Annotated in this window: 55 protein-coding genes (2 of these 55 only partly in view); 24 read left to right on the top strand and 31 right to left on the bottom strand. The window is 67.8% G+C overall.

Annotation, left to right across the window (positions count from 1 at the left end):
- Positions 1–422: the 5' end (the start) of a tRNA (N6-isopentenyl adenosine(37)-C2)-methylthiotransferase MiaB gene (gene miaB / locus NF616_RS17935; RefSeq protein WP_252274830.1), read on the bottom strand. It extends 907 nt beyond the left edge of the window; only the first 422 of its 1,329 coding nucleotides appear in the window; it begins with the start codon at positions 420–422; the stop codon falls past the left edge of the window.
- A 126-nt stretch (positions 423–548) separates the two neighbouring features.
- Between miaB and NF616_RS17930 the strand changes: the two genes are divergently transcribed.
- Positions 549–872, top strand: coding sequence for a DUF1820 family protein (locus NF616_RS17930; RefSeq protein ID WP_252274828.1), 324 nt, complete (start codon positions 549–551; stop codon positions 870–872).
- 24 nt (positions 873–896) lie between these two features.
- Here the strand turns inward: NF616_RS17930 and NF616_RS17925 are convergent, their stop codons facing one another.
- The 5 genes from NF616_RS17925 to NF616_RS17905 all read right to left on the bottom strand — a co-directional run bounded on the left by NF616_RS17925 (position 897) and on the right by NF616_RS17905 (position 5,118).
- Positions 897–1,502 (bottom strand): tetratricopeptide repeat protein, encoded by a 606-nt coding sequence (locus tag NF616_RS17925; RefSeq protein ID WP_434091907.1) that lies wholly within the window; start codon positions 1,500–1,502, stop codon positions 897–899.
- Between the two features lie 90 nt (positions 1,503–1,592).
- A complete protein-coding gene (locus tag NF616_RS17920) occupies positions 1,593–2,222 on the bottom strand; it encodes a DUF6962 family protein (protein WP_252274826.1) in 630 nt (209 codons plus the stop codon).
- A 147-nt stretch (positions 2,223–2,369) separates the two neighbouring features.
- The gene (gene hemL, locus NF616_RS17915; protein WP_252274823.1) at positions 2,370–3,659 is read right to left on the bottom strand and encodes a glutamate-1-semialdehyde 2,1-aminomutase; all 1,290 of its coding nucleotides are present in this window, start codon (positions 3,657–3,659) and stop codon (positions 2,370–2,372) included.
- A 15-nt stretch (positions 3,660–3,674) separates the two neighbouring features.
- A complete protein-coding gene (gene thiE, locus NF616_RS17910) occupies positions 3,675–4,310 on the bottom strand; it encodes a thiamine phosphate synthase (protein ID WP_434091906.1) in 636 nt (211 codons plus the stop codon).
- Positions 4,311–4,320: 10 nt separating this feature from the next.
- Positions 4,321–5,118 (bottom strand): hydroxymethylpyrimidine/phosphomethylpyrimidine kinase, encoded by a 798-nt coding sequence (locus NF616_RS17905; RefSeq protein WP_252274820.1) that lies wholly within the window; start codon positions 5,116–5,118, stop codon positions 4,321–4,323.
- A 192-nt stretch (positions 5,119–5,310) separates the two neighbouring features.
- Here NF616_RS17905 and NF616_RS17900 point away from each other — a divergent pair, with 192 nt between their 5' ends.
- From NF616_RS17900 to NF616_RS17885, 4 genes are all read left to right on the top strand, one after another.
- Positions 5,311–7,695, top strand: coding sequence for a hybrid sensor histidine kinase/response regulator (locus NF616_RS17900; protein ID WP_252274818.1), 2,385 nt, complete (start codon positions 5,311–5,313; stop codon positions 7,693–7,695).
- Positions 7,696–7,799: 104 nt separating this feature from the next.
- Positions 7,800–8,435: a TetR/AcrR family transcriptional regulator gene (locus tag NF616_RS17895; RefSeq protein WP_252274816.1), complete on the top strand. Its 636-nt coding sequence runs from the start codon at positions 7,800–7,802 to the stop codon at positions 8,433–8,435.
- A 1-nt stretch (position 8,436) separates the two neighbouring features.
- On the top strand, positions 8,437–10,086 hold the full coding sequence (locus tag NF616_RS17890; RefSeq protein WP_252274814.1) for an acyl-CoA dehydrogenase family protein: 1,650 nt from the start codon (positions 8,437–8,439) through the stop codon (positions 10,084–10,086).
- Between the two features lie 62 nt (positions 10,087–10,148).
- Positions 10,149–10,580 carry a PaaI family thioesterase gene (locus NF616_RS17885; protein ID WP_252274812.1) on the top strand — a complete coding sequence of 144 codons (432 nt, stop codon included), beginning with the start codon at positions 10,149–10,151 and terminating at the stop codon, positions 10,578–10,580.
- Between the two features lies 1 nt (position 10,581).
- On the opposite strand, the gene NF616_RS17880 is transcribed toward NF616_RS17885, so the two are convergent.
- Positions 10,582–11,247 carry a YoaK family protein gene (locus NF616_RS17880; RefSeq protein ID WP_252274810.1) on the bottom strand — a complete coding sequence of 222 codons (666 nt, stop codon included), beginning with the start codon at positions 11,245–11,247 and terminating at the stop codon, positions 10,582–10,584.
- Between the two features lie 345 nt (positions 11,248–11,592).
- Between NF616_RS17880 and NF616_RS17875 the strand changes: the two genes are divergently transcribed.
- From NF616_RS17875 to NF616_RS17855, 5 genes are read left to right on the top strand one after another with little or no spacing between them, the layout of a single operon-like run.
- Complete coding sequence (locus tag NF616_RS17875) at positions 11,593–14,556, top strand: aminotransferase class III-fold pyridoxal phosphate-dependent enzyme (RefSeq protein ID WP_252274808.1); 2,964 nt, start codon at positions 11,593–11,595, stop codon at positions 14,554–14,556.
- A gap of 47 nt (positions 14,557–14,603) precedes the next feature.
- The gene (locus tag NF616_RS17870; protein WP_252274806.1) at positions 14,604–15,530 is read left to right on the top strand and encodes a fatty acid desaturase family protein; all 927 of its coding nucleotides are present in this window, start codon (positions 14,604–14,606) and stop codon (positions 15,528–15,530) included.
- Between the two features lie 18 nt (positions 15,531–15,548).
- Positions 15,549–16,391 carry a metal-dependent hydrolase gene (locus NF616_RS17865; RefSeq protein ID WP_252274805.1) on the top strand — a complete coding sequence of 281 codons (843 nt, stop codon included), beginning with the start codon at positions 15,549–15,551 and terminating at the stop codon, positions 16,389–16,391.
- Positions 16,388–17,422 carry a DUF2156 domain-containing protein gene (locus tag NF616_RS17860; protein WP_252274797.1) on the top strand — a complete coding sequence of 345 codons (1,035 nt, stop codon included), beginning with the start codon at positions 16,388–16,390 and terminating at the stop codon, positions 17,420–17,422. Before NF616_RS17865 ends, NF616_RS17860 begins: the two co-directional genes overlap by 4 nt.
- A gap of 31 nt (positions 17,423–17,453) precedes the next feature.
- A complete protein-coding gene (locus NF616_RS17855; protein WP_252274795.1) occupies positions 17,454–18,488 on the top strand; it encodes a fatty acid desaturase family protein in 1,035 nt (344 codons plus the stop codon).
- Between the two features lie 25 nt (positions 18,489–18,513).
- Here the strand turns inward: NF616_RS17855 and NF616_RS17850 are convergent, their stop codons facing one another.
- Complete coding sequence (locus tag NF616_RS17850; protein ID WP_252274792.1) at positions 18,514–19,224, bottom strand: hypothetical protein; 711 nt, start codon at positions 19,222–19,224, stop codon at positions 18,514–18,516.
- Positions 19,225–19,358: 134 nt separating this feature from the next.
- On the opposite strand from NF616_RS17850, the gene amn reads away from it, so the two are divergent.
- Positions 19,359–20,825 carry an AMP nucleosidase gene (gene amn / locus NF616_RS17845; RefSeq protein WP_252275073.1) on the top strand — a complete coding sequence of 489 codons (1,467 nt, stop codon included), beginning with the start codon at positions 19,359–19,361 and terminating at the stop codon, positions 20,823–20,825.
- Between the two features lie 167 nt (positions 20,826–20,992).
- Here the strand turns inward: amn and NF616_RS17840 are convergent, their stop codons facing one another.
- The gene (locus NF616_RS17840) at positions 20,993–21,472 is read right to left on the bottom strand and encodes a GNAT family N-acetyltransferase (protein WP_252274790.1); all 480 of its coding nucleotides are present in this window, start codon (positions 21,470–21,472) and stop codon (positions 20,993–20,995) included.
- Complete coding sequence (ahr, locus tag NF616_RS17835) at positions 21,469–22,494, bottom strand: NADPH-dependent aldehyde reductase Ahr (RefSeq protein WP_252274789.1); 1,026 nt, start codon at positions 22,492–22,494, stop codon at positions 21,469–21,471. Before ahr ends, NF616_RS17840 begins: the two co-directional genes overlap by 4 nt.
- 187 nt (positions 22,495–22,681) lie before the next feature.
- On the opposite strand from ahr, the gene NF616_RS17830 reads away from it, so the two are divergent.
- On the top strand, positions 22,682–23,248 hold the full coding sequence (locus tag NF616_RS17830; RefSeq protein WP_252275071.1) for a pseudouridine synthase: 567 nt from the start codon (positions 22,682–22,684) through the stop codon (positions 23,246–23,248).
- A gap of 105 nt (positions 23,249–23,353) precedes the next feature.
- Here the strand turns inward: NF616_RS17830 and NF616_RS17825 are convergent, their stop codons facing one another.
- Both NF616_RS17825 and NF616_RS17820 read right to left on the bottom strand, forming a co-directional pair.
- Positions 23,354–23,572: a DUF2788 domain-containing protein gene (locus NF616_RS17825; protein WP_252274786.1), complete on the bottom strand. Its 219-nt coding sequence runs from the start codon at positions 23,570–23,572 to the stop codon at positions 23,354–23,356.
- Positions 23,573–23,666: 94 nt separating this feature from the next.
- Positions 23,667–24,146, bottom strand: coding sequence for an Lrp/AsnC family transcriptional regulator (locus tag NF616_RS17820; protein ID WP_252274784.1), 480 nt, complete (start codon positions 24,144–24,146; stop codon positions 23,667–23,669).
- A gap of 319 nt (positions 24,147–24,465) precedes the next feature.
- Here NF616_RS17820 and NF616_RS17815 point away from each other — a divergent pair, with 319 nt between their 5' ends.
- Positions 24,466–25,227 carry a GDSL-type esterase/lipase family protein gene (locus NF616_RS17815; protein ID WP_252275070.1) on the top strand — a complete coding sequence of 254 codons (762 nt, stop codon included), beginning with the start codon at positions 24,466–24,468 and terminating at the stop codon, positions 25,225–25,227.
- Here the strand turns inward: NF616_RS17815 and NF616_RS17810 are convergent.
- Entirely contained in the window at positions 25,153–25,572 is a 420-nt protein-coding gene (locus NF616_RS17810) for an MAPEG family protein (protein ID WP_252274782.1), read from the bottom strand. The genes NF616_RS17815 and NF616_RS17810 overlap by 75 nt on opposite strands.
- A 248-nt stretch (positions 25,573–25,820) precedes the next feature.
- On the opposite strand from NF616_RS17810, the gene azu reads away from it, so the two are divergent.
- Positions 25,821–26,270: an azurin gene (azu, locus tag NF616_RS17805; RefSeq protein WP_252274780.1), complete on the top strand. Its 450-nt coding sequence runs from the start codon at positions 25,821–25,823 to the stop codon at positions 26,268–26,270.
- Between the two features lie 33 nt (positions 26,271–26,303).
- Here the strand turns inward: azu and NF616_RS17800 are convergent, their stop codons facing one another.
- The 3 genes from NF616_RS17800 to NF616_RS17790 are packed head-to-tail and all read right to left on the bottom strand — an operon-like array spanning position 26,304 to position 28,098.
- Positions 26,304–27,179 (bottom strand): cation diffusion facilitator family transporter, encoded by an 876-nt coding sequence (locus tag NF616_RS17800; protein WP_252274778.1) that lies wholly within the window; start codon positions 27,177–27,179, stop codon positions 26,304–26,306.
- Positions 27,176–27,682, bottom strand: coding sequence for a DinB family protein (locus tag NF616_RS17795; protein ID WP_252274776.1), 507 nt, complete (start codon positions 27,680–27,682; stop codon positions 27,176–27,178). Before NF616_RS17795 ends, NF616_RS17800 begins: the two co-directional genes overlap by 4 nt.
- Entirely contained in the window at positions 27,682–28,098 is a 417-nt protein-coding gene (locus NF616_RS17790; RefSeq protein ID WP_252274773.1) for a polyribonucleotide nucleotidyltransferase, read from the bottom strand. Before NF616_RS17790 ends, NF616_RS17795 begins: the two co-directional genes overlap by 1 nt.
- 124 nt (positions 28,099–28,222) lie before the next feature.
- On the opposite strand from NF616_RS17790, the gene hrpB reads away from it, so the two are divergent.
- Positions 28,223–30,742: an ATP-dependent helicase HrpB gene (hrpB, locus tag NF616_RS17785; protein WP_252274771.1), complete on the top strand. Its 2,520-nt coding sequence runs from the start codon at positions 28,223–28,225 to the stop codon at positions 30,740–30,742.
- Between the two features lie 89 nt (positions 30,743–30,831).
- Here hrpB and NF616_RS17780 read toward each other — a convergent pair whose 3' ends face one another.
- Both NF616_RS17780 and NF616_RS17775 read right to left on the bottom strand, forming a co-directional pair.
- On the bottom strand, positions 30,832–31,167 hold the full coding sequence (locus NF616_RS17780) for a hypothetical protein (RefSeq protein ID WP_252274770.1): 336 nt from the start codon (positions 31,165–31,167) through the stop codon (positions 30,832–30,834).
- Positions 31,168–31,356: 189 nt separating this feature from the next.
- Positions 31,357–32,091: a type 2 periplasmic-binding domain-containing protein gene (locus NF616_RS17775; protein ID WP_252274768.1), complete on the bottom strand. Its 735-nt coding sequence runs from the start codon at positions 32,089–32,091 to the stop codon at positions 31,357–31,359.
- Positions 32,092–32,341: 250 nt separating this feature from the next.
- Here NF616_RS17775 and NF616_RS17770 point away from each other — a divergent pair, with 250 nt between their 5' ends.
- Positions 32,342–33,073: a substrate-binding periplasmic protein gene (locus tag NF616_RS17770; RefSeq protein WP_252274767.1), complete on the top strand. Its 732-nt coding sequence runs from the start codon at positions 32,342–32,344 to the stop codon at positions 33,071–33,073.
- A 57-nt stretch (positions 33,074–33,130) separates the two neighbouring features.
- On the opposite strand, the gene NF616_RS17765 is transcribed toward NF616_RS17770, so the two are convergent.
- Together NF616_RS17765 and NF616_RS17760 are read right to left on the bottom strand one after the other, a co-directional pair.
- Positions 33,131–33,565, bottom strand: coding sequence for a VOC family protein (locus NF616_RS17765; protein ID WP_252274765.1), 435 nt, complete (start codon positions 33,563–33,565; stop codon positions 33,131–33,133).
- 52 nt (positions 33,566–33,617) lie between these two features.
- Positions 33,618–34,292 (bottom strand): YciC family protein, encoded by a 675-nt coding sequence (locus tag NF616_RS17760; protein WP_252274763.1) that lies wholly within the window; start codon positions 34,290–34,292, stop codon positions 33,618–33,620.
- 110 nt (positions 34,293–34,402) lie between these two features.
- On the opposite strand from NF616_RS17760, the gene NF616_RS17755 reads away from it, so the two are divergent.
- Both NF616_RS17755 and NF616_RS17750 read left to right on the top strand, forming a co-directional pair.
- Positions 34,403–34,882: an NYN domain-containing protein gene (locus tag NF616_RS17755; protein ID WP_252274761.1), complete on the top strand. Its 480-nt coding sequence runs from the start codon at positions 34,403–34,405 to the stop codon at positions 34,880–34,882.
- Between the two features lie 137 nt (positions 34,883–35,019).
- Positions 35,020–35,625, top strand: coding sequence for a 3'-5' exonuclease (locus NF616_RS17750; protein WP_252274760.1), 606 nt, complete (start codon positions 35,020–35,022; stop codon positions 35,623–35,625).
- Between the two features lie 204 nt (positions 35,626–35,829).
- On the opposite strand, the gene NF616_RS17745 is transcribed toward NF616_RS17750, so the two are convergent.
- Entirely contained in the window at positions 35,830–37,413 is a 1,584-nt protein-coding gene (locus NF616_RS17745) for a peptide chain release factor 3 (protein ID WP_252274758.1), read from the bottom strand.
- A gap of 416 nt (positions 37,414–37,829) precedes the next feature.
- Between NF616_RS17745 and NF616_RS17740 the strand changes: the two genes are divergently transcribed.
- The 4 genes from NF616_RS17740 to NF616_RS17725 all read left to right on the top strand — a co-directional run bounded on the left by NF616_RS17740 (position 37,830) and on the right by NF616_RS17725 (position 41,431).
- Complete coding sequence (locus NF616_RS17740; protein ID WP_252274756.1) at positions 37,830–38,993, top strand: type III PLP-dependent enzyme; 1,164 nt, start codon at positions 37,830–37,832, stop codon at positions 38,991–38,993.
- Positions 38,994–39,102: 109 nt separating this feature from the next.
- Positions 39,103–39,846 (top strand): 5-oxoprolinase subunit PxpA, encoded by a 744-nt coding sequence (locus NF616_RS17735; RefSeq protein WP_252274755.1) that lies wholly within the window; start codon positions 39,103–39,105, stop codon positions 39,844–39,846.
- Positions 39,843–40,517 carry a 5-oxoprolinase subunit PxpB gene (gene pxpB, locus NF616_RS17730; protein ID WP_252274753.1) on the top strand — a complete coding sequence of 225 codons (675 nt, stop codon included), beginning with the start codon at positions 39,843–39,845 and terminating at the stop codon, positions 40,515–40,517. Before NF616_RS17735 ends, pxpB begins: the two co-directional genes overlap by 4 nt.
- Positions 40,514–41,431 (top strand): 5-oxoprolinase subunit C family protein, encoded by a 918-nt coding sequence (locus NF616_RS17725; protein WP_252274751.1) that lies wholly within the window; start codon positions 40,514–40,516, stop codon positions 41,429–41,431. Before pxpB ends, NF616_RS17725 begins: the two co-directional genes overlap by 4 nt.
- Before the next feature lie 92 nt (positions 41,432–41,523).
- Here NF616_RS17725 and NF616_RS17720 read toward each other — a convergent pair whose 3' ends face one another.
- The 3 genes from NF616_RS17720 to NF616_RS17710 form a co-directional block, all read right to left on the bottom strand.
- Positions 41,524–42,492: a hypothetical protein gene (locus NF616_RS17720; protein WP_252274750.1), complete on the bottom strand. Its 969-nt coding sequence runs from the start codon at positions 42,490–42,492 to the stop codon at positions 41,524–41,526.
- Positions 42,493–42,814: 322 nt separating this feature from the next.
- Positions 42,815–43,135: a hypothetical protein gene (locus NF616_RS17715; protein WP_252274748.1), complete on the bottom strand. Its 321-nt coding sequence runs from the start codon at positions 43,133–43,135 to the stop codon at positions 42,815–42,817.
- Positions 43,136–43,437: 302 nt separating this feature from the next.
- Complete coding sequence (locus NF616_RS17710) at positions 43,438–43,650, bottom strand: hypothetical protein (RefSeq protein ID WP_252274746.1); 213 nt, start codon at positions 43,648–43,650, stop codon at positions 43,438–43,440.
- A 333-nt stretch (positions 43,651–43,983) separates the two neighbouring features.
- Between NF616_RS17710 and NF616_RS17705 the strand changes: the two genes are divergently transcribed.
- Positions 43,984–45,084, top strand: coding sequence for an ABC transporter substrate-binding protein (locus tag NF616_RS17705; RefSeq protein ID WP_252274745.1), 1,101 nt, complete (start codon positions 43,984–43,986; stop codon positions 45,082–45,084).
- Position 45,085: 1 nt separating this feature from the next.
- Here the strand turns inward: NF616_RS17705 and NF616_RS17700 are convergent, their stop codons facing one another.
- The 7 genes from NF616_RS17700 to NF616_RS17670 form a co-directional block, all read right to left on the bottom strand.
- The gene (locus tag NF616_RS17700) at positions 45,086–46,063 is read right to left on the bottom strand and encodes a peptide ABC transporter ATP-binding protein (RefSeq protein WP_252274743.1); all 978 of its coding nucleotides are present in this window, start codon (positions 46,061–46,063) and stop codon (positions 45,086–45,088) included.
- Positions 46,063–47,037, bottom strand: a complete 975-nt coding sequence (locus NF616_RS17695) for an ABC transporter ATP-binding protein (protein WP_252274741.1) — start codon at positions 47,035–47,037, stop codon at positions 46,063–46,065. The genes NF616_RS17700 and NF616_RS17695 overlap by 1 nt, the downstream gene beginning before the upstream one ends.
- Positions 47,038–47,305: 268 nt before the next feature.
- Positions 47,306–48,217: an ABC transporter permease subunit gene (locus tag NF616_RS17690; protein WP_252274739.1), complete on the bottom strand. Its 912-nt coding sequence runs from the start codon at positions 48,215–48,217 to the stop codon at positions 47,306–47,308.
- 12 nt (positions 48,218–48,229) lie between these two features.
- Complete coding sequence (locus tag NF616_RS17685) at positions 48,230–49,240, bottom strand: ABC transporter permease subunit (protein ID WP_252274737.1); 1,011 nt, start codon at positions 49,238–49,240, stop codon at positions 48,230–48,232.
- Between the two features lie 54 nt (positions 49,241–49,294).
- Positions 49,295–50,884 carry an ABC transporter substrate-binding protein gene (locus tag NF616_RS17680; RefSeq protein WP_252274735.1) on the bottom strand — a complete coding sequence of 530 codons (1,590 nt, stop codon included), beginning with the start codon at positions 50,882–50,884 and terminating at the stop codon, positions 49,295–49,297.
- A 202-nt stretch (positions 50,885–51,086) separates the two neighbouring features.
- Complete coding sequence (locus NF616_RS17675; RefSeq protein WP_252274734.1) at positions 51,087–52,688, bottom strand: ABC transporter substrate-binding protein; 1,602 nt, start codon at positions 52,686–52,688, stop codon at positions 51,087–51,089.
- Positions 52,689–52,899: 211 nt separating this feature from the next.
- Positions 52,900–53,613: an SIMPL domain-containing protein gene (locus NF616_RS17670; RefSeq protein ID WP_252274732.1), complete on the bottom strand. Its 714-nt coding sequence runs from the start codon at positions 53,611–53,613 to the stop codon at positions 52,900–52,902.
- A 178-nt stretch (positions 53,614–53,791) separates the two neighbouring features.
- Here NF616_RS17670 and NF616_RS17665 point away from each other — a divergent pair, with 178 nt between their 5' ends.
- Positions 53,792–54,637, top strand: the 5' portion of a protein-coding gene (locus NF616_RS17665; RefSeq protein WP_252274730.1) for an ATP-binding protein. The gene runs 411 nt beyond the window's last position; 846 of the gene's 1,257 nt are visible here — the first part of the coding sequence; its start codon is at positions 53,792–53,794; its stop codon lies off the right edge, out of view.

Raw genomic sequence — 54,637 nt, 5'->3', positions numbered from 1 at the left:
TCGGGCAGGCGGTCGAACTTCTCGATCTCGGGGAAGCTGATGTCGACCTGGGCCTTCTTGGTGCTACGCGCGGCGTCGATCATTTCCGGCAGGCGGTGCAGGGTCTGCGGGCCGAAGACCACGTCGACGTAGGGCGCGCGGTCGCGGATGGCGGCGCCTTCCTGGCTGGCCACGCAGCCGCCGACGCCGATCACCAGGTTCGGATTCTCCTGCTTCAGCTCGCGCCAGCGGCCCAGCTGGGAGAACACCTTCTCCTGGGCTTTTTCGCGGATCGAGCAGGTATTGAGCAGGATCACGTCGGCTTCCGCCGGATTCTCCGTGACTTCCAGGGCCTGATGTTCGCCCAGCAGGTCGACCATGCGCGAGCTGTCGTACTCGTTCATCTGGCAACCGTGGGTCTCGATATAAAGCTTCTTGGCCATCTGCATACGTCGGGGTGGTTCGAATGGACCGCGCATTATAGGGGGCGACCGGCGGCCTTCCTAGCGTTGCCTGTCCGGCCCCTGTAAGATCGCCGCCCCGTCTGCAGTCGTCCCCGATCTCATTCCATGAGCAAGCGCGAACCCATCTACAAGGTGATCTTCCTCAACCAGGGCCAGGTGTACGAGATGTACGCCAAGCAGATCTATCAGAGCGATCTGTGGGGCTTCTTGGAGGTGGAGGAGTTCGTCTTCGGCGAGCGCACCCAGGTGGTGGTCGATCCCAGCGAGGAGAAGCTCAAGGCGCAGTTCGAGGGCGTGGTGCGCAGCTTCGTGCCGATGCATTCGATCGTGCGCATCGACGAAGTGGAGCGCCTGGGGACACCGAAGATCAGTGAGGCCAAGGGCGGCGGCAACGTGATGCCGTTTCCCATGCCGATGCCGGAGAAGTGACCGCGACGGGCCTCGGGAGCGGGATCAGTTCGGCGCGAAGGCCGGTACCTGCGGGCTGATGCCGCCGCCCGGCGCGCCGGGTGCGGCGGGGAAATCCGGGGAGCCGCTGTCGTCGAGATTCTGCAGCTCCAGCAGATAGCTGCGGAAGATCTGCCCCAGCACCTGGCTGGCCGCCTGCATTTCTTCCCGGCCCATGCGCTCGGCGACCAGGTCGGCATTGTCCATGGCCTCGTCCGAGCCGTTCACCGCCGCCATCTTCAGCACGATATAGGCCTGCACGTTGTTCGCCTGGACGCCTTCGCCCTGGAAGAACATGGTGCCCAGGCGCAGCTGGGCCTGGGCGTTGCCCTGCAGCGAGGACTGTTCGAACCAGTGCAGGGCCTGCGGCAGGTCGCGCGGGGCGCGCTTGCCGTCGTAGTAGAACTCGCCGAGCTCGTACTGGGCCTGGTTGTCGCCCTGTTGCGCGAGTTCCTGGCAGGCGGCCACGGCCTGCGGCAGTTCCTCGGGGGGGAGATTCAGCGAGCAGCGATCCGTGGCCGGCACCAGCAGCGAGTTGTCGCCCGCCTGAGCCAGCAGCGGAGTAGCCAGTAACAGGCAACCGAGAAACAGGGTGCGGCCGGTGCAACTCATGGAAATCGGAACGCCTCGCAGAACGGTCGGGCCTCATGCCCTGCCGGCTGAATGAGCCGGCGATCACATTATGTATAAGCCGGGGCGTCGTTACAAAGTCTTTACCGGGATTTCCTCGCGAGCCGGCATGCGCAGCGTCAGCAGCAGCCAGGCCAGCAGCGGGTAGGCCGGGGCCAGCAGGGCGTGGAACAGATCGACGCGGCGCAGCGGGCCGATGAAGCCCTCGGTGCCCACCGCCAGGCCTGCAACCAGGAACAGGCCGACCACGCCCAGGGCCAGCAGCCCGGGGCGCGGCTGCGGCCAGCGGCTCAGGCCGGCGTACAGGATCAGCAGCAGGGTCACCATGCTGAGCGCCAGGCGATAGTACGGGTCCACGCCGAGCACGCGCGCGCCGATGAACAGGCCGACCAGCCCCACCAGGCAGAGCGTCCAGATCGAGCGGCTCCAGGCCAGCCCGCGCGACAGCGAGAGCGCGGCCAGACCCAGCAGCGGCAGGCCGAGGACGGCGCTGAGCTGGGTGAAGGAGCGGTGCCTGTCGATCCAGCTCGGGTCCAGGCCATAGCGCACCGCGCCGCAGAGCGCCGCCGTGGCGGTCAGGCCAAAGCCCAGCAGCAGAGCGCGCAGCACCGGCTGGCCGGCAAAGACCGGGCGCAGCCAGAGCAGGCTGGCCACGCAGGCCAGCGCCAGAATTCCATCGCTGATCGCGGTGCTGTACTGCATCAATCCAGCTCTCTTTCGTTCATACAGCTTTGTCGGCTTGGCGTTCTGCGTCGCCCTGTCTCCTGCATCCTTGCAGTCGTCGGCTGCGCTGCGCCGCGTCGTCGCGGCTCACTCGCCTTCGCGTTCTATTTCCGAAATGGAGCCGGATCAGGCTTCTTTCAGGGCGGCGAAGGCACGCTCGGCGGCGGCGAAGGTGATCTCCAGCTCCTTGTCGCCGTGGGCGATGGAGGTGAAGCCCGCCTCGAAGGCGCTCGGCGCCAGATACACGCCCCCTTCCAGCATCAGGTGGAAGAACTTGTTGAAGCGCGCCGCGTCGCTGGCCATCACGTCGGCGAAGGTGACGATGTCGTCGGCGCCGCTGAAGTACAGGCCGAACATGGCGCCCGCCTGGGTGGTGACGAAGGGGATGCCGGCGGCATCGGCGCGCTCCTGCAGGCCGGCCAGCATGCGGCTGGTGAACTCGGAGAGCTCGGCGTGGAAGCCCGGGCGGCTGATCAGCTTGAGGGTGGTCAGGCCGGCGGCCATGGCCAGCGGATTACCGGACAGGGTGCCGGCCTGGTAGACCGGGCCGAGCGGAGCGATGCATTCCATGATCGCGCGCTTGCCGCCGAAGCAGCCGACGGGCATGCCGCCGCCGACGATCTTGCCGAAGGTCGACAGGTCCGGCACCACGCCGTAGTGGGCCTGGGCGCCGCCGAGGGCGACGCGGAAGCCGGTCATCACCTCGTCGAAGATCAGCACCACGCCGTGCTTGTCGCACTGCTCGCGCAGGCCCTCGAGGAAGCCGGGTGCCGGCGGCACGCAGTTCATGTTGCCGGCCACCGGCTCGACGATGATGCAGGCGACGGAAGAGCCGACTTCGGCCAGGGTCTTCTCGACGGCAGCCAGGTCGTTGTAGGGCAGGGTCAGGGTGTGCTTGGCGAAGTCCGCCGGCACGCCGGCCGAGCTGGGCACGCCCTGGGTCAGCAGGCCGGAGCCGGCCTTCACCAGCAGGCTGTCGGAGTGGCCGTGGTAGCAGCCCTCGAACTTGATGATCGCGTCGCGGCCGGTGTGGCCGCGGGCCAGGCGAATGGCGCTCATGGTCGCCTCGGTGCCGGAGCTGACCATGCGCACCAGCTCCATGGACGGCACGATGGAGCAGACCAGCTCGGCCATCTCCACTTCCAGCGCGGTCGGTGCGCCGTAGGACAGGCCGTGCTCCAGCTGCTTGCGCACCGCGTCCAGCACTTGCGGGTGGGCGTGGCCGAGGATCATCGGGCCCCAGGAGCCGACGTAGTCGACGTAGCGCTTGTCATCCTCGTCGACCACATAGGCGCCTTCGGCGTGCTTGAAGAACAGCGGCGTGCCGCCGACGCTGCGGAAGGCGCGCACCGGCGAGTTGACGCCGCCGGGGATGTGTTTCTGGGCGTTGGCGAACAGGGTCTCGGAGCGGGACATGGCGGGCCTCTCGAATCAGGGAGTGGGGAACAGTGCGCTGAAGGCGCGGGCGCGGGCTTCCACCTCGGCGGCGGAGGGCGCGGAGAACAGGGCGTGGATCACTGCCAGCAGGTCGGCGCCGCGGGCGATCAGCTCGGCGCCGTTATCCAGGCTGACGCCGCCGATGGCGGTGATCGGCAGGGCGAAGCGGGCGCGCGCCTGGTCCAGCAGCTCGGGCGTGGCACTCGGCGCGCCGGGCTTGGTCTGCGAAGTGAAGAAGCGGCCGAAGGCGATGTAGCTGGCGCCTTCGCGTGCGGCCTGCTCGGCCAGCTCCAGGCTGGCGTGGCAGGTGCCGCCGATGATCGCGCGCGGGCCGAGCAGGGCGCGGGCGGCGGCCAGCGAGCCATCGCCCTGGCCCAGGTGCAGGCCGACGCCCAGGCGCGCGGCCAGCTCGGCGTCGTCGTTGATGATCAGGTCGGCGCCGTGGCGGGCGCACAGCTCGGCCAAGGCCTCGGCCTCGCGCAGGCGGCGGGCGGTATCGGCGGATTTGTCGCGGTACTGCAGCAGGCGCGCGCCGCCTCTCAGCGCCGCCTCCACGTAGGGCAGCAGGCGACCGCCTTTCAGCAACTGGCTGTCGGTGATCGCGTAGAGGCCGCGCAGGGGCTTGCTCACGGACGACCTTTCACAAGGAGAAGTCCAGCGGCAGGCGCCGTGGCACGAACTGGCCGCGGCCGGGCTGTTCGGCGTCGCGCAGGGTGCGCCAGGTGTAGTCCAGGGCCGAGCGCACGGCGCTGACCACTTCCTCGCCCAGGGCCAGGCGGCCGGCCAGGGTGCTGGCCAGGGTGCAGCCGGAGCCGTGGTAGCTGCCCGGCAGGCGGGCGCAGGTGAAGGTGTGGCGATCGCCGCCGCGCACGTAGAGACGATTGTGCACTTCGGCCTCGTCGCCATGGCCGCCGGTGATCAGCAGGTTCTGGCAGAAGGGCGAGAGCCTCTCGGCGCATTCGTCCGGCGTGCCCTCGGGCAGTTCGGCGAGGATGCGTGCTTCCGGCAGATTCGGCGTGGCGGCCGCGGCGATCGGCAGCAGGCGTTCGCGCATGGCGTAGCCGACGTCGTCCTTGCCCAGCGAGCCGCCGCCGCCGGCGCGCAGCACCGGGTCGCACACCAGCGGGACGCCGGGCAGCAGCTGCATGATCTCGACCACGGTGTCGACCATCTGCACCGAGCCGAGCATGCCCAGCTTGACGGCCGCCACCGGCAGGTCGGCGATGATGGCGCGGGCCTGGGCAAGCACCCAGTCGCGGTCGAGCACGCGGAAGTCGGCGACGTCGACCGTGTCCTGCACGGTCAGGGCGGTCACCGCCGGAGCGGCGTGGCAACCCTGGGCGAGCAGGGCTTCGATGTCCGCCTGCAGGCCGGCACCCCCGGAGGGATCATGGCCGGACAGGCAAAGGACGACGGGGCGGGAGTTGTGTCTGTTCATGGCCGGCGAGCTTACCACCTGGCGGCCGGGTGGCCCACTCGCCGCGGCGTGACAACTTGTCCGCGCGGACGGCTTTTCCACCCGGTCGCTGTGCTAGAGTGCCGTTCATACCAATCAGAAGGGATCTGTGCGCCGCCCCTCCGGGAAGATGAGGGCTTCCGGGCGGTTGCACGCGAATCCGTGCGGGGCTGCATGCGTGTCTTTCTATTCCTGACGTTATTCGTGTGGAGCTGCCTGGCTCAGGCCGCCACCTTCGACGAGCACACTCGCTATCTCACCCTCGGCCCGCAGATGCAGGTGTTCGAGGACGTGCGCGGCGACGCGACCATCGAACAGGTCAGCTCGTCGGCCCTGAACGCCAGCTTCCGCACCAATGGCAAGTCCGTGCTCAACGCCGGCTATTCGCGCTCGGTGTTCTGGCTGCGGATCGACCTCGAGTACCGACCCAGCCGCGACACCGGCCCGCGTGACTGGCTGCTGGAGCTGGCCTACCCGCCGCTCGACCTGCTCGAACTGTACGTGCCGGAGGGCGACGGCTACCGCCTGGCCAGCCGCACCGGCGACTCGCTGCCGTTCGCCAGCCGCGAGATCAAGCAGAACAACTACCTGTTCAACCTCGAGCTGCACCCGGGGCAGGCCAGGCGCGTCTACCTGCGCGCGCAGAGCCAGGGCTCGATGCAGATGCCCCTCGGGCTGTGGGCCACCGACGCCTTCATCGAGGCGCAGCCGGCGCGCATCTACACGCTCGGCGTCATCTACGGCGTGCTGCTGGTGATGCTGATCTACAACCTGTTCATCTTCCTCGCCGTCCGCGACACCAGCTACCTCTACTACATCCTCTACATCGCCTCCTTCGGCCTGTACCAGATCTCGGTCAACGGCGCCGGCGTGCAATACCTGTGGCCGGATGACCCCTGGTGGGCCAACGCCTCCACGCCTTTCCTGATCGGCGCCTCGGTACTGTTCGGCTGCCAGTTCGCCCGCAGCTTCCTGCACACCGGCGAGCACAGCCCCTGGGTCGACCGCCTGCTGCGCCTGCTGATGGCGGTCGGCGCCCTGGCGATGGTGCTGGCGCTGACCAGCAGCTACGCCACCGCGCTGCGCCTGGCCACCAGCCTGGCGCTGGCCTTCACCGTGGTGATCTTTAGCGCCGGCATCCTCGCCTGGCTGCGCGGCATGCGCGTGGCGCGCTACTTCATCATCGCCTGGACCGCGTTCCTCGCCGGCGGGGTGATCAACACCCTGATGGTGCTGGGCTTCCTGCCGTACACCTACTTCACCATGTACGCCAGCCAGTTCGGTTCGGCACTGGAGGTCGGGCTGCTGTCCCTGGCCCTGGCCGACCGCATCAACGCGATGAAGGAGGAGCGCGCGCGCATTCTCCAGGAGGCCGGCCGCGAGCTGGAGGTGCTGAACCGCGAGCTGGCCGACAGCAACCGGCTCAAGGACGAATTCCTCGCCACCGTCACCCACGAGCTGCGCACGCCGATGAACGGGGTGATCGGCTCCCTGGAGCTGATGCAGACGGTGAAGATGGACGTGGAGCTGGAGCAGTACCAGCGCACCGCCGCCACCTCGGCGCGCGACATGATGCGCATGGTCAACGACATCCTCGCCCTTACCGAACTGCAGGCCGGCAAACTCTACCCGCGGCGCGAGCCGTTCAGCCTGCGCGGCCTGATCGACGGCCTGCGCGTGCAGTACGCGGGCCGCGCCGCCGAGCGTGGCCTGAGCTTCCGCGTCGAGCTGGAAGACAGCCTGCCCGATACCCTGGAAGGCGACGCCGCCAAGCTGGCCCAGGCCATGGGCTACCTGCTGGACAACGCCATCAAGTTCACCCACCAGGGCGGCGTGGTGCTGCGCGTGGCCGCCGCCGGGCCGCTGGCCGGCAGCATGCCGCTGCGCCTGGAAGTGCAGGACAGCGGCATCGGCTTCGTCACCCCCGAGGGCGGCAAGCTGTACCAGCGCTTCCGCCAGCTCGACGGCTCCATGACCCGGCAATACGGCGGCCTCGGCATCGGCCTGGCGATCTGCCGGCAGCTCGTGCAGCTGCTCGGCGGCACCCTGCAGCACCAGTCCCAGCCGGGACACGGCAGCGCCTTCGCCATCACCGTCGAACTCGACCTGCCGGCGCAGCTGCCGACCGCCGCGCCCACGCCGGGGCGCAGCGGTGGTCAGCCGCAGCGGCGGGCTGAGCAGTGCACGGTGCTGATCGTCGAGGACAACCCGATCAACCAGCTGGTGACCCGCGGCATGCTGCTCAAGCTCGGCTACCGGGTGCGCACCGCCGACAATGGCGCCGAAGCCCTGGAGGTGCTGGGCAACGAGCCGGTCGACGCGGTGCTGCTGGACTGCCAGATGCCGGTGATGGACGGCTTCGCCACCTGCCGCGCCCTGCGCAACCTGCCCGGCTGCGCCGACACGCCGGTACTGGCGATCACCGCCCACAGCCACAGCGGCGACCGCGAACGCTGCCTGGCCGCCGGCATGAGCGACTACATGGCCAAGCCGGTGAAGTTCCTCGAGCTGCAATCGCTGCTGCACGACTGGGTGCTGTGTCGCGCGCCTGACGCCTGATTTCGGAGTGCAACGCTTCGGCCGGACAAATGGCCGAATCGTCGTTTCCGCCAAGCTGTGAATCATGATTCACTGAGTCGAATTCATGAACACGGATTCAGCTCATGGTCTACCGCGTCACCGCTGCCCGCCTCGATCGCGCCCAGGAACAGCGCGAGCGCATCCTTGCCTGCGCCCACGTCCGCGTCGCCGAAGGTGGCTTCGCCAGCCTGACCATGCAGGCCCTGGCCGAAGACGCCGGCATCGCCACCGGCAGCCTGTATCGCCATTTCAGCGGCAAGGGTGAGCTGGCCGCCGAGGTCTTCAGCAATGCCTGCCGGGTCGAGGTCGATGCCCTCGCCGAGGTCCTGCGGGGGCCCGGCAGTGCGTCCGCCCGTTTGTCCGCCGGCCTGGAGCAGTTCGCCGCTCGCGCCTGGCACAGCCGACGCCTGGCCTTCGCGCTGATCGCGGAGCCGGTGGAGCCGGAGGTGGATGAGCAGCGCCTGCTGTTCCGCGAAGCCTATGCCGAGCTGTTCGTCGATCTGCTCGAAGAGGGCGTGCGCGCCGGCGAATTCCGCATCACCCAGATCAACCTGGTCGCCGCCTGCCTGGTCGGCGCGATCGCCGAAGCCTTGGTCGGACCGCTCTCGCCACCGGCCCGCGCGGCCCGCGACGCCGGCCTGCCGGCGGCGGACCTGGCCACCGTCAGCCAAACCCTGGTCACCTTCTGCCTGCGCGCCGTCGGCGCCCCGGAGTCCTGAGATGTCCCTGCAGTCATTCGCCGAAACCCACGAAGTGTTCAACCAGGTGCCGACGCTGGACGGCGCCAACCTGTACTGCGTCGACCTGCCGCTGCAGGAATGGACCCGACGCTTCGGCGGCGGCTGGGCCGAGGACAGGCTGAGCGCCTACGGCGCCCTGGCTGGCGGCCCGCTGATGCAGGCCGGTTTCCTGGCCAACGAGCACAAGCCGCAGTTCAAGAGCCACGACCGCTACGGCAATCGCATCGACCTGGTGGAGTTCCATCCGGCCTACCACGAGCTGATGCGCACGGCCGTCGAACACGGCCTGCCGTCGCTGCCTTGGGTCGACCCGCGCGCCGGTGCCCATGTCGCCCGCGCCGGCCTCACCTACCTGCACAGCCAGGCCGAGGCCGCCAGCGGCTGCCCGCTGACCATGACCTTCGCCGCCGTGCCGGCCCTGCGCCTGCAGCCGGAGATCGCCGACGTCTGGGTGCCGAAGATCCTCGCCACCGAGTACGACCCGCGCAACCTCGGCATCGAACAGAAGGCCGGCGTCACCATCGGCATGGCCATGACCGAGAAGCAGGGCGGCACCGACGTGCGCGCCAACACCACCCGCGCCTACCCGGTGGGCATCGGCGGCCCGGGCCAGGCCTACGAGCTGGTCGGCCACAAGTGGTTCTGCTCGGCGCCGATGTGCGACGCCTTTCTGACCCTGGCGCAGACCGACAAGGGCCTGTCCTGCTTCCTGCTGCCGCGCCACCGCCCGGACGGCACGCGCAACGAGTTCTATGTGCAGCGCCTGAAGAACAAGCTGGGCAACTGGGCCAACGCCTCCAGCGAGGTGGAATACCGTGGCGCCCTGGCCTGGATGATCGGCGAGGAGGGCCGCGGCGTGCCGACCATCATCGAGATGGTGGCCATGACCCGCTTCGACTGCATGGTCGGCTCCAGCAGCCTGATGCGCCAGGCCCTGACCCAGGCCGCGCACCACTGCGCGCACCGCAAGGTCGGCGGCAAGGTCCTGGCCGACCAGCCGCTGATGCAGAACGTGCTGGCCGATCTGGCGCTGGAGAGCGAGGCCGCCCTGGCCCTGTCCATGCGCATGGGCCGCGCCCTCGATCACCTGCACGATGAGCGGGAAGACAAGTTCGCCCGCCTGGTCACCGCCATCGGCAAGTACTGGATCTGCAAGCGCGCGCCGGAGATGGTCTACGAGGCCAGCGAGTGCATGGGCGGCGCCGGCTATGTCGAGGAGACCATCCTGCCGCGACTTTACCGCGAGGCTCCGGTCAACTCGATCTGGGAGGGCTCGGGCAACGTGCAGTGCCTGGACGTGTTGCGCGCCCTGTCCAAGGAGGCCGGGGTGCTCGACGCGCTGTTCGCCGAGCTGGGCGACGGCCACGGCGACGCGCGCCTTCAGGCGCATATCCAGCGCCTGAAGGCCGACTTCGCCGATACCGCCGACATCCAGTACCGCGCCCGGCAACTGACCGAGGACGTAGCCGTCGGCCTGCAGGCCAAGCTGTTGCTGGAGGCCGGCAACAGCGTGGTCAGCGATGCCTTTATCGCCAGCCGCCTGGAGGGCCGCGGCCGGGTCTACGGCACCCTGCCGCGTGGCGTCGACGTCGAGGCGCTGGTGGCGCGCAGCACGCCGCACCTGGCCTGATCCGCTTCGCCCCGCGCCGCTTCGGCCGCGGGGTCATCCAGAAACAAGAAAAGGACATCGCTATGCAGGCCCATCCGCGTTACCGCGAGCTGGTCGAACAGGGCTTCGCCGCCGCCAACTTCATTCAGGACCTGGGCATCCGCCTGCTCGACTGCGGCCCGGGCTGGGTCGAGGCCGAGCTGGACGTGCTGCCGCGTCATCTGCAGCAGAACGGCTATATCCACGCCGGCGTGCAGACCACCCTGGCCGACCATGCCGCCGGCGGCGCGGCCGCCACCCTGCTGGCCGACGGCTGCACCGTGCTGACGCTGGAATTCAAGGTCAACCTGCTGCGCCCGGCGCGCAGCGAGCGCCTTCTGTGCCGCGCCGAAGTGCTCAAGGCCGGGCGTCAAGCGACCGTGGTCGAGTCCGAAGTGTTCGGCTACGAGAAGGGCGAGCGGCGCTTGTACAGCAAGGCCAGCGTGACCCTGGCGGTGGTCGAGATCCCCGCCTGAATCAGGCCGGCTGCCGGCGCTGTCGATAGATCAGATATACCAGCGCCAGCAGCGCGGTCAAGCCCGCCGGGCCAAGCAGGGCGCGGTAGTGCCAGTCGGCGTAGCCGAGCGCACCCAGTACGCCGCCGCCGATGAAACCGCCGATCAGAATCAGGTACAGCAGGATGCGTCGGCGGTCCGCCGGCTGCCCGCGCAACTTCAGGCCGAGCATGATGCCCAGGTCGGTGAACAGCCCGGTGACGTGGGTGGTACGCACCACCGCGCCACTGTAGGTGCTGGTCATGGCGTTCTGCAGGCCGCAGGCGGCCGAGGCCAGGTAGTGGCCGAGGTCGCTGCCGCGCTCCAGCATCGCCATCGCCAGCAGCAGGACCAGGCTCTCGGCCAGCAGCGCGACGCCATAGCGGCGGCCGAGCTTGAGCGACTGGTTGCCGATCACGCAGCCGCTGACGGCGGCGCCGAGCACGAAGCTGAGCAGGATCAGCAGCAGGTGCACGGCAGCCCCCGGCTCGCCCTGGGCCAGCTCGACACCGAGCAGGCTGGAACTGCCGGACAGGTGCGATACGCCCTGGTGGTTGAAGCCGAGCAGGGCAATGGCGTTGACGCTGCCGGCGATCAGCGCCAGGCAGAAGCCGCCGACCTCCACCCAGCGTGGCAGTTGATTGATCACGTGTGACGTCTCCCCCGGTGCCCGATCCCGTCGTTATGCCCGAAGCGGTGCGGCAGTGCCATGCGGCGAAGGGAGGTATCGCCGCGGCTATCGGGGAACTGGGCGGTGCTCCGGTGATCCGATCACCGTCGATAGTGATCCGTGTATCGGTTCGGGCCTGGCGCTTTCGGGTGTTTGTGACACCGCCCTCAATCGGGGCAATAAAGCGACGGCCTTTCCATGAACCTCGCCTTAGATAAGAGACGTACCAGTCAGGCGCTTGTTTGAATGCCCAGGGTGTTCTCGCAGGCCATTCGTCACGGTCTCGCCCGCATGGGCCGCGACCGTCAGGAAGGGAGATGCCCCATGTCTGTCGTCCAGGTGCCGTCGTTCCCCGCGCTCGACAATCGCGCGGATTACCAACGCTTCGTCAGGCCGCTCACCGGCCGCCTGCTCAACTGCCTGCGTCTGGACGTGGAATACGTCTTCGGTGAAGGCGACTTCCTGGAGTATTACGACGAGCGCGGCGAGCGGGTCCGCGTCTACGACTTCCTCGGCGGCTACGGCGCGCTGATCTTCGGCCACAACCATCCGCAGTTGGTGGAGACCGCCGTCGAACTCCTGCGATCCGGTCGGCCGTTCGCCGTCCAGGCCAGCCTGCGCGGGCATACCGCCCAGCTCGGACGCAAGCTCAACGACATGCTGTCCGCCCGTCTGGGTGGCGAGTTCGTCAGCACCCTGGCCAACAGCGGAACCGAGGCCGTGGAGGCGGCGCTCAAGCACGCCCAACTGGCCCATCGCAATCGCAAGCAGCAGTTGCTCGACGCCGCGGAATCGCGGCTGCTGAAGCTGCGCAACAATCGTTCCCCGGATCGCCTGCCGGTGGCCGATGATTCGGTGCGCCTGTTGAAGGAGCTGGCGGGGGAGCGGGTCGACACCTTCGCCGAGGCGGTGGCCGTCGTGCGCCGACTCAACCGGGAGCGCTTCCTCGAAGCGCGCGCCTGTTTCTGCTGCCTGCACAAGTCCTACCACGGCAAGACTGCCGGCGCGGTGAACCTCACCGAAAACGAAATGTACCGCTCGGCCTTCGTCTCCCTAGGTCCGCAGGTGATCTTCGTCGACCGCGACGACCCCGTCGACTTCCAGCAGCAGGCACGGCTGCGTAGGCTGAGCTACTACAGCGTCGGCCTCGACGCCGAGGACCGGGCGGTGGTCGAGGCCCACGATATCTGCAACATCGCCGCATTGTTCGTCGAGCCCATCCAGGGCGAGGGTGGTATCCATGTCCTCGGCGTCGATTACCTGCGCCAGCTGCGGCGGAGCTGCGACGAGCAAGGCATCCCCCTGGTCTTCGACGAGATCCAGAGCGGCATGGGGCGCACCGGCCGCTTCCTCGCTTCCGAGGCCAGTGGCGTCGCCGCCGATTATTACCTGCTGTCGAAGAGCCTCGGCGGCGGCCTGGCGAAGATCGCCAGCGTCAGCATCGCCCGCGACTGCTTCGAGGAGGAGTTCAGCCTGATCCACACCTCGACCTTCGCCGAGGACGACTTCAGCTCGGGCATCGCGCTGCGCTGCCTGCAACTGCTGGACGAGGAGCCGGGGATCATGCGCGCCTGCGCCGAGGTCGGCGACGAGATCAAGGGCGCGCTGCTCTCGCTCAAGCAGCGTTTCCCCGAGGTGGTGAAGGATGTGCGGGGCGAGGGCCTGATGCTGGCGCTCGAGTTCGTCGACCAGCGCCAGGCCGAGTCGCCCGGCCTGCGAACCCTGGCCAGCAGCGATCTCATCGGCTTCGTCTACGCCGGCTATCTGCTGCACGAGCATCGCATTCGTGTGGCGCCGCTGCTGTCGAACAACAACGTGCTGCGCTTCGAGCCGGCCGCCTGCGTCAGCGCCGTGGCTCGGCGAAGCCTGTATGCCGCTCTGGAACGGCTGTGCCTGATTCTGCTGCACGGCAATTTCTACGAACTGGTGAAGTACATCGCCGACCTCGCTACGCCACTGGCCCACGGCGAGATCGAGGATTTTCGCGGCCGCTACTTCATCACGCCCGGCGACGGCGTGGAGCGCAGCATCGGCTTCCTCATGCACTTCGTCGATGCCAGCAACATGCACCTCTTCGACCACAGCTGCCGGCGCTTCAGCCTGGCACAGGTCGAGGCGCTGCTGGAGCGCTGCTACCCGTACCTCAAGCCCTTCTACATGCGCGCGCAGACGCTGTATTCGAAGACCGGCAAGAAGGTCCGCATGCAGTCCATCGGCGTGCCCATCACCTCGGCGCTGATCCAGAAGCACATGCAGGAGCGCGACCTGCAGACCCTGGTGGAACTGACCGAGGCCGCCATCGACAAGGCCGTGGAGGAGGGGTGCGAGATCGTCGGTTTCGGCGGCTTCACCTCGATCATCATGCAGAACTGCAAGGCGGTGCGGCACGACAACCTGGCGGTCACCACCGGCAACTCGCTGACCATCGGCATGGGCTACGAAGCCTTGCTGAAAGCTGCGGCCGAGGCCGCTATCGATCTGCAGTCGGCCTGCTTCGCCGCCCTCGGTGCCAACGGCAACATCGGCGCGGTGTACAGCGAACTGATGGCCGAGAAGGTGCCGCGCCTGATCCTGATCGGCCGCCCGGGGCGCGAACGCGCGCTGGAGACACTGGCGACGAAGATCTATGCCAACGCCTTCCAGGCCCTGCGGGATCACCTGGCGGCCGGGGGCGCGTCCGACGTTTTGCGGCAATCGCATGCCCTGGCCGCGCGCATCGCCGACACCCAGACGGTGCACCGGCTGCTCGCCGCACTGCCGGCGAGCGACGAACGGCTGGGACGCGATCTGCACCTCGGCCTTCAGCAGGAATGCGGCGAGCACGCCCCCATCCGCATCTCCACCGATCCTGCCGATATGCGCCGGGCCAACCTCATTCTCGGCGCGAGCAGCCAGGCCGGGACGCTGATCTTTCCCGAACACCTGGGCGACGGGCCGGTGATCATCTGCGACGTTGCGCTGCCCGCCGACACCGATCCGTCCGTACGCGAACGCCGGCCCGACGTGACCGTGATCAAGGGCGGCCTGGTCCGTGTGCCCCCGGTGCCTGCCCAGGTGGCGCGGGACAACGCGCACACCGGCGCGCGCGACTTTCTGTTGGAGGGCCTGCCGCTGCCGCCGGACCATGTGTTCGCCTGCATGGCCGAAACCATCCTGATGGGCCTCACCGGCGTCACCAGCGATTACAGCAAGGGCGATGTGCGCAAGGAGCGGGTGGTGGAGATGCTCGAACTGGCCAGGCTGCATGGCTTCGAGCTGGGTGATCTGAAGATGAGCCGCAGCTTCTAGCGCCGACGGCCGGTGGGTTCAGCCCGGCAACCGAGAGGAGGCCTGAGATGACGATGACGGACCCGCAGCGACAGCTGTTCCGGGAATCTCCCGCGGTAGGAGGGGAGCGGCCTGGTGCGACGAGCCGGCTGCGCCTGCAGGGTGGCCGGTTGTTCCGCCACTCGGCGATGGACGGGGTGCTGGTGCTGCTGACTCTGCTCAACTGCGCGGCGATCGTCGCTACCGCCCACTTCTTCTCCGCGCTGGGGCCCTGGGCCCTGGCCGGCCTGGGCCTGTTCTTCGTGCTGATGATCTGCACCAACTATCAGTGCATCGCCCACAACTTCATCCACAACCCGTTCTTCCGCGCCGAACCGCTGAATCGGCTGTTCTCGGTGCTCAACTCGCTGGCCCTGGGCATGCCGCAGACGCTCTACCGTGTCCACCACCTCAACCATCACCAGTTCAACAACGACTATCGCGGCGAGGATGGCGAGACCGGGGACTTCTCTTCGCTGTACCGCTATTCGAGCAGGGACCGCGTGCCGGAAAGCCTCTGGCGCTACTCGCTGCTCGGCCCACTGCGTACCGACTTCGGCCGGCTCCATGCCATGGCCAGGCAGAAGAAGCTGGCTTGGCTGGTCTGGTGCGAATCCGCAGCGCTGCTGCTCTTCTACGCCGGCCTGGCCTGGCTGGATTGGCGCTTCTTCCTGTTCTACTTCGTGCCGGTGTCCTTCCTCGGCCAGGCGGCGGCCCTGGCGGAAAACTACCTGGAGCATTACGGCGCCACGCCCGGCGACCGCAGGACCGACTCGGTGAGCTGCTACGGCCGCCTCTACAACCTGCTGTGGTTCAACAACGGCTATCACCAGGAGCATCACTACCGGCCCTTCGTGCACTGGCGGCTGGTGCCGCGCCTGCGCGCGGAGATGCTGCCGGAGCGCCAGCGGCGAGTCGTTCGCGGCAGCCACCTCAGCAACCTGTTCAACCACTGAAACGCCCGGGGGATTCTCATGACCAGCGACGTTGCCGACAGCCCCGCCCGAATCCGCGCCCGGCGTTTCGAGGTGGACTACGGTGCCAGCCCGCCGTCCCGGCACTGGGCCGGCGAGCCGTTTCTGACCCACTGGCTGAACGCCTACACCATCACCATTCCGGACGGCGAAAACTTCATCGTGCAGACCATTCGGAAATTCATCGACCAGCTGCAGAGCCCGGAGGTCAGCCGCGATGCGCTGGGGCTGATCGGTCAGGAGATTTCCCACGCCCGCGGCCACAACCAGTTCCTCGCCGCCCTGCGCGCCCAGGGGTTCAGGCTCGATACCTACCTGGGCTTCACCCGCTTCATTTCGTTCAAGATCCTCCAGCCCACCGCCACACCGTTGCAGCAGCTGGCATTCGTGGTGGGCATCGAGCGGGTCAACGAGCTGTTCGCCGAGATCACCCTGGGCAGCGGCAAGCTGGCCGGCGTGGAGCCGCCCGTGCGGGCGCTCTACGAGTGGCATTTCGCCGAGGAGATCGAGCACAAGTCGGTGGCCTTCGACGTCTACCAGGCGGTGTCCGGCAACCGCTTCTGGCTTGGCTATGGGGTGATCTTTTGCTACCTGGTGAACATGGCGTATCTGTTCCTGGGGTGTGCCACCTTCCTGCGCCAGGATCGCCAGCTGTTCAAGTGGCGCACCTGGAAAGCGGCGTTCAGCTACTTCTTCGTCGAGGAGAAATTCCTGCCACGCATGACGCGCGGCTGCTTCCAGGCGATCCGGCGGGGATTCCATCCGTCACACAGCGACAACCGACAGCTGGCCGAGCACGTGCTGCGCCGCCGGGTGATCGATGCGCAGGTCGGTCAGCCATGAGTGCCGTGCTCGCGCCCCCAGGCCTGCCGACCCTGGCCGACCGTCATGACGCGCTGCTGACGCCGTATCTTCGCCAGCACGGGCGTGGCTGCATGGCCTATTCGACGCTGCAGCCGGGGCTGCAGTACTTCGTTCACGAGCGGCTCGGCTACCTGGCCTACCTGGTGCTGCGCCACCCGCTGCTCGCGCCGGGAGGGCTGCACGTGGTGCTCGGCGATCCCATCGCCGCGGTTGCCGACTACGAAGCCCTGCTCGAGGCCTACCTGCACCGACCCGGCGCGGCTGCCACGGTGTTTCTGGAGATCGGCGAGGACTTCGCCGCCCTGCTGAGCCGACGCGGATTCCCGGTGAACCAGATGGGTGTCGAGTGGGAGATCGATCTGGCCGGCTTCGACAGCGAGCTGCGCGGCCCCGCCTACGGCCACCTGCGGCGCTGGCGCAACAAGGCTCGCAAGGAGGGCGTGGAGGTCGTCGAGGGGCGCATCTCCCAGCTCGATAGCGACGAGTTGATGGCGCTGAACCGAGACTGGCTCGCGCGCAAGGGCGGGCACGAGTTCATCGGCCTCAACCGGCCGCTGACGCTCACGGACGAAGACGACGTGCGCTATTTCTGGGCCACTCGCGAGGGGCGGCTGCTGAGCCTGGCGATCTTCGATCCGATGTACCGCGGCGGGGAAGTCATCGGCTATCTGCACAATCTGTCGCGCATCGTCGGCGACGCCCCCCACGGCACCAACGACCTGATCGTGCTGGAGGCGCTCCGGCGTTTCCAGGCCGAGGGGCGCGAGCTGCTGTCCCTGGGGCTATCGCCATTCGCCCAGCTGGATGACGGCCGCTACCCGCACAAGCCGTACCTGAGCAGCCTGTTCCGCTTCATGTTTCGTCATTGCCCCTTCATCTACCCGTTCGAGGGCAACTTCTTCCACAAGGACAAATACCGCGGCCGGCAGATCAAGGTCTATCTCGCATCCATTCCCGATCTGAACCTGTACCGCGTGCTCGGCGTGTTCAAGGCGCTGCAGGTGTTCTGAGTCCATCACGACAGCCGCGGAGGAGCAGGCCATGGCCGCGATCTTCACCCAGCATCCCGAGCTGCGCGGGCAACTGCTCGCCCTGCGAGAAAAATACGCGCAGCCCCGCCCCTGGCGATCCACCTGGCAAGTGCTGGTCACCCTCGTGCCACATTTCGCGCTGAACGGGTTGATCTACTGGAGCTGGGGCGGTCCGCTGTGGATCACCCTGGCACTGCTGGTCGTCAACAGCCTGTTTCTCAATCGCCTGGTGGTGGTGTTCCACGATCTGTTGCATGGCTCCATGTACCGCTCGCGTGGCCTCGGCAACCTGCTCGGCCGGCTGATCAGTCCGTTAATCTTCATGCCGGCGGCGCACTGGCAGTACGAACACAACTTCCATCATGCGAGCGCCAACGACCTCAGCCGCCGCGGGTACGGTGACATGCCGCTGCTGACCGTGCGCGAGTACCAGGCGCTCGGGCCCTGGGCCAGGTTCCGCTATCGGGTGTTGCGCCATCCGCTGTTCCTGTTCGGTCCCCATGCGCTCTACAAGCTGATGATCTTCCCGCGCACGGTCGCCAACCCGGCATGGCCGCGGCGGGTCAAGCGCTCTGTCCATCTGACCAACCTGACGCTGGTGGTGATCGGGCTGGCGCTCTGGGCGTTCGGCCTGGAGCGGCTGATCTGGATCCAGCTGCTGAGCTACGCCATCAGTACGCCAACCACCGTGCTGCTGTTCTACATCAACCACCATTTCGAAGAGGCGCACTGGTCGCCGGCGGAGCAATGGGACTTCTTCGGAGCGGCCCTGAAGGGCACCTCGGTGCTGGTCTACCCGCCGGTGATGCGCTGGTTCGCCTGTGGCATCGGCCTGCATTGCATGCACCATCTGGTACCGCGGATACCCAACTACAACCTGGAGGCCTGCTGGAAGGAGAACGCCCTGTTCGCCGATGCCGCGGTGATCCCGCTGTTCTGGAAGGGCCTGGCCACCACGCGCCTGCGACTGTGGGACGAGCAGGCCGGGCGCTATGTCGGTAGCGAGGGCTATCGTCTGGCGCAGCGCCAGGCCGCGACGACCTGAGCGCAGGTCGGAGGCTTGCCGCGGCTCAGCGCCGCTGCCAGATCATCCTGCCGGTGTTGCTCTCGGTGACCAGGTAAGGCGTGTCGAAGCGGTAGCGTGCCGCCGGCTGGAAGTCTGCCGCGCCCTGCAGTTGCACCAGCAGCAGGCCATGGTCGCTGCGCCAGTGGCCGCGGTACTGCAGCTCGCCGGGGCGGTCATAACTCCATTCGCTGCCGCCGGCCACGCTGCGCCGCCATTGCTCGATGCTGCCGTCGGCGCGGATGCGCAGGGTGGTGACGGTAGTCAGCGAGGCGAATTCCAGCCCTTCGCTGTTGGTCATCTGCTCGTACACCCAGGTGCCGACCAGCGCCGGGTCCTGGTTCGGGTCGACCGGCGCCGGGGGCGGCGCCACGCGCTGGAACAGTGTCTCGCGCAACAGGGTTTCGCCGCTGTGCGGGTCGCGGGCGGCCAGGCTGGCGGCGAGCATGTCGTTGGCGTAGTTGGCGCTCAGGTTGGCCAGCACCTGGCCGGACGCGGGCTCGCTGATCTGCGCCAGCAGGGTTTGGCCATCGAGCCTGCCGCTGAGCGTGAAGCGGCGCTGGCCCTCGCGGTATTCCCCTTCCACCCGCTCGCCCTGACTGCGCAGCACCAGCTCCACGGGACGCTGGTCGAGGGTCGCCTGGTAGCGGCCGTCCAGCTCGGCCGCCGGCAGCGGCGAGGCGGTGATCAGCAGGCAGATGATCGGCAGGGCGCGCATGACGGCTCTCCTCTTGAACCCTATTGCTAGCCTAGATCGCCCGGGCGGGTCTTGCCGTGGCGGCTGGCGGGGATCGCGCCGATAGGCGCAAGATAGGGCCACCGCTACAGCCAGGAAGCCACTCCGTGACCGCCATGCCCGCCCCCGATTTCGTCATCGCCGCCACCGCCGAGGAAGCGGTCGACCGGCTCGCCGACCTGCACCGCCAGGCCACCGAGGCCCTCAGCGTGGCGCTCAAGCGCTACCTCAAGGAAGGCACCCAGCCGAGCGAGGCCGAGCGCGCACTGTTCCGCTACCCGGAGATGCGCCTGACCTACCACTGCCAGGGCGAGGTGCCGAGCAGCGTGCGGGCCTATGCCAAGGTCCAGGTGCCGGGTGTCTATCGCGCCACCGTGACCCAGCCGGAGGCTTTCCGCGGCTATCTGCTGGATCAGCTGCGGCCGCTGATGGAGGACTTCTCGGTCACCGTCGAGGTAGGCCTCAGCCAGCAGAACATCCCCTATCCCTATGTGGTGGACCAGGGCGACGAGCTGTCCGGCTCCGGGGTGACCGCCGCCCAGCTGGCGCGGGTATTCCCCAGCACCGACCTGTCCGCCGCCACCGACTCGGTCGCCGACGGCCTGTATGGCTGGGGCGACAGCGCCGACCTGCCGCTGGCGCTGTTCGACGCGGCGCGCACCGACTTCTCGCTCAAGCGCATCCAGCACTACACCGGCAGCGACTGGCGCCACGTGCAGCCGTGGATCCTGCTGACCAACTACCACCGCTACGTCGACCAGTTCATCCGCCACGGCCTGGAACAGCTGCGCAGCGATCCGCGCTTCGTACGCATGGTGCTGCCGGGCAACGTCATCATCGAGCGCGACGCCAGTGAGGAGGCCGCCCAGGCGGTGGCCGATGCGGTGGTCTGGCACCGCTACCAGATGCCGGCCTACCACCTGATCGCCAATGACGGCCACGGCATCACCCTGGTCAACATCGGCGTCGGCCCGTCCAACGCCAAGAACATCACCGACCACCTGGCCGTGCTGCGTCCGCACTGCTGGCTGATGATCGGCCACTGCGGCGGCCTGCGGCAGTCGCAGACCATCGGCGACTACGTGCTGGCCCACGCCTACATGCGCCGCGACGGCATCCTCGACCGGGTGCTGCCGCCGAACATTCCGATTCCGGCCCTGGCCGAAGTGCAGCAGGCCCTGCAGGAGGCGGCAGCGACCATCACTGGCGACCAGGGCGAGGCGCTGAAGAAGCGCCTGCGCACCGGCACCGTGCTGACCTACGACGACCGCAACTGGGAGCTGCACTGGGCCCACGAGCGGCCGCTGATCAACCTGTCGCGCGCGGTGGCGGTGGACATGGAGAGCGGCACCATCGCCGCCCAGGGTTATCGCCTGCGGGTGCCGTACGGCACCCTGCTGTGCGTGTCGGACAAGCCGCTGCACAGCGAGATCAAGCTGCCCGGCTCGGCCACCGGCTTCTACCAGCGCGCGGTGAACCAGCATCTGGCGATCGGCATCGCCGCGCTGGATCTGCTGCGCTGCCAGCTGGACTCGCTGCATTCGCGCAAGCTGCGCAGCTTCGACGAACCGCCGTTCCGCTGAGGTGAAGAGTAAGGCGCATGCCTCGCGCCGTCAGTGGTGCGCACGGCGCACCCTACGGCCGCTCGTTCGCTACGCCGACCAGATGCGCGCAAGCGCAGCACCGTAGGGTGCGCCATGCGCACCAGGCGGACGTGAAAGGCGTTTCGACAGGCCGAGCCCACTACGTTTTAAGCGCTCTCGCGCAGGCGCAGATGCAGCAACGGGAAGGGCCGGTCCGCGCCGTCCAGGGGCGAGCGGCCGATCTGTTCGAAGCCCTGGCTGAGGTAGAAGGCCACCGCGCCGGGGTTCTGCTCGTTGACGTCGACCAGGCGCACGCCGTGCCGCTCGATGGCGTCGTGCAGCAGCGCCTTGCCAAAGCCGCGGCCGTGGGCGGCGGGGTCGACGAAGAGCATCTCCAGGCGATCCTCGGCGGTACCGGAGAAGCCCTGCACGCGGCCTTCGGCATCGCGCAGGCAGGTCAGGCGCACCAGGTCGAAATACTGCTCGCCGATCATCCGCCGGTAGAACTGGATGTCCTCCTCGGCCAGGAAGTGGTGGGTGGCGCGCACGGCCGCCTCCCACACCTCCAGCAGGCGCGGGCGGTCGGTACGGTCGACCGCGCCCAGGTGCCAGGTCGGGTTGCGGCGCCAGTGGAACAGTTCGCTCATTGACTGGCGTCCAGCACCACGCGGTAACGCGCCTTGCCGGCACGCAGGTGGTCCAGCGCGGCGTTCACCTGGCTCATGGGGAACTGCTCGACCTGCGGCAGGATCTGGTGGCGCGCGCAGAACTCGAGCATGGTCGCCATGGTTTTCGGCGAGCCCACCGGCGAGCCGGACAGGCTCTTCTGCTGCGGGATCAGGCTGAACACGTGGGTGGGGATGGCGCTCGGCACGATGCCGACGAAGTGCAGGCGACCCTTGCCGCGCAGGGTGGCGAGCATGGCGTTCCAGTCCAGGTCGGCGCTGGCGGTGACCAGCAGGAAGTCGAGGGTGCCGGCGATGCCCTTGAGCGCCGCGCTGTCGGTGGAGGCCACCACCTTGTGCGCGCCCAGGCGCTTGGCCTCGTCCTGCTTGCTCAGCGAGGAGGTGAACGCGGTGACTTCGCAGCCCCAGGCATTGAGGAAGCGCAGGGCCAGGTGGCCGAGGCCGCCGATGCCGACCACGCCGACGCGGTCGGTAGGCTTGATGTCGAACTCCAGCAGCGGCGAAAACACCGTCGAGCCGGCACAGAACAGCGGGCCTACCAGCGCCGGGTCGAGGCCCTCCGGCAGTGCCACGGCCCAGGCCCAGTGCGAGCGCAGGCGATCGGCGAAGCCACCGTGGCTGCCGACGATGGTCGGTTTCACGGTGCGGCAGAGGTTGTGCGAGCCTTCCATGCACGAGCCGCAGTGCATGCAGCTGCCCTTGTACCAGCCAATGCCCACGCGTTGGCCGAGCTTGAGACCGCGCACCTGATCCCCGACACGGACGATGGTACCGACCACCTCATGGCCGGGGATGAAGGGGTAGCGTGCGTTGCCCCATTCGTTGTCGATCATCGACTGGTCGGAGTGGCAGATGCCGCAGTATTCCACCGCCACCTCGACTTCTTCGGCGCCCAGCGGGCCGGGATCGTAGCTGTGGCGCTCGAGGGCCGCGCCCGGTGCTGTGGCGGCCCAGCCGGTGAAAGTGGCGAGTTCGTTGCTCATGGTGCGTCCTCTGCGGTCGATGCGATGGCAGCAGCTTAGCCGGATGCGCGCCGCAGCGGCACATCATCAACGCGCCTGATGATGCTCGGTTACACTGCGCGCTTTCTGTTCTCCCGGAATCCGCATGCCGCGTCCGCCCCGTCCCTCCGCCCCGCGTCGCCCCGGCGCGCCTGCCGCTGCGCGCCGGGTGGCCAAGGCGCCGCCCGCCGAGCCGCGGCTGATCATGCTGAACAAGCCGTTCGACGTGCTCACCCAGTTCAACGACGAGCAGGGCCGCGCCACCCTCAAGGACTTCGTCGCCGTGCCCGGCGTCTACCCCGCCGGGCGCCTGGACCGCGACAGCGAGGGCCTGCTGCTGCTGACCAATGACGGCCGCCTGCAGGCGCGCATCGCCGACCCCAGGCACAAGCTGGCCAAGACCTACTGGGTACAAGTGGAAGGCGAGCCGAGTGAGGAGCAGCTGGCGCAGCTGCGCAACGGCGTGCAGCTCAACGACGGCCCGACCCTGCCGGCCGAGGCGCGGCGCCTGGAAGAGCCACAGTTGTGGGAACGCAATCCGCCGGTGCGTTACCGCAAGAGCGTGCCGACCGCCTGGCTGGAGCTGGTGATCCGCGAGGGGCGCAACCGCCAGGTGCGGCGCATGACCGCCGCAGTCGGCCTGCCCACGCTCAGGCTGGTGCGGGTGCGTATCGGTCCGTGGAGCCTGGACGGGCTGCAGCCGGGGGAGTGGAAGGATCTGCCGCCGCGGTTGTAGGGCAGAGGAGCGACGCTGTCATTGCGGCCGCTTCCACTCCGGGCTATGCAATAAATCAGAAGGGCTATCTCGACCTAGGCCGCTGCTGCGAGGCTCGACGCGGCGTCAGCCGTGAATGCCGCGTGTCACTTCGATGATGTAGGTGATCAGCGGCTTGGCCAGGAAGGCGAACAGGCACAGGCCCAGGCCGAGGAACAGGATGGCGGTGCCGAGGCGGCCGGCCTTGGACTTCTTCGCCAGGTCCCAGATGATGAAGAACATGAACACCATCAGTCCGCCGACCAGGACGTACATCATCAGGGCTTCGAACTGTTCGGTTTCCATGGCGACCTCGCGACTTGTGACTGGATGACGGCGGGCCGGCGATTATACGCGTGCCCGTCCGCCGTGCAGTAGACGCCCGCTCGCCCTGCGACGTTCAGCCGCGCAGGTGTTCCAGCGGCAGCTCGGTGCTGGACAGCACCTGGTTGAGCACGAAGCTGGAACGCACGCTGGTGACGCCCTCGATGCGGGTCAGCTGGCCGAGCAGGAATTTCTGATAGTGGTCCATGTCCGGCACCACCACCTTGAGCTGGTAGTCGGCGTCCATCCCGGTCACCAGGCTGCATTCCAGCACCTCCGGGCACTGGCGGATCACCGCCTGGAAATGCTCGAAGCGCTCAGGGGTGTGGCGGTCCATGCCGATCAGCACGAAGGCGGTCAGCGACAGACCGAGCTTCTTGCGGTCCAGCAGCGCCACTTGGCGGGCGATGTAGCCGTCGTCCTCGAGCTGCTTGACCCGCCGTGAGCAGGGCGAGGGCGACAGGCCGATGCGTTCGGCCAGCTCCTGATTGGAGATGCGCGCATCGCGCTGCAATTCGGCGAGGATGCGCAGGTCGTAACGGTCCAGTTTGTTCATTGTTCGGCTTCTTCGTTCGAGGATTGCGCCGATCAATCTATCAGTGAAGAAAAATTGCGCAAGTCATGTTGCGGTGAGCAATATTCGCAATCTCTGGGCACGGTTGGCTCGCTAAGCTTTCCCTCAGTTTCAAGGCCCGGACGTTGTTGTCCACCCGCGCCGCCCAATCAGGCGCCGCGGTGCCGGCGGTCCCACCGGATCGTGCAGGCTCCCGGGTCCGCACTGCCCAACCAGGCGGGCGAGGAAAGAAGCGGTGACACGATCGCGCGCGACGGACAAGAAAAAGGGGAGGCCTGGAGCCTCCCCTTTTTCTTTGCGCGTGCGGCAAGATCGGCACCTGACCTCGACCACCGATCTTCGCCGCCGTGCGGGCCTGCTGCTATGGGCCTTTCTCTTGCTGTTCGCCTGCTGGAAGGCGTTGGATCTGGGGCGCCCGGCCGAACCGCCGAGCCGCGAGCAGCGCGTGGCGAGGGATTTCGCCTCCCTTCGCGCATCCGACGGGCGCGCGGCGCTGGTCATGCTGGGCGACTCCATCACCGCCGGCCGCCAGTGGAGCGCCGCGCCGGGCTGCCGACCGCCGCTGAACCTGGCGGTGTCCGGCGCCACCACGGCCGATCTGCTGCGCCATCTCGATCTGGTGGAGCGCGCCGGCGCCGCGCAGGCGCTGCTGATGATCGGCATCAACGACCTGCGCCATGGCGTGCCGCTGGATGAGCTGCTGGCCAATTACCGCGTGATTCTCGGCGATCTGCAGCGCGGCGGCGTCACCCCGGTGCTGCAGTCGACCCTGCGGGTAACACCGATGCATCGCGATCATCAGGCCATCAACCGGCAGGTGGACGCGCTGAACGGGCAGCTGCGCGCCTGGGCGCGCGAGCAGGGCTGGCGCTTCGTCGAGGTGCAGGCGGTGGTCGGGCCGCGCGGCTACCGCGGCGACGGTCTGCACCTCAACGTTGCGGGATACGCGGCCTGGCAGCGGCTGATCGATCCGCTGCTGTGTTCCGGCTCAGACCAACCCGGACAGGCGCAGCAGCCACCAGGCGAGGATGAGCATCTGCACCAGCAGGCCGGCGAAGCGTAGCCAGACCAGCAGCGGGCCGGTGCCGACCATGTGCACCAGCGACTGGAAGATGCGCGCGCCGAGCAGTACGGGCGCCAGCGGGTCGGTAATCGCGGTCTGCCCGGCGTGCAGGGCGTAGAGCAGCACCGCGGCCTGCAGCGGCAGATTCTCCAGGCTGTTGGCGTGGGCGCGCACCAGGCGCTGGCCGAACGCGCCGGGCGTGTTGCTGCCGTCGGGGGCGAAGGCGTTGACCCGCATGCGTCCGCTCAGCACCAGCAAGCCACGCTGGTTGATGAGCAGGAACAGCAACAGCAGGGTCCAGGCGACCAGGCCGAGCAGGGCCAGGGCGGTGGGGGACAGGTTCATGGCGGCTCCTTGTTGTTATGAGGCGCGCCAGTCTAGGGCTTCTAGAGTGATTGCTCTAGATGCGCTGCGCGCTTTTGTCGCGGCGTCTGGAAAAGGCGCCTGGTTGATCGGCAAAGCCGCGTGAATGCTGGGCTGCAGCAGGGTTCATGGCTCGCCGGTCGGGCTGTGACCGGTTGCCGCAACCCATGGGAAGCGCGGCGCGGCGGTGGCAGTCTGCAGTCACTAACTGCCCCGTAAGGAGAGAGTCGATGTTGCGTAAACTCGTGGTCGCTTCGCTAATCGGTCTGGCCAGCGCGCCGGTGTTCGCTGCGGAATGCGCGGTGGAGGTCAAGTCCACCGACCAGATGACGTTCGAGACCAAGTCGATCGATGTCAGCAAGAGCTGCAAGACCTTCACCGTGACCCTCAAGCACACCGGTACCATGCCCAAGACGGCCATGGGCCACAACTGGGTGCTGAGCAAGACCGCCGACGCCCAGCCCGTGGCCACCGACGGCATCGCCGCAGGCCTGGACAACGACTACATAAAGCCCGGCGATACCCGCGTCATCGCCCACACCAAGATCATCGGCGGCGGCGAAACCGCCACCACCAGCTTCGATGTCGCCAAGCTGGAAGCCGGCACGCCCTACGAGTTCTTCTGCTCCTTCCCCGGCCACATCGGCCTGATGAAGGGCGAGCTCAAGCTGGTCGATTGATCCCCACCGGCCCGGCGCTCGCCGGGCCATTCTTCACGCCGGTCTGGGATCGGCGTGTACCAGCACCTCGGCCCGCGGATACTCGCCGCGGATCGCCCGCTCCACCGCCACGCACCGTTCATGCGCCTCGCGCAGCGACAGCTCGCCGGGCAACTCCAGATGCAGCTGCACGAACCAGCGGGTGCCGGAGATGCGCGTGCGCAGGTCGTGGGCGCCGAGCACGCCGGGCACGGCGCAGGCCAGCGCGTGCATGCGCTCACTGACATCCGGCGCCAGCTCTTCGTCCATCAGCACCGCCACCGCCTCGCGCACGATGCTCACCGCGCTCCACAGGATGTAGAGGGCGATGCCCAGGCCGAACACCGCGTCCTGGCGTTGCCAGCCGAAGGTCGCCAGCACCAGGGCGAGCAGGATGCTGGCATTGAGCAGCAGGTCGGAGCGGTAGTGCAGCGAGTCGGCGCGTACCGCGGTGGAGCCGGTGAGCCGCACCACGTGGCGCTGGAACAGCAGCAAGGCGAGGGTCGCGGCCAGCGACAGCAGCATCACCGCGATGCCCAGTGCCTGGGCGCCGAGCGGTTCGGGATGGCGCAGCCGCTCCAGCGCCTGCAAGCCCACCAGCACCGCGCTGGCGCCGACGAACAGCGCCTGGCCCAGCCCGGCCAGCGCCTCGGCCTTGCCGTGACCGTAGCGGTGGTCCTCGTCGGCCGGGCGCAGCGCGTAATGCACGGCGATCAGATTGAGCAGCGAGGCGGCACCATCGAGCAGCGAGTCGGTGAGGCCGGCGAGCAGGCTGACCGAGCCGCTCAGCCACCAGGCCACGGCCTTGGCGGTCGCCAGCAGCAGCGCGGTGACCAGCGCCGCGGCCGTGGCCCGGCGCAGCAGGCGGGCGTGATGGGGCGCCACGGTCATGGCAGTTCGGGCAGGGCGTAGAGGTAGTCGAGTACCGGCGCCGGACGGCCGAGGGCGGTCAGCGCCGCGGTGATCTGGCCGCGGTGGTGGGTGCCGTGGTTGACCAGGTGGGTGACGATGTCGAGCAGGGTTCGCGTGTGCGGTTCGCCGGCCATGTTGCGGTAGTCGATGGGGGCCAGCAGCTCGGCCTCGTCGAGACCGTCGAGACGCTCGTGCCAGGCCGCTATGCCGATGGCGAAAAAGGCGTCGAAGCCGGCCCGCTCGCTCACCGCCTCGTCATCCAGGCGGGTGTAGGTGCTGGGCTCACCACAGACCCGCGCCAGCCAGATGCGATCGACCACCGCCAGGTGGTTGAGGCTGCCGTGGATGCTGCCGAAGAACAGCCCGCACGGCGCGCGGTACTGCTCTTCGGTCAGGCTCGCCAGCTCGCCGAGCAGCCGGTCGTAGGCCCAGCCGTGGTAGGCGATCAGGCGCTGCAGGTGAGTGGCGAGGGTCGGGATCATCAGGCTTCCGTGCGCAGGCCGTAGGCCGCCAGTTGCTCGATGTTGCCACTGTGCTGGATCAGGCGCGGGTCGTCCAGCGGCAGGTCGCGGCCCAGCTCGCGGTAGAGGATGGCCTTGAGCTTGAGCGGGTCGACGCGGCCGTCGTCGCCGATGGCATCGCGCAGTTTCTCCGGCGCCACCGAGTACTGGTCGTTGGGCAGGTAGATGGCGCCGGTGGCGAAGTCGACGCCGAAGGCGATCAGCCCGGGGATCACGTAGAACAGGATGCCGATGGCATCGAGGCCGACCACCAGCGGGTCGACCTTGCCCTCGATCTGCCCGCGGCGATCGGGGAAGAACAGCGTGCCGCAGGCGGCCAGTTGGGTCAGCAGGGTCGCGGCGAGAACGCCGCCGATGACGCGGGAATGCATGCGCATGGGCACCTCCTGGAAATGGTGCGGCACTATATCAAGGCCGTCATTGCAGTTGGATGCCCGGCCGGCGTTGCGGTTCGACCGGGTTGCCGCAGCGCCTATAATCGCCGGCTGTTTCGGAGAGCCCATGAACCGCCTGCCCATCGACGACGTACTGCCCGCCCTGCGCGCCGCCCTGGCCGAGCGCCACGAGACCGTGCTGGAGGCGCCCCCCGGCGCCGGCAAGACTACCCGCGTGCCGCTGGCCCTGCTGCACGAGCCCTGGCTGGCCGGGCAGTCCATTCTGATGCTGGAGCCGCGTCGCCTGGCCGCTCGCGCCGCGGCCGAGCGCCTGGCCAGCGAGCTGGGTGAGAAGGTTGGCGAGACCGTGGGCTACCGCATCCGCCTCGACAGCAAGGTCGGCCCGAAGACCCGTATCGAGGTGGTCACCGAGGGCATCCTCGCCCGCCGCCTGCAGGACGATCCGGCGCTGGAGGGCGTCGGCCTGGTCATCTTCGACGAATTCCATGAGCGCAGCCTCGATGCGGATCTGGCCCTGGCACTGACCCTCAACGGTCGCGCGCTGCTGCGCGACGAGCCGCCGCTGAAGGTGCTGCTGATGTCCGCGACCCTGGAGGGCGAGCGCCTGTCCGCGCTGCTCGACGGCGCGCCGGTGGTCTCCAGCGAGGGCCGCATGCACCCGGTGGAGATGCGCTGGGGCGCGCCCTGGCAGCCGGGCGAGCGCATCGAGCCGCGGGTGGTGCAGACGGTGCTGCAGGCCCTGGCCGACGAGCCGGGCAGCCTGCTGGTGTTCCTGCCCGGCAAGGCGGAGATCCGCCGGGTGGCCGAGCAGCTGGAGCAAAGCCTCGGCGGCCGCCCGGACATCCTGCTCTGCCCGCTGCATGGCGAGCTGGAACTGAGCGCCCAGCGTGCGGCCATCGAACCGGCGCCGTCGGGGCGGCGCAAGGTGGTGCTGGCCACCAATATCGCCGAGACCAGCCTGACCATCGACGGCGTGCGCGTGGTGGTGGATGCCGGCCTTGCGCGGGTGCCGCGCTTCGACCCGGCCAGCGGCATGACCCGCCTGGACACCCAGCGCATCTCCCGCGCCTCGGCCACCCAGCGCGCCGGCCGTGCCGGGCGCCTGGAGCCGGGCGTGTGCTATCGGCTGTGGTCGCAGACCCAGCACGAGCAGCTGGCCGCCTACGGCGCCGCGGAGATCCTGGCGGCCGACCTCGCCGGCCTGGCCCTGCAACTGGCGCGCTGGGGCGTCGCGCCGGACGAGCTGGCCTTCCTCGACGCGCCGCCGGCCGCCGCCTTCACCCAGGGCCGCGACCTGCTGACACGCCTAGGCGCGCTCGACCCGCGCGGCGTACTGAACAGCCACGGCCAGGCCATGGCCGAGCTGCCGGCGCATCCGCGCATCGCCCACCTGCTGCTGCGCGGCCAGTCCCTGGGCCTCGGCGCGCTGGCGGCGGACCTGGCGGCGCTGCTCGGCGAACGCGACATCCTGCGTGGCGGTGGCGCCGACCTGCACAGCCGCATGGCGCTGCTGGCCGGCGAGTCGCGCGCCGCTGGCGGTTCGCGTGGCTGCGTGCAGCGCGCCCGCCAGCTGGCCCGGCAGTTCCGCGGCTATCTGCGCGGCAAGGCCGATGAGGCCGTGGCCGACCCCGAGCATCCGCGCTGGCTCGGCGCTCTGCTGGCCTTCGCCTATCCCGATCGGGTCGCCCGCCAGCGCGGCAAGGGCGGCGGCGACTACCGCCTGGCCAATGGCCGCGCCGCGCTGTTCGGCGAGCCGGATGCGCTGATGAAGCACGAGTGGCTGGTGATCGCCGACCTCGGCAGTCGCCAGGGCCAGCGCGACGAGCGCATCTATCTGGCCGCCGACCTCGATCCGGCCCTGTTCGACTCGGTGCTCGCCGAGCAGGTGAGCGTGCGGGAGGAGCTGGAGTGGGACGAGCGCGAGGGTGTGCTGCGTGCCGAGCGCCAGCGCCGGGTCGGCGAGCTGGTGCTGAGCCGAGAGGCGCTCACCGGCCTGGACGAGGCCGCGCGAGGCCGCGCGTTGCTCGGCCTGGTGCGGCGCAAGGGCCTGGAGCTGCTGCCCTGGACGCCCGAGCTGCGCCAGTGGCAGGCGCGGGTGGCGCTGCTGCGCGGACTGGATCTGGCGCAGAAGGGCGAGAGCGAATGGCCGGACCTGAGCGACGCCGCGCTGCTGGCGACGCTGGAAGACTGGCTGCTGCCTTTCTTGAGCAAGGTCAACCGCCTCAGCCACTTCGCCAATCTCGACCTGCCGGGCATCCTCGCCGGCCAGCTGCCCTGGCCGCTGCCGCAGCGCCTGGACGAGCTGGCGCCGAAGCACCTGCAGGTGCCGTCCGGCTCGCGCATCGCCATCGATTATTCCGAGTCGCCGCCGGTACTGGCGGTGCGTCTGCAGGAGCTGTTCGGCCTGGCCGCCACGCCGCGTATCGCCGGCGGTCGGCAGGGCGTGCTGCTGCACCTGCTGTCGCCGGCGCGGCGCCCGGTGCAGGTGACCCAGGACCTGGCCAGCTTCTGGGCCAACACCTACGCCGAGGTGAAGAAGGACCTGAAGGGCCGCTACCCCAAGCACTATTGGCCCGATGATCCGTGGGTGGCCGAGCCCACCGCTCGGGCCAAGCCGCGGAAGTAGCCGCGGTTGCCTCAGCCCGCCCGGTTAGGCGCGACCCCGGCGGCTGCGTAGCAGCTCGCGCGGCGCGGCGCGCGAGCTCAGGCATAGGTCTATTGGGCGAATGGCGGCAGCTGGCTGCCCTTGGCGCCCTTCGGCTGGCAGATGGCGTGAGGGCTCATCATGCCGAACGAGCCGATGGTCATCATGCCGCCGCTGGCCCCGCTGGGGACGGTGCAGTTGTAGTCGCCGGAGGCCGTGCTGGCGACGTAGTAGGTCTGCATGGAATCGCTGCGCACGTTGGAGATGCTCGTCACCGACTCGCCCAGGTTGGTTTCGGAGAGCGTCCTGAGGCGGTCTTCGGTGGGCTTGACGGTGCTGCAGGCGACGACGCCCAGGAGCAGGCCGCCCAGCAGGGCGGTGCGGAGGAGGGGGTAAGCGAAATGCATGGTGCGTTCCTTCTTGGCAGTTGAGTTTTTCCAGCGCGCGCGAAGGCGCGGCGCGGTAGATGCCTGGCGCATGTCGATCTGTGTTGGAGGCGTGGCAACCATATCGACGCGAGTGGCGGGCGTCGATTAGCACAGTGTGCTAATGCCAATCTGCAATCGGGGCGGAATGACGTCGCCGTCGCGACGACATTAGTCCAGCCGCAGTTCCTCTCCGGCCGCCCGGAGCTCCTCGTAGGCGCGGTCGAGGTCGTCCAGCAGCTGCTGGCCGCCTTGCGCATGGCGCGAGGCGATCAGGCGCAGCTGCATGCGCTGCAGCACGGTGAACGGCAGCGGCGACAGGCCGAGCTCCTTGCGCACCTGCTCCACCGGCGCCTGGTAGTCGAGCAGGTAGTCGCCGCGCCTGCGCAGCAGCATCTCCAGCGCCGAGGCATGGGTGCTGGTGCGGTGCAGGCCGATCTGCAGGGCCGGGTCGTTCAGCAGGTCATTGACCGGCTTCCAGTAGCTGTAGCCGCTGATGACGATCACCCCGCGCCCCATCAGCCCCTCGGGAATCCGCGGCGGAGGGGTGTCGGTGCGGTGGTAGAGGGCCAGGGCGAACTCGCCCATGGCATGGCGCGCCTCGTAGGTGTGGCCGGCCAGCTCGGTCTTGCCGCCGGCACCGGGCCACAGCTGCACGCTGCCGTCGCGCAGCGCCGCGTACAGGCGCGCGCCGGGCAGCGAGCGGTATTCGCCGCGGTAGCCGGCATGGCGCAGAAGACGTTCGGTCAGGACCAGGATGGAGCCGCGCGGTTGGCCGTCGGCGCCGGTCCAGGAATAGGGCGGGAATTCGTAGTAACCGACGCTGACGGTCGGCTCGGCGTTCTGGGCGAGGGCGCCGGCACAGCAGAGCCATGCCAGCAGGGCAGGAATAAGGGTTCGGCGCATCGGCTACCGCGCGGCTCATGGCCGTCTTGTTGTTCGTTCTGACCCGAGCATGGCGGCAGGCGCCGGCTTTGTCCAGCACGTGAAAGCGCGCTCGCGGAGCCCGCCGTCACGCCCTGCGCACGCGGCCAAGCGCAGCGGCAACCGCCTGGGTTACCATGCGGCGCAGCACTGGGAGAACCTATGTATCGCCAGCCATTCGCCTTGCCATTCGAGTGCGCCATGCGCTCGCGCCAGCCGGTTCATTGAGACCATGCTGCGCGCGCTCGTCCTCCTGTTGTTCAGCGGCTGTGCCTGGGCGCAGCAGGCTGGCGAGCCGCTGCGCGTGGTCACCGACGACTGGCCGCCGTTCCGCATGCAGGGCGCCGGCGGCAAGCTCGAGGGACTGGACATCGACCTGCTCGACGAGCTGCAGCGCCGCACCGGGCTGCGCTTCGAGGTGCACCGGCGGCCCTGGGCGCGAGCGCTGGAGGAAATGCGCCTCGGCCAGGCGGACCTGATGACCGGCCTGGCGCGCACCGCCGAGCGCGAGCGCTACATCGATTACCTCGAACCCAGCTACCACGCCTGCGCCCCACGCCTGTACGGGGCGCCGACCCTCGCGCCGCAGATCCGCGACTACGCCCAGCTGAGCGGCCTGCGCATCGGCTATGTGCTGAGGTCGGCGTACTTCGAACCCTTCGATTCCGATGCCTCCCTGCTCAAGGTCGGCGTGAAGAGCGAGCGTCAGCTGCTGCGCATGCAGCTGCGCGGGCGCCTCGAACTGATGATCGGCACCGACTGCCAAGTGGACTTCCAGCTACGCGATCCGCTGCTGGCGCGGCAACTGGTCAAGCTGGCCTACCAGCCGCCGGCGCGGACCGATCTCTATGTCGGCCTGTCCCGCGCCAATGCCCGGGCCGGAGAGCGCGAACTGCTGTCCCGCACGTTGCGGCAGCTCATTCGGGAAGGCTGGATGGAGCGGGCTGCCGGGCGCTATCGCTGAGGGCGTCGTGCGGGCTGGCTTGCTGCCCTTCGGGCGAGCACGCCTCGCGTCTTCGGGTCAGTGACTGTGCGGCTCGACATAGAGTTCGTAGACCAGCTCCATGTCCCAGTACGCCGCCTCGATCTTGTGCCCGTCCAGGTCGCGCACGAAGCAGCCGTAGTAGGGCTCGCCATAGTGCGGGCGCGGGCCGGGTGGGCCGTCTGGGCTGGCACCGGCCTTCAACGCCGCGTCGTAGAAAGCGTGCACGGCCTGCTTGTCCGGCGCGACGAAGCCGAAGTGGGTGCCGTTGCCGACGTTCGCCGGCTGGCCATCAATCGGCGCCTGCACCCAGAACTCCGGATACTCGCGACCCCAGGCCACGGCGCCGGGATGTTCGAGAATACGCTTGCAGCCGAGAGTGGCCAGGACCTGGTCGTAGAAGGCCACGGCCTGGTCGAACTGGTTGGTGCCGATGGACACGTGGGACAGGATGCTGGGGTTGGCGTCGGACATGGCGATCTTCCCTGGGAGGCGGAAGCACCAAGCCTAGCAGCTGCCGCCGGCGTCAGTTGCTGGGGCTGTCCTCGGTCGGGCGCTGGCTGCAGAGCATGAAGCAGCGGAACAGCACCACGCTGGAGAACAGCTGGAGGAAGCCGTTGACGATATCCAGCACCAGGCTGCCGACCGCGTCCGGCTGCTCGCCGAGCAATTGCAGGGTCCAGTCGTCGAGCAGCCACAGCGGCACGATCACCAGCAGCACGCAGGCCAGCAGCGACCAGAAGTGGCCGACGCTGAGCAGGAAGCTCTCGCGCATCGCCTGCAACGGCCCGGCGCCGCGCAGCACCAGGATGTATTCGGCGAACGCCAGCTTGACCATCACCCACAGCGCCAGCGGCAGGAACAGCGCGCCGCTGAGCATGATCAGCAGGGTGGTCAGCGCCGCCAGCACGGCGAAAGACGGCCACAGCGGCAGGCTGGCCGCCAGCAGGTTGCGCGCGGCGGGGCGCTGGCCGGTGGTGCGGGCGTCGAGATAGAGGATCAGCGCGGCGCTGTACAACGGGTAGAAGAACAGCCCGACCAGCAGCTCGTAGGCCGGCGCATGCAACGGGTCGACCATGGCGGAGACCAGCGCCCGCACCAGGCACTCGGCGGCGATCAGCGGCAGGCACAGCGGCGCGATGGCGGCCAGGTGGCGGCTGAAGAAATGGAAGGAGTCGCGCAGGACGGTCAACGGGTTCATCGGCAGGCATCGCATCTGTACGGCATGAATTCACTTTAGCCGATGGTCGGGGGCCGCGAACATGCTGGCCAATGGCGCATAATGCCGCTCCCTTCGCCCGGCCCCGACTCGTGAAAAGAATCGCCCTGTTCGCCGATGTGCAGAACCTCTACTACACCGTGCGCCAGGCCCATGGCTGTCACTTCCACTATGCCGAGCTGTGGCGCCAGGTGGCGGCGTTGGGCGAGGTCGTCGAGGCGCGTGCCTATGCCATCGACCGTGGCGATGCCAAGCAGCGCCAGTTCCAGCAGATCCTGCGCGACCTCGGCTTCGAGGTGATGCTCAAGCCCTATATCCAGCGCAGCGACGGCTCTGCCAAGGGCGACTGGGACGTGGGTATCGCGCTGGACCTGATCGAGGCCGCCGAGCGCGTGGACGAGGTGGTGCTGGCCTCCGGCGATGGCGACTTCGACCTGCTGCTGCAGCGCGCCCGTGACCGCCACGGCGTGAGCTGCACCGTGTACGGCGTCGAGGGCCTGACCGCACAATCGCTGATCCGCTCCGCGGACCGCTTCGTGCCGGTCGCCGGCGCCCTGCTGCTGAAACACTGAGCATGCGCTGCGCGTCGGAAACGGCCTGAGTCGCCGGGCCGGTCGGCATGCGTGCGGGTGTTGTGTAAACTCCGCGGCCTCAACCATCCAGTGCCTGCTCTCGCTCGCGAGGGCACGAAACGCTCCGAGGAAGACCGATGCCCGAACGCATCGCCGTGATCGACTTCGAAACCACCGGCATGTCGCCGGCTCAGGGTGCGCGCCCGACCGAGGTCGGCGTGGCCGTGATCGAGGAAGGGCGCATCGTCGCGCGCTACCAGAGCCTGATGAATGCCGGCGCCTGGGTGTCGCCGTTCATCGAGCAGCTCACCGGCATCAGCAACGCCATGGTGCGCGGCGCGCCGCCGGTGGCCGAGGTGATGGCCGAGGTGGCCGAATTCGTCGGTGATGTGCCGATGCTGGCGCACAACGCCGCCTTCGACAGCAAGTTCTGGGACGCCGAGCTGGGCCTGCTCGGCCGCCGCCGGGCGAGCGACTTCGCCTGCTCGCTGCTGCTCTCGCGCCGCCTGCTGCCGGAGGCACCGAGCCACAGCCTGGGCAACCTCAACCGCTGGGTCGGGCTGCCCAGCACCGGCCGCGCCCACCGCGCGCTGGCCGACGCGGAGATGGCGGCCAACCTGTGCCTGCATCTGCAAGGCTTGCTGTGGGAGCGCCACGATATCCGCGCCGACCACGGCTACCTGTGCGGCCTGCAGAAGCTCTCGGCGGCCAAGGTGCGCGCACTGCTGCGGGCCAGCGTCTAACTTTCTCCTCTCCCTTGCGGACTGGGAGTGCCAGGCCGCATCGAGCCACCTTCTGAAAACAGCGGTGCGCATGGCGCACCCTACGGCTCGAGCGCGACGAGGCGGGGTGTAGGGTGCGCCGTGCGCACCAGGCGGCCCGGCAATAAACCACGCTCACAAACGAAACGCCCCGGCAGGGCCGGGGCGTTGTGCAGCGGAGGCGTATCAGTGGTGCTCGCGGGTGGCGCGGAACTTCACGTCCGGCCAGCGCTCTTCCATCAGGCTCAGGTTCACCCGGGTCGGCGCCAGGTAGGTGAGGTGGCCACCGCCATCCACCGCCAGGTTCTCGTAGGCCTTGTCCTTGAACTCCTTGAGCTTCTTCTCGTCGCTGCACTCGATCCAGCGCGCCGACCAGACGTTGATCGCCTCGTAGGCGCACTCGACCTTGTATTCCTCCTTCAGGCGGCTGGCGACCACATCGAACTGCAGCACGCCGACGGCGCCGAGGATGATGTCGTTGTTGCGTTCGGGGAAGAACACCTGGGTCGCGCCTTCCTCGGCCAGTTCCTGCAGGCCCTGGCGCAGCTGCTTGGATTTGAGCGGGTCCTTCAGGCGCACGCGGCGGAACAGCTCCGGGGCGAAGTGCGGGATGCCGGTGAAGCCCAGTACCTCGCCCTCGGTGAAGGTATCGCCGATCTGGATGGTGCCGTGGTTGTGCAGGCCAATGATATCGCCGGCGTAGGCCTCTTCCAGCTGCTCGCGCTCGCTGGAGAAGAAGGTCAGGGCGTCGGCGATCTTCAGGTCCTTCTTGATGCGCACGTGGCGCATCTTCATGCCCTTCTCGTACTTGCCGGAGCAGATGCGCATGAAGGCGATGCGGTCGCGGTGCTTCGGGTCCATGTTCGCCTGGATCTTGAACACGAAGCCGCTGAACCTTTCTTCCACCGGCTCGACCACGCGCTCGTGGGCGGCGCGCGACAGCGGCTTGGGCGCCCAATCGACGATGCAGTCGAGCACCTGGTCGACGCCGAAGTTGCCCAGCGCGGTGCCGAAGAACACCGGGGTCATCTCCCCCTTGAGGAAGGCTTGCTGGTCGAATTCGTGGCAGGCGCCCTGGACCAGTTCCAGCTCGTCGACGAAGTTGTCGTACATATCGCCAAGGTGCGCGCGGGCTTCGTCGGAGTCCAGCTTGTCGATCACCTTCTGCTCGGTACGCTCGTGGCCGTGGCCCGGCACGTAGACGATGATCTTGTCCTCGCGCAGGTGATACACGCCCTTGAAGTCGCGGTAGCAGCCGATCGGCCAGGTGATGGGTGCCGCCTTGATCTTCAGCACCGCCTCGATCTCGTCGAGCAGCTCGATGGGGTCGCGGATGTCGCGGTCGAGCTTGTTGATGAAGCTGACGATGGGCGTGTCGCGCAGGCGGCAGACTTCCATCAGGGCGATGGTGCGCGGCTCCACGCCCTTACCGCCGTCGAGCACCATCAGCGCGCTGTCCACCGCGGTCAGGGTGCGGTAGGTGTCTTCCGAGAAGTCCTCGTGGCCGGGGGTGTCGAGCAGGTTGACCATGTGCGAGCGGTAGGGGAACTGCATCACCGAGGTGGTGATGGAGATGCCGCGCTGCTTCTCCATCTCCATCCAGTCGGACGTGGCATGGCGGTCGGATTTGCGCGACTTCACGGTACCGGCGACTTCGATCGCCTTGCCCATCAGCAGCAGCTTCTCGGTGATGGTGGTCTTACCGGCGTCGGGGTGGGAAATGATCGCGAACGTGCGGCGTTTGGCGACTTCTGTGGCCTGGATGCTCATGGCGAAAAACCTGTCGACTCGGTCGTCGGAGTGTCAAAAAAGGCGGCGATTATACCGGTAAAGGCTTGGGGCTGGTCCGTTTCGTCGCGGCCGCGCCAATACTGCTTTTGTGCAGCATTTCTAACGTTTCGTTGAGTATCGAAAACAATCAATCAACCAGGCGACAACCGGGTGTAAAACCGCGGCAATTTTTGATTGATATCAAGGGCCCTTGGTCCTAAAGTTCGCGCCCGAACGCTCATGCTGGAAACGATCCATCCGGCTCAAGTACTGACGACGAAAGACCCGCGGGTACTCGGCGACATGCCTTGGGAAGTAGGCGAACCAAAGTGGGGAAACTGATCAGGCGTTCGCGGCTCGTAATACAGAGCCACTCCCTCTTTCCATAACGTGTTTTGCCATTTGGAGTCCCGAGCATGTCGATCAAGGTCGAAGACTATTTCGCACCCGAAACTTTCAAACGCATGAAGGCGTTCGCCGATCAGCAGGAAACCCCCTTCGTGGTGATCGACAAGCAGACCATCGCCAATTCCTACGATCAGTTGGTCAACTGCTTCCCCTTCGCCAAGATCTACTACGCGGTGAAGGCCAACCCGGCCATCGAGATCACCGAGCTGCTGCGTGACAAGGGCTCCAACTTCGACATCGCGTCGATCTACGAGCTGGACAAGGTCATGAGCGCCGGCGTCGGCCCGGAGCGCATCAGCTACGGCAACACCATCAAGAAAGCCCGCGACATTCGTTACTTCTTCGAGAAGGGCGTGCGCCTGTTCGCCACCGACTCGGAAGCCGACCTGCGCAACATCGCCAAGGCCGCGCCGGGCTCGAAGATCTATGTGCGCATCCTCACCGAGGGCTCGACCTCGGCCGACTGGCCGCTGAGCCGCAAGTTCGGCTGCAACCCGGACATGGCCCTGGACCTGCTGATCCTGGCCAAGCAGCTGGGCCTGGTGCCGTACGGCATCTCCTTCCACGTCGGCTCGCAGCAGCGCGACATCGACGTATGGGACGCCGCCATCGCCAAGGTCAAGGTGATCTTCGAGCGTCTGAAGGAAGAAGACGGCATCACCCTGCAGATGATCAACATGGGTGGCGGTTTCCCGGCCAACTACATCCAGCGCACCAACGACCTGGAGACCTACGCCGAGGAAATCACCCGCTTCCTCAAGGAAGACTTCGGTGACGACCTGCCGGAAATCATCCTCGAGCCGGGCCGTTCGCTGATCGCCAACGCCGGCATCCTGGTCAGCGAAGTGGTGCTGATCGCGCGCAAGTCGCGTACCGCCGTGGAGCGCTGGATCTACACCGACGTGGGCAAGTTCAGCGGCCTGATCGAAACCATGGACGAGTCCATCAAGTTCCCGATCTGGACCGAGCGCAAGGGCGAGATGGAAGAAGTCATCATCGCCGGCCCGACCTGCGACAGCGCCGACATCATGTACGAGAACTACAAATACGGCCTGCCGCTGAACCTGGCTGCCGAAGACCGCCTGTACTGGCTGTCCACCGGTGCCTACACAACCAGCTACAGCGCGGTGGAATTCAACGGCTTCCCGCCGCTGAAGGCCTTCTACCTGTAAGCCGTGCGCTGACCCAAAGGCCCGCCCCGTGCGGGCCTTTTCGTTGCTAGGCTCGGTTGCACGACCCGGCGATCTGCGCGATAACGCGCGACTTCCAGGAGGAGCGCAGATGTCCCGAATACTGCTGAACTGCGACATGGGCGAGGGCTACGGCGCCTGGCGCATGGGCGACGACGAGCACGCCATGCCGCTGGTGGACCAGGCCAACCTGGCCTGCGGCTTCCATGCCGGCGACCCGCTGATCATGCGGCGCAGCGTGGCCCAGGCCGTGCAGCACGGCGTGCAGATCGGCGCGCATCCCTCATACCCCGATCTGCAGGGCTTCGGCCGCCGCCACCTGAACTGCTCGCCCGAGGAAGTCACCGCCCTGGTGCTGTACCAGCTCGGCGCGCTGGACGCCTTCTGCCGCACGGCCGGTGTCGAGGTGGCCTACGTCAAGCCGCACGGCGCGCTGTACAACGACCTGGTGCGCGATGACGCGCTGTTCGACGCGGTGCTGGCGGCCTGCGCCTCGTACCGAAAAGACCTGCCGCTGATGGTGCTGGCCCTGGCCGACAATGCGCGCGAGCGGCGCCTGTCCGAGGCGGCCGGCGTGCCGCTGCTGTTCGAGGCCTTCGCCGACCGCGCTTACCTGGCCGACGGCCAGCTGGCGCCGCGGCGCCTGGCCGGCGCCGTGCATCACGACCCCGAGCGCATTCTCCAGCAGGCTCTGGCCATCGCCGCCGGCGAGCCTTTCGTCGATATCGATGGCCAGCCGTTGCAGCTGCAGGCGGACAGCCTCTGCGTGCACGGCGACAACGCCGAGTCGCTGGCCGTGCTGCGTCGCCTGCGAGCGCAACTGGACGCGCTGTGATCCGCCTCGAGCCGGCCGGCGCCGAAGCCCTGTTGCTGGTGCTGGCCGAGCAACCGACGCCCGACCTGCCGCTGCGCATCGCCGCGCTGGCCGACGACATCCGCACCGAGCTGGGCGCTCTGCTGACCGACCTGGTGCCGGGCTGGACCAGCCTGCTGCTGCACTACGACCTGTTGCGCACCGACCATCTGCAGCTGGCCGAACGCCTCGTACCGCTGCTGGAGCGCTGGCGTGCGGCGCCGGTGCCGACCGTTGCCGGCCACCTGCACGAGATTCCGGTGTGGTACGCCGGCGAGGACCTCGCCGAGGTGGCGCGCGCCTGCGAGCTGACCGTCGAGCAGGTGACCGAACTGCACAGCGCCGCCGAATACCGGGTCGGCGCCATCGGTTTCGCTCCCGGTTTCGCCTATCTCGGCGAGCTGCATGAACGTCTGGCGCTGCCGCGCCGGGCCACGCCGCGCACCGTGGTGCCGGCCGGCAGCCTGGCCATCGCCGAGCGGCAGACGGCCATCTACCCGCAGGCCTCGCCCGGCGGCTGGCACCTGCTCGGCCTCTGCCCCTGGCGCTTGTTCGAGCCGGCGCGCACGCCGCCCTGTCCGCTGATGCTCGGCGATCGGGTGCGCTTCCGGCCCGTCGATGAGGCGACCTACCGCCGGGAGCGGGGCCGGTGACGGGCCTGCGGGTGCTCAGGCCCGGGCCGATGAGCCTGTTGCAGGACGCTGGTCGGCGCGGCTGGCAACATCTTGGCGTGTCGCCGTGTGGTCCACTGGATGGGCACGCGGCCGCCTGGGCCAACCGGCTGCTCGATAACGCCTGGGGCGCGCCGCTGCTGGAGATCGCCCTGGGTGGTGTCGAACTGCTCGCCGAGGGCGATACCTGGCTGGCCTCGGCCGGTGCCGAACTGGATCTGAGCCTGGATGGCGCGACCATTCCCGGCTGGTCGCGCTTCGCCGTGCGCGCCGGGCAGCATCTGCGCATCGGCTTCGCCCGCCGGGGCCAGCGCCTCTACCTGGCCGCGGCCGGCGGTTTTTGCGCCGAGCCGGTGCTGGGCAGCGTCGGCACCCAGGTACGCGAAGGACTCGGTGGGCTCGACGGGCGAGGCGGGCGCCTGACCGAAGGCGATCGGCTGGCCTGTTCGCCGGCGACCTTCTCGACGGCGGCCAGCGTGCCCTGGCGCTTCCGGGGTGACGATCACGACGCGCCGCTACGGGTGATCATCGGTGGCGATGCGCCGGACTTCGCCGCCGAGCAGCTGGAGGCGTTCTTCGCTCGGGAGTGGCAACTCAGCCCGCAGTCCGACCGCATGGGCGCGCGTCTGCTCGGCGAACCACTGGTGGCGCCGTCGCGGCAGTGGTCGATGGGCGTGAGCCGCGGCGCGATCCAGGTGCCGCCGGACGGTCGACCGATCATTTTGCAGGCCGACCACCAGACCATGGGCGGCTACCCCATCCTCGGCTGGCTGCATCCGCTGGACCAGTGGCGCCTGGCCCAGTGCTCGGCACGTCAGGACCTGCGCTTCACCCGGGTCGACATCGCCGCCGCCCAGGCCGACCTGCACCGGTTCTACCGCTTCTTCAAATCCTGAGCCCGGAAACGACGAAGGCGCCACTGAGGGCGCCTTCGGGCTTTCGAGCTGTGCACACGTCATTGCTTGCTGGCTCCACTCCATCGATTGGATCAGGCGATGTTGCTGCCGACGCGGTCCGAACCGTCCTCTGCCACGGCGCTGCCGGTGCTGTCGAAGCCGTCTTCGGCGATGAAGCTGCCAGTGCGGTCGAAGCCGTCGGCGGCGATGTTGTCGCCGACGCTGTCGGAACCGTCATCGGCTACGGCGCTGCCGGTGCTGTCGAAGCCGTCTTCGGCGATGAAGCTGCCAGTGCGGTCGAAGCCGTCGGCGGCGATGTTGTCGCCGACGCTGTCGGAACCGTCATCGGCTACGGCGCTGCCGGTGCTGTCGAAGCCGTCTTCGGCGATGAAGCTGCCAGTGCGGTCGAAGCCATCGGCGGCGATTTTGTCGCCGACGCTGTCGGAACCGTCTTCGGCTACGGCGCTGCCGGTGCTGTCGAAGCCGTCTTCGGCGATGAAGCTGCCTGTGCGGTCGAAACCATCGGCGGCGATGTTGTCGCCGACGCTGTCGGAACCGTCATCGGCTACGGCGCTGCCGGTGCTGTCGAAGCCGTCTTCGGCGAGGAAGCTGCCAGTGCGGTCGAAGCCATCGGCGGCGATTTTGTCGCCGACGCAGTCGGAACCGTCTTCGGCTACGGCGCTGCCGGTGCTGTCGACGCCGTCTTCGGCGATGAAGCTGCCGGTGCGGTCGAAACCATCGGCGGCGATCTTGTCGCCGACGCTGTCGGAACCGTCTTCGGCCACGGCGCTGCCGGTGCTGTCGAAGCCGTCTTCGGCGATGAAGCTGCCAGTGCGGTCGTAACCGTCGGCGGCGATCTTGTCGCCGACGCTGTCGGAGCCGTCTTCGGCCACGGCGCTGCCGGTGTTGTCGAAACCATCTTCGGCGATGTAGCTGCCGGTGCGGTCGTAACCGTCGGCGGCGATGTAGCTGCCAGTGCGGTCATAACCGTCGGCCGCGAAGGTGATGCCGCTGGCGGCAAAGGTGGAAACGAGCAGGGCGGTGAGGATTTGCTTTTTCATGATGGTTGCTCCGTAGGGGGTATGAGTTGTTGTCTACGGGGCCTATGTTCCGGGTTGCCCCGCGAAGAGAGAACTTGAAGCGCTCGATGCTGCTAATCGATGCGGTTGATGATGGTGCGGATGGCTCTGGCACGGGGTGTTCGGCGTTTTCGAGGCGGCGTTTCGGGTGGCTGAGACGGGGGTTATAGCCGCTACGCAGCAAGTCAGACGGCGTGGGCCGTGTTTCGCTTACCCGGAAACGGCGAAGGCGCCACTGAGGGCGCCTTCGGGCTTTCGAGCTGTGCACACGTCATTGCTTGCTGGCTCCACTCCATCGATTGGCTCAGGCGATGTTGCTGCCGACGCGGTCGGAACCATCTTCGGCCACGGCGCTGCCGGTGCTGTCGAAGCCGTCTTCGGCGATGAAGCTGCCGGTGCGGTCGAAACCATCGGCGGCGATCTTGTCACCCACGCTGTCGGAACCGTCTTCGGCCACGGCGCTACCGGTGTTGTCGAAGCCGTCTTCGGCGATGAAGCTGCCGGTGCGGTCGTAACCATCGGCGGCGATATAGCTGCCAGTGCGGTCATAGCCGTCGGCCGCGAAGGTGATGCCGCTGGCGGCGAAGGTGGAGACGAGCAGGGCGGTGAGGATTTGCTTTTTCATGATGGTTGCTCCGTAGGGGGTATGAGTTGTTGTCTACGGGGCCTATGTTCCGGGTTGCCCAGCGAAGAGAGAACTTGAAGCGCTCGATGCTGCTCATCGATGCGATTGATGATGGTGCGGATGGCTCTGGCACGGGGTGTTCGGCGTTTTCGAGGTGGCATTTCGGGTCGCTCCGCAGCCAGTCGGACGGATGGGCCGTGCTTCGCTTACCCCGGAAACGGCGAAGGCGCCACTGAGGGCGCCTTCGGGCTTTCGAGCTGTGCACACGTCATTGCTTGCTGGCTCCACTCCAATCGATTGGCTCAGGCGATGTTGCTGCCGACGCGGTCGGAACCGTCTTCGGCCACGGCGCTACCGGTGTTGTCGAAGCCGTCTTCGGCGATGAAGCTGCCGGTGCGGTCGTAACCGTCGGCGGCGATATAGCTGCCAGTGCGGTCATAGCCGTCGGCCGCGAAGGTGATGCCGCTGGCGGCGAAGGTGGAAACGAGCAGGGCGGTGAGGATTTGCTTTTTCATGATCGGGTGCTCCGTAGGGGGATGTGAGTTGTTGTCTACGGGGCCTATGTTCCGGGTTGCCCTGCGAAGAGAGAACTTGAAGCGCTCGATGCTGCTCATCAGCGTTATCGATAGTCTGAAAACCGCTCTAGATCGGGCGTTGGCCGCCTCCAACAGAAAAGCTGGGCATCGCTGCGGTGTTGTTCGGGGCGTGCCGAATGGGTGTCCGGGCCAGGCTTTGCGGCTAAGCTGAGAGGCAAACGGAAGCCGTCTCGTGCCAGGCCAAGGGCATGAGCGAACGGGGGCTGGAGCGTGACGATGTTGCGACCTGTGTTGTGCTGCACTGCTGTTTTCATGCTGCTGATTGGCGCCTTGGGTGCGCGGGCCGACGGGGGCGCCGAGCCCGGCGCGCTGCATCTGGGAATGGTCAACGCGCAAAGCGGGCCGGCCGCCGGATTGGGGCGTGGAATGCTCGACGGCGCGCAGGCGTATTTCTCGCGCATCAACGAGGCCGGTGGCGTGCACGGGCGCCGATTGAACCTGGTGCTGCGCGACGACGGCTACGAGCCCGCCCGCACCGCTCGCTTCACCGAAGAGCTGATCGCCTCGCGCGGCGTCTTCGCCCTGTTCGGCTTTGTCGGCACGCCGACATCGCGGGCCGCCATGCCGAGCGTATTGGCCGCCGGCGTGCCTTATCTGTTTCCGCTGTCGGGTGCCGAGGTGCTGCGCGAGCCGTTGCACCGCACGGTATTCAATGTGCGCGCCTCCTATTTTGCCGAGACCGAGCTGCTGGCGGCGTACATGACCGGGCAGCTAAAGCTGAAGCGCGTCGCCCTGCTGATGCAGAACGACTCCTTCGGCGAGACGGTCAAGGGCGGCCTGGCCGGGGCGCTGCACAAGCGTGGCCTGCACGTCGTGGGCGAGGCGCGCATCCTGCGCAATTCGCCGGAGATCGCCGGCGCGGTGCGCCAGCTCAAGCAGGCCGACCCCGAGGCCATCGTCTTCATCGGTACCTACCGGCAGCTGGCCGCCTCGATCCGCGCGGCGCGCGAACAGGGCCTGAAGGCACGCTTCTTCAGCGTGTCGTTCGTCGGCACCGAGAGCTTCATCGCCGAGGCCGGTGCGGACGCCGAGGGTGTGTATATTTCTCAGGTCGTACCGTCCCCCGAAGACCGCTCGCTGCCGCTGGTGCGCGATTACCAGGCGGACATGCGCGGCCCGCTCGGCCATGCCTCGCTGGAGGGCTACATCGGTGCCGCGGTGCTGGTGGAGGCGCTGCGCCGCGTCGGGCCAGAGCCCACCCGCGAGCGGCTGATCGAAGCGCTGGAGTCGCTGGACATCGACCTCGGCGGCTTTCACGTGCGCTTCGGCCCCACGGACCACCAGGGCTCCGACGCGGTCTACCTGACCCGTATCGAGCAGGGCCGCGCGGTGCCGGTGCAGCCTCAGCCCTGAGCTAGCTTCTGTTGGCAATTTCCTCGGCATGGTGGCAGGCCACCTGGCGCGCGTCGATCAGGCGCAGTTCCGGCACGTCCACGCGACAGCGCTCGGTGGCATGCGGGCAGCGTCGGTGGAAGGCGCATCCGGGTGGCGGGTCGAGCGGGTTGGGCAGTTCGCCGGCGATCTTGATCTTCGGCTTGGCCGGGTCCGGGTGGATCGCCGGGGTGGCCGAGAGCAGGGCGCGGGTATAGGGATGCAGCGGCCGCTCGTAGATCAGCGCGGCCGGGCCCATCTCGGCCGGGCGGCCGAGGTACATCACCAGCACGTCGTCGGCCACGTGCTGCACCACCGCCAGGTTGTGCGAGATGAACACGTAGCCGGTCCCGTACTCTTCCTGCAGATCCATGAACAGGTTGAGCACCTGGGCCTGGATCGACACGTCCAGCGCCGAGGTTGGCTCGTCCGCCACCAGCACCTTGGGCTGGAGCATCATGGCGCGGGCCAGGGCGATGCGCTGGCGCTGGCCGCCGGAGAACATGTGCGGGTAGCGCTGGTAGTGCTCGGGGCGCAGCCCCACCTGCTGCATCATGGTCTGCACCCTGTCGCGGCGTTCGGCGCGCGACAGGCCGGTGTTGATCAGCAGCGGCTCGGCCAACTGGTCGCCGACCTTCTGCCGCGGGTTGAGCGAGGCATAGGGGTTCTGGAACACCATCTGCACGTCGCGACGCAGCTGCCTGCGCTCGGCTTTGCCTGCGCCGGCCACTTCCTGCCCGGCGATCTGCAAGCTGCCGGCGCTGGGCTCCTCAATCAGGGTCAGGGCGCGGGCCAGGGTCGACTTGCCGCAGCCGGACTCGCCGACCACCGCCAGGGTCTTGCCGGCTTCCAGCGAGAAGGACACGCCGTTGAGCGCGCGCACCAGGGCGTTGGGTTTGAACAGGCCGCGGGAGATTTCGTAGTGCCGGGTCAGCTCGCGGGCCTCGAGGACGATGCTCATCAGGCCACCTCCGCGGTCAGGTTGAGGGGGTAGAAGCAGCGCACCGCGCCGCGCACGTGCGGTTCCAGCGCCGGTCGCTGCTCGCGGCAGTGCGGCTGGGCGTAGGGGCAACGCGGCGACAGCAGGCAACCGACGGGGCGGTCGTAACGGCCGGGCACGATGCCGGGCAGGGTGGCCAGGCGCTCGGCCCCCAGGCTGTGCTCGGGAATGGCCTTGAGCAGCGCCTCGGTGTAGGGGTGGGTCGGTGCGTCGAACAGAGTCGGCACGCTGCCGATCTCCACCGCTTGCCCGGCGTACATCACGCACACGTGCTGGGCGGTCTCGGCGACCACGGCCAGGTCATGGGTGATCAGCACCAGGCCCATGCCCTCGCTGCGTTGCAGGTCCAGCAGCAGGTCCATGATCTGCGCCTGGATGGTCACGTCCAACGCCGTGGTCGGTTCGTCGGCGATCAGCAGCTTGGGTTCGGCGGCGATGGCCATGGCGATCGCCACGCGCTGGCTCATGCCCCCGGAGAGCTGGTGTGGGTAGGCGTCGAGGCGGCTGGCGGCACCGGGGATCTCCACCCGCTCCAACAGCTGCAGGGCGCGCACGCGGGCGGCCTTGCCCTTGATGCCGAGGTGCTGGCGCAGCACTTCCTCGATCTGGAAGCCGACCGTATAGCTGGGGTTGAGCGCGGTCATCGGGTCCTGGAACACCATGGCCAGGTCCTTGCCCACCACCTTGCGGCGCTGCCGTCCCTTGAGGGTGAGCATGTCGTGGCCGTCGAAGCGCAGGCTGTCGGCGCGCACGATGCCGGGGGCGTCGATCAGGCCCATCAGCGCCATCATGGTCACCGACTTGCCGGAGCCGGACTCGCCGACGATGGCCAGCACTTCGCCCTTGTCCACGGACAGGTCGAGGCCGTCGACCACCGGTATGGCATCGGGGGCGCCGAAGCGCACGGAGAGATTGCGGATATCCAGCAGGCTCATAGATGGCTCCCGAGGCGTGCGAACTGCTCCCTCTCCCATTTATGGGAGAGGGTTGGGGAGAGGGCGGAGTTGGCAATTACACCCTCTCCCCCGGCCCCTCTCCCATAAATGGGAGAGGGGAGGAAAGAAGCCGGCGTTGCGTAAATGTTCATGGCGGGCTCCTTACTGCGCATTCTTCAGCAGTGGTAGCCCGGACTTCAGTCCGGGGGCGCTTGGCGGGTTGTCTCGGACTGAAGTCCGGGCTACTGGATTTCGCATGCTGGGCACCTTACTGCGCATTCTTCAGTTTCGGGTCGAGCGCATCACGCAGCCCGTCGCCCATCAGGTTGATCGCCAGCACGCTGAGCAGGATGGTCAGCCCCGGCAGCGACACCACCCACCAGGCGCGTTCGATGTAGTCGCGCGCCGAGGCCAGCATGGTGCCCCACTCGGGCGTCGGCGGTTGCACGCCGAGGCCGAGGAAGCCCAGGGCGGCCGCGTCGAGGATGGCCGACGAGAAACTCAGGGTGGCCTGCACGATCAGCGGCGCCATGCAGTTGGGCAGCACGGTGATGAACATCAGCCGCGGCAGGCCGGCACCGGCCAGTCGGGCGGCGGTGACGTAGTCGCGGCCCAGCTCGCCCATCACCGCGGCGCGGGTCAGGCGCACGTAGGACGGCAGCGAAACGATGGCGATGGCGATCACGGTGTTGATCAGGCCCGGGCCGAGGATGGCGACGATGGCCACGGCCAGCAGCAGCGAGGGCAGGGCCAGCATGATGTCCATCAGGCGCATGATCGAGGGGCCGAGCAGGCGCGGGAAGAAGCCGGCGACCAGGCCCATGAGGATGCCGGGGATCAGCGACATCAGCACCGAGGCCAGGCCGATCATCAGCGACAGGCGCGCGCCATGGATCAGCCGCGAGAGCAGGTCGCGGCCCAGCTCGTCGGTGCCGAGCGGGAAGCGCGCCTGCCCGCCTTCCAGCCAGGATGGCGGGGTGAGCAGGGCATCGCGGAACTGTTCGCTGGGATCGAAGGGCGCCACCCAGGGCGCGAACAGCGCGCAGAACACGATGACCAGCATGAACAGCAGGCCGCCGACGGCGCCCTTGTTGTGGGCGAAGGCCTGCCAGAACTCCTTTAGTGGCGAGGGGTAGAGCAGCGCCTGGTCGGCGGCGGGCACAGCGTTGGATTGAGTCATGTACGGGCCTCCTTAGCGCTGGTGGCGAATGCGCGGATTGACCAGGCCGTAGAGGATGTCCACGACGAAGTTGACCAGGATCACCAGGCAGGCGATCAGCAGGATGCCGTTCTGCACCACCGGGTAGTCGCGGGCGCCGATGGCCTCGATCAGCCACTTGCCGATGCCTGGCCAGGAAAAGATGGTCTCGGTCAGCACGGCGCCGGCCAGCAGGGTGCCGACCTGCAGGCCGAACACGGTGAGCACCGGGATCAGTGCGTTGCGCAGGCCATGCACGAACACCACACGGGCCGGGGACAGGCCCTTGGCGCGGGCGGTACGGATATAGTCCTCGCGCAGCACCTCGAGCATCGCCGAGCGGGTCATGCGGGCGATCACCGCCAGGGGAATGGTGCCCAGCACGATGGCCGGCAGGATCAGGTGCATCAGGGCGTCCTTGAACGCGCCTTCCTCTTCCGAGAGCAGGGTGTCGATCAGCATGAAGCCGGTCTTGGGTTCGATGTCGTAGAGCAGGTCGATGCGTCCGGACACCGGCGTCCAGCCCAGGTACACGGAGAAGAACATGATCAACAGCAGGCCCCACCAGAAGATCGGCATCGAGTAGCCGGCCAGCGACACGCCCATCACCCCGTGGTCGAAAAGCGAGCCGCGCTTGAGCGCGGCGATCACTCCGGCAATCACGCCGAGCGTGCCGGCAAACAGCAGGGCGGCCAGCGACAGCTCCAGAGTCGCCGGGAACAGGGTGAGGAACTCCTCCCACACGCCCTCGCGGGTGCGCAGCGACTCGCCGAGGTCGCCCTGGGCCAGCTTGGTGATGTAGTCCAGGTACTGGGCCGGCAGCGGCTTGTCCAGGCCCAGGCGGTGCATGGCCTCGGCGTGCATTTCGGGGTCGACGCGGCGCTCGCCCATCATCACTTCCACGGGGTCGCCGGGAATCAGACGGATCAGCGCGAAGGTCAGCAGGGTGACGCCGAAAAAGGTGGGTATCAGCAGCCCCAGGCGTCTGGCGATGAAAGACAGCATTGCGTGGTGGTACTCCGCATCAGGGTGAACCCGCGCCTTCGTGGGGCGCGGCTGTTATGGCTTGCGCCTCACATGGGCGAAATTGTTGGAGCCCAGCGGGCTGAGCACGAAGCCCTCGACGTCCTTGCGCAGCACGGCGAACTGCTTGGGATGGGCGAGGGCGATCCACGGCGCCTGGTCCTGGAAGATCGCCAGCGCCTCACGGTACAGCGCGGCGCGCCGCTGCGGTTCGGCGACCCGGCGGGCCTCGCGGATCAGCTGGTCGAACTCCTTGTGACACCAGCCGGCCTGGTTCTCGCCGCTCTCCGCGGCGGCGCAGGACAGGTTGGGGGTGAGGAAGTTGTCCGGGTCGCCGTTGTCGCCGGCCCAGCCCATGAACACCAGGTCGTGCTCGCCGTTCTTGGCGCGCTTGATCAGCTCGCCCCACTCGAACACGCGGATGTCCGCCTGGATGCCGATGGCGGCGAGGTCGGCCTGCAGCATCTGCGCGCCGATGCCCGGGTTGGGGTTGGTCGGGCCGCCGCCGGAACGGGTCCAGATCGACAGCTTCAGGCCTTTTTCATGACCGGCCTCGGCCAGCAGCTGGCGGGCACGCTCCAGGTCCTTGGGCCAGGGCTGCAGGCGCTCGTCGTAGCCGAGCAGGGTAGCCGGGTAGGGCGCCGCGGCCAGGGTGGCGTTGCCTTCGCCGTACTGGGCGCGCAGGTAGGCCTGGCGGTCGAACGCCAGGTTGATGGCCTGGCGCACGCGCACGTCGTCCAGCGGCTTGTGCCGGGTGTTGATGGCGACGTAGGCGGTGAGCAGCGAGTCCAGCTCCAGCACCTGCAGGTCCTTGTTCTCGCGCAGTGCCGGCACGTCGCTCGGTCGCGGGAACACGGCGATCTGGCAGGCGCCGGCCTTGAGCTGCTGGATGCGCGTGTTGGGATCGGGGGTGATGGCCAGCAGCAGCCGGTCGAGCGCCGGCTTGCCGCCCCAGTAGTGCGGGTTGCCGGCGAAGCGTACCTGGGCGTCCTTGGCGTAGCGCTCGAAGACGAAGGGCCCGGTGCCGATCGGCTGGCTATTGAGTTTCTGCGGCGTCTCGGCGTCCAGCAGTTGCTCGGCGTACTCGGCGGAATAGATGGAGGTGAAGCCCATGGCCAGGTCGGCCAGGAAGGGCGCCTCGGGGTGCTTCAGGGTGAAGCGCACACGGTGTTCGTCGAGCGCCTCGATCTTCTCGATCAGCTCGGCGAAGCCCATGGCCTCGAAATAGGGGTAGCCGCGCGGCGACAGCGCGTGCCACGGGTGATCCTTGTCGCGCTGGCGCTGGAAGCTCCACAGCACGTCATCGGCATTCAATTCGCGGCTCGGCTTGAACCAGGGCGTCTGGTGAAACTGCACACCCTTGCGCAGGGTGAAGGTGTAGGTCAGGCCGTCGGCGCCGACCTCCCAGCTCTCGGCCAGCGCCGGGACGATGCGGGTACTGCCGGGGGCGAACTGCACCAGGCGCTCGTAGACCGTCTCGGCCGAGGCGTCGGCGGTAGTGGCGGCGGTGTACTGGACGATGTCGAACCCTTCCGGGGCCGCCTCGGAGCAGACCACCAGGGACTGCGACTGGGCGAACGCCGGCAGGCCGGCGCAGAGCGCCAGGAGCATGAAGATGCTGCGCATGAATCCTTCCTTCTGCGGGTGAACCGGGCGGAGGCGAACGCTCCCGCCCGGTGCGCGGCTAGAAGTCAGCGCCGGGCTGGCTGCGCGTCGGAAAAGCTGCGTTGAAACCGGCTTCGGAATGCTCATTTACCCTCTGTAAACTCCGCTTCCTCAGCCGCTTTCGCCTTGCTTTTCTCTAGCTCGCCAGGCCCGCCACAGACTCCTACTTGCCGGCGCTCACGCCGTAGAAAGAGTTGAGCGCGAACGGGCTGATCTTGAAGTCCTGCACGTTCTTGCGCATCGGCTGGTACACGGTGGAGTGGGCGATCGGGGTGATCGGCACCTGGGCCTTGAGGATGTGCTGCGCCTGCTTGTACAGCTCGGTGCGCTGGGCCACGTCGGTAGTCGCCTTGGCCTGCTTGATCAGCTTGTCGTAGTCCTCGAAGCACCACTTGGAGAAGTTGTTGCCGTCGACCGCGTCGCAGCCGTACAGGGTGCCCAGCCAGTTGTCCGGGTCGCCGTTGTCGCCGCTCCAGCCGATCAACATGGCGTCGTGCTCGCCGCCCTTGGAACGCTTGATGTACTCGCCCCACTCGTAGGTGACGATCCGCGCCTTGATGCCGATTTTCGCCCAGTCGTTCTGCAGCAGCTCGGCCATCAGCTTGGCGTTGGGGTTGTACGGGCGCTGCACGGGCATGGCCCACAGGGTGATCTCGGTGCCTTCGGCGACGCCGGCGGCCTTGAGCAGCTCCTTGGCCTTCTCCGGGTTGTACTCGGTGCCCTTGATGCTCTCGTCGTAGGACCACTGGGTCGGAGGCATGCCGTTCACCGCCAGCTGGCCGGCGCCCTGGTACACGGCGTCGATGATCGCCTGCTTGTTCACCGCCATGTCCAGCGCCTGGCGCACCTCGAGCTTGTCGAACGGCTTGTGGGTGACGTTGTAGGCGATGTAGCCGAGGTTGAAGCCCGGCTGCGACGGCATGTTCAGGTTCGGGTCCTTCTTCAGGCCCTCGAGGTCGGCCGGGCGCGGCAGCAGGGTGATCTGGCACTCGCCGGCCTTGAGCTTCTGCATGCGCACCGAGGCGTCGGTGTTGATGGAGAAGATCAGGTTGTCGATCTTCACGTCATCCGGCTTCCAGTAGTTCTTGTTGCCGGTGAAGCGGATCTGCGCGTCCTTCTGGTAGCGCTTGAACACGAACGGGCCGGTGCCGATCGGCTTCTGGTTGATGTCGGCGGCCTTGCCGGCCTTGAGCAGCTGGTCGGCGTACTCGGCCGAGTGTACCGAGGCGAAGCTCATCGCCAGGTTCTGGATAAACGCGGCATCCACACTGTTCAAGGTGAACCTGACGGTGTGGTCGTCGAGCTTCTCCAGCTTGGCGATGTTGGCGTCCATGCCCATGTCGGTGAAGTAGGGGAACTCGGCCGGGTAGGCCTTGCGGAACGGGTGTTCCTTGTCGAGCATGCGCTGGAAGGTGAACAGCACGTCGTCGGCGTTGAATTCGCGGGACGGCTTGAAGTAGTCGGTGCTGTGGAACTTCACGCCCTTGCGCAGGTGGAAGGTGTAGGTGAGGCCATCGGCGGTGACATCCCACTTCTCGGCCAGGCCCGGCTCGACGGCGGTGCCGCCACGCTCGAACTGTGTAAGGCGGTTGAACATGGTTTCCGCGGTCGAATCGAAGTCGGTGCCGGTGGTGTACTGGCCCGGATCGAAACCGGCAGGGCTGCCTTCGGAGCAGAAAACCAGATTGCTGGCGGCGCTGGCGAGCGGTGCGCTGGCGATCAGCCCAGCGGCGAGAAGAGCCTGGATAACGGCGTTCTTACGCATGATGACCTCATGATTGTTTTGGTTTTGTCCCTGAGGGGCGCCTTGTGGGCGCCTTGCGTGAAGCTATGCACGGCATATGCCGTGGGCAAGCGCGAAACGCCACTGAGTGTAGAAGCTGTGACGAAGCTGTAATCCTTTGTCGCAATTGTGCAAGTTCGCCGGGCAAAGCTGGCCAAGCGCCAGCGCTGATGCGCCGGCGCGGGGCTCCGGATCAGGGCAGCTGCACCTCGATCACGCCATCGGCGCTCATGCTCACGCGGCTGGTGCCGGCCTCGATCTGCGGCGCGGCCTCGCTCTTGCTGAAACTGCCGCGGTCCATGGCCATGGCACGCATCGACATCACCGGCTGGAAGCCGCCGCTATTGAGGCTCAGGCTGACCAGCTTGTAGCCCTTGCCGCCGACCGCGTCGGTGGCCAGCTGGGCGCGGGCCTTGAAGGCCTCCACGGCCTGCTTGATCAACTGGTCCTCGCTGGTCTTGCGGGTGTCATCCGCCACGGCGAAGCTCATCTCGGCCATCTTCAGCTCGCCCAGCAGGTCGGCGGACAGCTGCGACAGGCGCGCGAACTCGGCGCTCTCCAGGCGCAGCTCGGCGCGTTCGCGCCAGGCGCTGATCTTGCTGCCTTCGTCCTCGTACACCGGGTAGCTCTGCCGGCTGCCCAGGCTGACCTTCACGCCCTGCACCTTGCGCGCCTTGTCGATGGCGGCGTTCAGCGTCTTGGTGACGCCGGCGGCCAGCTCGGCCGGATCGCTGCTCTGCGCCTCGGTGTAGAGGGTGACGTACATGCGGTCGTGGGCTACTTCCTGGCTCACTTCGGCGCGCAGCGACACCTGGTTGTAGCGCGGCTCGTCGGCCAGGGCCGGCAGGCTGGCGAGGGTGGCCAGGCCGAGGGCGAAGGTGGCGGCGAGGCGGTTGAGTGCGTGCATGGGAACTCCTTGCGGGTGGTTGTCCTGGTAGTTGACGAAGGGGTCAGACTATTCGGGTTAAGCGGCGTTCGCAGATTTCTTTGCCAGCATTGCCGGGCGGTTCGCGCTGCGTCCGGTTGCCGCAGGCAGACGGCCGCCCCGGAGCTCTGGTTATACTCGCCCCATGCCGCAGACATCCATGTACGCCCCCGTCCAGTTGCTCTCCGCCAGCCGCCAGAATCTCTGGCGTCTGACGCTCATCCGCGTGCTGGTGCTCGCCGCCCAGGCCGGCTCGGTGGGCATCGCCTACCTCACCGGCCTGCTGCCGCTGCCCTGGCTGCCGCTGTGCATCACCCTCGGCGTGTCCCTCGGCCTGTGCCTGACCACGGCGCTGCGCATGCGCGGTCCCTGGCCGGTGACCGAGCTGGAGTACACCGCGCAGCTGGCCTGCGACCTGGTGATCCACAGCGTGCTGCTGTACTACTCGGGCGGGCCGGCCAACCCCTTCGTTTCCTACTACCTAGTACCGCTGACCATCGCCGCGGCGACGCTCCCCTGGCTCAACACCATGGTCCTCTGCGGCCTCGGTCTGGCCGGCTACAGCGTGCTGCTGTTCTGGCCGCATCCGCTGAACATACCGCTGCCGCAGCGCGAATCGCTGCTGATCTACGGCATGTGGCTGTCGGTGGCCATGGCGGCGGTGCTGATCACCTTCTTCGCCGCCAAGATGGCCGGTGCGTTGCGTCGCCAGGACGAGCTGCAGGCGCTGCGTCGCGAGGAGGGCATGCGCGATCAGCAGCTGCTCGCCGTGGCCACCCAGGCCGCCGGCGCCGCCCACGAACTGGGCACGCCGCTGGCGACCATGAGCGTGCTGCTCAAGGAGCTGCGCCAGGAATACCGTGACAAGCCTGCCCTGCAGGACGACCTGGCGCTGCTGCAGGAGCAGGTCAAGCTATGCAAAGACACCCTGCAGCAACTGGTGCGCGCCGCCGAGGCCGAACGCCGGCAGGCGGTGGAAGAGCAGACCGCCGTGCAGTGGCTGGAG

This window comes from Pseudomonas subflava, assembly GCF_023823685.1.
In the GTDB taxonomy this organism is placed as follows: domain Bacteria; phylum Pseudomonadota; class Gammaproteobacteria; order Pseudomonadales; family Pseudomonadaceae; genus Aquipseudomonas; species Aquipseudomonas subflava.
The sequence above is the reverse complement of the archived record's forward strand: the minus strand, read 5'-3'. Positions and strand labels throughout refer to the sequence as shown.

Excerpts from the sequence above, each read along its gene's own strand:
- NF616_RS17930 (WP_252274828.1), top strand. The coding sequence starts at position 549 with ATGAGCAAGCGCGAACCCATCTACAAGGTGATCTTCCTCAACCAGGGC.
- NF616_RS17925 (WP_434091907.1), bottom strand. The coding sequence starts at position 1,502 with ATGAGTTGCACCGGCCGCACCCTGTTTCTCGGTTGCCTGTTACTGGCT.
- NF616_RS17920 (WP_252274826.1), bottom strand. The coding sequence starts at position 2,222 with ATGCAGTACAGCACCGCGATCAGCGATGGAATTCTGGCGCTGGCCTGC.
- hemL (WP_252274823.1), bottom strand. The coding sequence starts at position 3,659 with ATGTCCCGCTCCGAGACCCTGTTCGCCAACGCCCAGAAACACATCCCC.
- NF616_RS17905 (WP_252274820.1), bottom strand. The coding sequence starts at position 5,118 with ATGAACAGACACAACTCCCGCCCCGTCGTCCTTTGCCTGTCCGGCCAT.
- NF616_RS17900 (WP_252274818.1), top strand. The coding sequence starts at position 5,311 with ATGCGTGTCTTTCTATTCCTGACGTTATTCGTGTGGAGCTGCCTGGCT.
- NF616_RS17895 (WP_252274816.1), top strand. The coding sequence starts at position 7,800 with ATGGTCTACCGCGTCACCGCTGCCCGCCTCGATCGCGCCCAGGAACAG.
- NF616_RS17890 (WP_252274814.1), top strand. The coding sequence starts at position 8,437 with ATGTCCCTGCAGTCATTCGCCGAAACCCACGAAGTGTTCAACCAGGTG.
- NF616_RS17885 (WP_252274812.1), top strand. The coding sequence starts at position 10,149 with ATGCAGGCCCATCCGCGTTACCGCGAGCTGGTCGAACAGGGCTTCGCC.
- NF616_RS17875 (WP_252274808.1), top strand. The coding sequence starts at position 11,593 with ATGTCTGTCGTCCAGGTGCCGTCGTTCCCCGCGCTCGACAATCGCGCG.
- NF616_RS17870 (WP_252274806.1), top strand. The coding sequence starts at position 14,604 with ATGACGATGACGGACCCGCAGCGACAGCTGTTCCGGGAATCTCCCGCG.
- NF616_RS17865 (WP_252274805.1), top strand. The coding sequence starts at position 15,549 with ATGACCAGCGACGTTGCCGACAGCCCCGCCCGAATCCGCGCCCGGCGT.
- NF616_RS17860 (WP_252274797.1), top strand. The coding sequence starts at position 16,388 with ATGAGTGCCGTGCTCGCGCCCCCAGGCCTGCCGACCCTGGCCGACCGT.
- NF616_RS17855 (WP_252274795.1), top strand. The coding sequence starts at position 17,454 with ATGGCCGCGATCTTCACCCAGCATCCCGAGCTGCGCGGGCAACTGCTC.
- NF616_RS17850 (WP_252274792.1), bottom strand. The coding sequence starts at position 19,224 with ATGCGCGCCCTGCCGATCATCTGCCTGCTGATCACCGCCTCGCCGCTG.
- amn (WP_252275073.1), top strand. The coding sequence starts at position 19,359 with ATGCCCGCCCCCGATTTCGTCATCGCCGCCACCGCCGAGGAAGCGGTC.
- NF616_RS17840 (WP_252274790.1), bottom strand. The coding sequence starts at position 21,472 with ATGAGCGAACTGTTCCACTGGCGCCGCAACCCGACCTGGCACCTGGGC.
- ahr (WP_252274789.1), bottom strand. The coding sequence starts at position 22,494 with ATGAGCAACGAACTCGCCACTTTCACCGGCTGGGCCGCCACAGCACCG.
- NF616_RS17825 (WP_252274786.1), bottom strand. The coding sequence starts at position 23,572 with ATGGAAACCGAACAGTTCGAAGCCCTGATGATGTACGTCCTGGTCGGC.
- NF616_RS17820 (WP_252274784.1), bottom strand. The coding sequence starts at position 24,146 with ATGAACAAACTGGACCGTTACGACCTGCGCATCCTCGCCGAATTGCAG.
- NF616_RS17810 (WP_252274782.1), bottom strand. The coding sequence starts at position 25,572 with ATGAACCTGTCCCCCACCGCCCTGGCCCTGCTCGGCCTGGTCGCCTGG.
- azu (WP_252274780.1), top strand. The coding sequence starts at position 25,821 with ATGTTGCGTAAACTCGTGGTCGCTTCGCTAATCGGTCTGGCCAGCGCG.
- NF616_RS17800 (WP_252274778.1), bottom strand. The coding sequence starts at position 27,179 with ATGACCGTGGCGCCCCATCACGCCCGCCTGCTGCGCCGGGCCACGGCC.
- NF616_RS17795 (WP_252274776.1), bottom strand. The coding sequence starts at position 27,682 with ATGATCCCGACCCTCGCCACTCACCTGCAGCGCCTGATCGCCTACCAC.
- NF616_RS17790 (WP_252274773.1), bottom strand. The coding sequence starts at position 28,098 with ATGCGCATGCATTCCCGCGTCATCGGCGGCGTTCTCGCCGCGACCCTG.
- hrpB (WP_252274771.1), top strand. The coding sequence starts at position 28,223 with ATGAACCGCCTGCCCATCGACGACGTACTGCCCGCCCTGCGCGCCGCC.
- NF616_RS17780 (WP_252274770.1), bottom strand. The coding sequence starts at position 31,167 with ATGCATTTCGCTTACCCCCTCCTCCGCACCGCCCTGCTGGGCGGCCTG.
- NF616_RS17775 (WP_252274768.1), bottom strand. The coding sequence starts at position 32,091 with ATGCGCCGAACCCTTATTCCTGCCCTGCTGGCATGGCTCTGCTGTGCC.
- NF616_RS17770 (WP_252274767.1), top strand. The coding sequence starts at position 32,342 with ATGCTGCGCGCGCTCGTCCTCCTGTTGTTCAGCGGCTGTGCCTGGGCG.
- NF616_RS17765 (WP_252274765.1), bottom strand. The coding sequence starts at position 33,565 with ATGTCCGACGCCAACCCCAGCATCCTGTCCCACGTGTCCATCGGCACC.
- NF616_RS17760 (WP_252274763.1), bottom strand. The coding sequence starts at position 34,292 with ATGAACCCGTTGACCGTCCTGCGCGACTCCTTCCATTTCTTCAGCCGC.
- NF616_RS17750 (WP_252274760.1), top strand. The coding sequence starts at position 35,020 with ATGCCCGAACGCATCGCCGTGATCGACTTCGAAACCACCGGCATGTCG.
- NF616_RS17745 (WP_252274758.1), bottom strand. The coding sequence starts at position 37,413 with ATGAGCATCCAGGCCACAGAAGTCGCCAAACGCCGCACGTTCGCGATC.
- NF616_RS17740 (WP_252274756.1), top strand. The coding sequence starts at position 37,830 with ATGTCGATCAAGGTCGAAGACTATTTCGCACCCGAAACTTTCAAACGC.
- NF616_RS17735 (WP_252274755.1), top strand. The coding sequence starts at position 39,103 with ATGTCCCGAATACTGCTGAACTGCGACATGGGCGAGGGCTACGGCGCC.
- NF616_RS17720 (WP_252274750.1), bottom strand. The coding sequence starts at position 42,492 with ATGAAAAAGCAAATCCTCACCGCCCTGCTCGTTTCCACCTTTGCCGCC.
- NF616_RS17715 (WP_252274748.1), bottom strand. The coding sequence starts at position 43,135 with ATGAAAAAGCAAATCCTCACCGCCCTGCTCGTCTCCACCTTCGCCGCC.
- NF616_RS17710 (WP_252274746.1), bottom strand. The coding sequence starts at position 43,650 with ATGAAAAAGCAAATCCTCACCGCCCTGCTCGTTTCCACCTTCGCCGCC.
- NF616_RS17705 (WP_252274745.1), top strand. The coding sequence starts at position 43,984 with ATGCTGCTGATTGGCGCCTTGGGTGCGCGGGCCGACGGGGGCGCCGAG.
- NF616_RS17700 (WP_252274743.1), bottom strand. The coding sequence starts at position 46,063 with ATGAGCATCGTCCTCGAGGCCCGCGAGCTGACCCGGCACTACGAAATC.
- NF616_RS17695 (WP_252274741.1), bottom strand. The coding sequence starts at position 47,037 with ATGAGCCTGCTGGATATCCGCAATCTCTCCGTGCGCTTCGGCGCCCCC.
- NF616_RS17690 (WP_252274739.1), bottom strand. The coding sequence starts at position 48,217 with ATGACTCAATCCAACGCTGTGCCCGCCGCCGACCAGGCGCTGCTCTAC.
- NF616_RS17685 (WP_252274737.1), bottom strand. The coding sequence starts at position 49,240 with ATGCTGTCTTTCATCGCCAGACGCCTGGGGCTGCTGATACCCACCTTT.
- NF616_RS17680 (WP_252274735.1), bottom strand. The coding sequence starts at position 50,884 with ATGCGCAGCATCTTCATGCTCCTGGCGCTCTGCGCCGGCCTGCCGGCG.
- NF616_RS17675 (WP_252274734.1), bottom strand. The coding sequence starts at position 52,688 with ATGCGTAAGAACGCCGTTATCCAGGCTCTTCTCGCCGCTGGGCTGATC.
- NF616_RS17670 (WP_252274732.1), bottom strand. The coding sequence starts at position 53,613 with ATGCACGCACTCAACCGCCTCGCCGCCACCTTCGCCCTCGGCCTGGCC.